The organism is Rahnella sp. ATs2 (assembly GCF_051851855.1).
In the GTDB taxonomy this organism is placed as follows: domain Bacteria; phylum Pseudomonadota; class Gammaproteobacteria; order Enterobacterales; family Enterobacteriaceae; genus Rahnella; species Rahnella variigena.
In genome coordinates this window covers 1-57,671 of the sequence record NZ_JBLYPL010000027.1, presented here as the reverse complement: position 1 = coordinate 57,671, position 57,671 = coordinate 1, and the positions used below count along the sequence as shown (strand labels likewise).

Sequence of the window (57,671 nt, the reverse complement as noted above, 5' to 3'; positions counted from 1 at the left end):
TCCGTTGCCGAAAGTGATTCTGGAATATCGTGGTCTGGCAAAACTGAAATCGACTTACACCGATAAACTGCCATTGATGATCAACCCGCAGTCTGGCCGCGTTCATACGTCCTACCATCAGGCCGTGACCGCGACGGGGCGTCTGTCTTCCAGCGATCCCAACCTGCAAAACATTCCGGTGCGTAATGATGAAGGGCGCCGTATCCGTCAGGCGTTTATTGCGCCAAAAGACTACATCATTCTGGCGGCCGACTATTCGCAGATTGAACTGCGCATCATGGCGCATTTATCGAAAGATGAAGGCTTGCTGAAAGCCTTTGCTGAAGGCCAGGATATTCACCGCGCGACCGCCGCAGAAGTTTTCGGCACACCGCTGGAGAAAGTATCTGGTGAACAGCGTCGCAGCGCTAAAGCGATTAACTTTGGTCTGATTTACGGCATGAGCGCCTTTGGCTTATCGCGTCAGCTCAATATTCCACGCAAAGAATCCCAGCGTTATATGGATTTGTACTTCGAGCGTTATCCGGGCGTGCTGGAATATATGGAACGTACCCGCACTCAGGCTTCTGAGCAGGGTTACGTTGAAACGCTCGATGGTCGCCGTCTGTATCTGCCGGACATCAAATCCAGCAACGCGATGCGCCGTAAAGGTGCCGAGCGTGCCGCGATCAACGCCCCGATGCAGGGTACTGCGGCTGACATTATCAAACGCGCCATGATCAGCGTCGATGCCTGGCTGAAACAGTCAGATGCTCCGCGTGCCCGCATTATCATGCAGGTACACGATGAACTGGTGTTTGAAGTGCATAAAGATGATGTTGCTGCAGCGAGTGAAAAAATTCGCAACCTGATGGAAGCCAGTATGACACTGGCGGTTCCGTTGAAAGTGGACGTCGGTACTGGCGAGAACTGGGATCAGGCTCACTAAGTGGATAGTAATTAAGCTTTTTTTGTAATTAAGCTACAGGATTATGTGCTCAGACCATGAAGGTGATCGCATAATCCACGATTTTTGTGTAAGTAAACTACAAAAAGTTCTTTTTCCCCGTCATGAAATAGGGTAAAGTTTCTCTCGTAGGGTACAGAGGTAAGATGTTCTATCTTTCAGACCTTTTACTTCACGTAATCGGATTTGGCTGAATATTTTAGCCGCCCCAGGCATTTATGTCTGGGGCGTTTTTTATTGGAGTTTTCACAGGGTTACGCCTGTTTTCTGCCTACCAGTGATAAAAATCCCGCCCATAAAAAAGGGCAGCCTGTTGGCTACCCTGATATGTTCTTTACTTACAGACTTCTTCGTTTAAGCCGAGATTTATTCGCCTTTGTCAAAAAGCTCTTCTTCCAGCACTTCCGGTGGGATTTCGCTGAACCAGGTGTTCAGTTTGTCACTCAGTTTATCGACGCCCATTTTCTTCGGGGAAGAGAAGGCTTCCACCTGAATATCGCCCATGAATTCTTTCACGGCTTCGCGGACCATTTTGATCTGCGCCTGACGCGCGCCGGATGCCAGTTTGTCGGCTTTCGTCAGCAGCAACATCACCGGCGTACCCACATCGACAGCCCACTGAATCATCTGCTGATCGAGATCTTTCAGTGGATGACGGATATCCATCAATACCACCAGACCTTTCAGCGAGTTGCGCATTTGCAGATATTCGCCCAGCGCGCGCTGCCATTTACGCTTCATTTCTTCAGGTACTTCCGCGTAGCCATAACCCGGCAAGTCGACCAGACGGATGCCCGGCTTCACTTCAAACAGGTTGATGAGCTGAGTACGGCCAGGTGTTTTACTGGTACGTGCGAGGCTTTTCTGCTGCGTCAGAGTATTCAGTGCGCTGGATTTGCCGGCGTTTGAACGACCAGCAAATGCGACTTCAATGCCTGCGTCAGATGGCAAATGCCGGATATCCGGGGCGCTCATGACGAAATGGGTCATATGATAGTTGTAAGTTTGGCTGGTCAAAGCGTGCGTCTCCGTGAGGCATGAGTATCTGGCTGGCGATTATAACTGCAACAGAGCCGAGATGCGTTCGTGTTTTTAAAATCCGAATGATGAGGCGAAGGGACCACAGAGATGAAGGCGGGGGAAATTGCCTTCATGATGTAAGACATTTGCTATTCATGATGCGGGTTATTTCGCTTGTTTTGTCGCCGAAATTTTTAATATTATTCAATTTCAATAAGATAAAATTTATATCGTTATGAAACCGACAAGACGGCTGGCGGGTATCTTGAGCCTTTGTGCCAGTCGGGTAAAGTATTTCTTACGCGGTGAAGGCGAGAACGGAAACAAGGACGATTATTGCATTCAGGGATCACGGGAAATGCATCGCGATTTAAGGACAAACGGAGCCGGAGGCTCTGAAAGGCAAAGGAAAAACCGGGACGTTGATGCTATACAGGGAAAGTGTTTGAGGAATATCCTTCTTCTGAAGGAAAGAAAAAGGCAGCAAGGTTAACTTGCTGCCTTTTTTCTTTGTCCGCTTTCTGCTAGATTCCGCCGCAAATCTATACTAAATGTACACACCTAAGAGCAGATGCCATGAAACAGCCAGCGAAAGCCCCGCGCGCCAATACCGCGACAGCTAAAACGAAGAAGAAAAGTCGTGTAGAGCTTGATATCGAAGCGCGCGAACGCAAGCGTGACAATAAGCGTCGTGGCCATAAAGCAGGCTCACGCGCAAATCCGGACGCAGCCCAGAATCAAAGCGGCGCAGGCGCTAAAAAAACCGATCCGCGTATCGGCAGTAAAAAAGCGGTGCCATTGATCGTGGAAACCGTCACCAACAATGCAGCGAAAGCGAAGAAAGCCGCTCAGCCGAAACCAGAGGCAAAACCAAAAATGTCTCCGCAGGAAGAACTGACATTACTGGAAAACGATGAGCGTCTGGATTCATTGCTTGATCTTATCGACGACGGCAAAGCACTGAGTGCAGAAGATCAGGCTTATGTTGACCAGACTCTGGATCGTATTGATGTTCTGATGGAAATTCTCGGTATCGAACTCGGCGACGATGAAGATGACGAAGAAGAAGAGAAGAACGAAGATATGATGCAGTTGCTCAAACGCGGGAATCCAAAAGAAGGTTTCTAAGCGATGCGCTGGGTCATTCCGGCAATAGCCTTACTCTTTGCATGTTATCTCCTTTGGTTATTCGGTAAACTACGACGGTTATCGAAAACCAAAGCACGTTTGCGCAGAGCGACCTTTGTAAGGCAGGCCAAAAGCCTGCCTGTAAGGGAAACCGGCAGCATCCGACGCCGGAAGGAGTAAGTCACCCATGTCAGAACAGACAACCGTCTGGGATTTAGCGCTGATCCAGAAGTACAACTATTCAGGTCCGCGATACACATCCTATCCAACAGCACTCGAATTCAGCGAAAGCTACGACGATGCGGCTTTTAAACAAGCGGCTGTCCGTTACCCTGAGCGCTCCCTTTCTCTGTATGTGCATATCCCTTTCTGCCATAAGCTCTGCTATTTCTGCGGCTGCAATAAACTGGTAACCCGTCAGCAGCATAAAGCCGAAGAATATCTCGACGTACTTGAGAAAGAGATAAGTCACCGTGCGCCGCTCTTTAAGGGCCGTCAGGTCAGTCAGTTGCATTGGGGCGGTGGTACTCCGACTTACCTCGATAAAGCGCAGATAAGCCGTCTGATGGGCCTTCTGCGGGCACACTTTGATATTCTCCCCGATGCAGAAATATCACTGGAAGTGGATCCCCGCGAAATCGAGCTGAATGTGCTCGACCATCTGCGCAGCGAAGGCTTTAATCGGCTGAGCATGGGCGTGCAGGATTTCAATAAAGAAGTGCAGCGTCTGGTGAATCGCGAGCAGGATGAAGATTTCATCTTTGCGCTGATTGAACGCGCCAGAGCGCTGGGTTTCAATTCCACCAACATCGACCTGATTTACGGCCTACCGAAGCAAACGGCGGAAAGTTTTGCGTATACGCTGCAACGCGTGGCAGAGCTGAACCCGGATCGCCTGAGCGTGTTCAATTACGCCCACATGCCAAAACTGTTTGCCGCTCAGCGTAAAATAAAAGACGCTGATTTGCCGGGCGCAGAAGAGAAATTGAAAATTCTGCAGGAAACCATTGCCTCGCTGACCGCCTCCGGTTACCGCTTTATCGGCATGGATCACTTTGCGCGTCCTGATGACGAACTGGCGATTGCCCAACGTGAAGGCAAGCTGCACCGTAATTTCCAGGGATATACCACGCAGGGCGACAGTGATTTACTGGGAATGGGCGTGTCAGCCATCAGCATGCTGGGCGATACTTACGCGCAGAACGAGAAAGACCTCAAAACGTATTACGCCAGAGTAGAACAGCAGGGGAATGCGTTATGGCGTGGTCTGGAAATGACGGATGATGATTGCCTGCGTCGCGATGTCATTAAATCGCTGATCTGCCATTTCGAGCTGAGCTTTGCGGATATGGAAGAGCGCTATGGCATCCGCTTTACCGACTATTTTTCCGATGATCTGGCGCTGCTGAAACCGCTGGTTGAAGACGGGCTGGTTGAGGTGAGCGAGACGCATATTCAGGTAACGCCACGCGGACGTTTGCTTATCCGCAACATCTGCATGTGCTTTGATATTTATCTGCGCCGTCAGGTACGTCAGCAGCAATTCTCCCGCGTGATCTGATTTCTTTGCTATCAACAAAAACAGCCGCATAAGCGGCTGTTTTGCTTTCTGGCACAGGGCTTTTATTTCAGGCCCGGTTATTCCATACCCAGTTCTTTCAGCTTGCGGGTCAGCGTATTGCGTCCCCAGCCCAGTAAGCGTGCGGCTTCCTGTTTATGTCCCTGCGTGTGACGCAATGCCGTGGTCAGCAAAGTGCGCTCCATTTCAGGCTGCGCTTCTGACAACAGGTTTTGATGACCGGAACGCAGGGCGCGATCGGCCCATTGTGCCAGCAGTGTTGCCCAGCTGTCCGGTAAGCTCTGACCACCGGTTTCCGGGGCAGACGTTTCAAAAAGTTCGCTCGGTAAATCCTGAATCAGGACTTCCTGACCCGCAGCCATCACCGTTAACCAGCGACAGGTGTTTTCCAGCTGGCGCACGTTGCCCTGCCACGGCAGACGCGTCAGCGCGGTCTCTGTTTCCGGATGCAGGTTTTTCGCTTCCACGCCCAATTCTTTCGCTGCCACTTGCAGGAAATAACGTGCCAGACGCGGAATATCTTCGCGACGTTCGCGCAGCGGTGGCAGATGAACACGGATAACATTCAGGCGGTGGAATAAATCCTCGCGGAATTTCCCTTCCTGAACCCGTAATTCCAGATTCTGGTGAGTCGCAGCGATAATACGCACATCCACTTTCACCGGTGCATAACCGCCCACACGATAGAACTGACCATCAGCCAGCACGCGCAGAAGACGGGTTTGCACATCGAGGGGCATATCACCGATTTCATCAAGGAACAGCGTGCCGTTGTCGGCCTGCTCAAAACGTCCCTGACGGATGGTGTTAGCGCCAGTAAACGCCCCTTTCTCGTGGCCGAATAGTTCGGATTCGATCAGGTCTTTCGGGATTGCCGCCATGTTCAGTGCGATAAAAGGCGCTTTGGCGCGCGGGCTGTGACGGTGTAAAGCATGAGCCACCAGCTCTTTACCGGTACCGGATTCCCCGTTAATGAGCACGCTGATTGAAGAGCGGGACAAACGGCCGATGATGCGAAAGACGTCCTGCATGGCTGGCGCTTCACCGATAATATCCGCCGTCGGGCCACTTGCCGGCTGGCTGCGAGCCGGTTGCTGTTGCTCCTGATAATGGCTGATAGCGCGTTCAACCAGCGCCACTGCTTCGTCGATGTCGAAAGGTTTTGGCAGATAATCAAATGCGCCTTGCTGATAGGCGCTGACCGCCGCATCCAGATCGGAGTGCGCTGTCATTATGATGACCGGAAGCATCGGGTGGCGCTGTTTAATCTGCTTTAACAGCGCTAAACCGTCCATCCCCGGCATACGGATATCTGATAACAAAACGTCAGGGGTTTGAGTCGCAATGGCATCAAGCACTTCATTGCCGCTGTCAAACGTGGTGCAGGTCAAACCGGCTCCAGTGAGCGCACGTTCAAGTACCCAGCGGATGGAGCTATCGTCATCGACGATCCAGACTATCCCTCGTTGCATAAGAACCTCACTGGCGAATAGGCAGGAAAACCGAGAATTCGGTATGTCCTGGCCAACTGTTAAATTCAACTTTACCCGAATGCTGGTCAATCAAACTGCGTGCGATAGAGAGGCCCAGTCCGGTGCCCCCTTCGCGGCCACTGACCATGGGGTAAAAAAGAGTGTCCTGCAAATGTGCCGGTACGCCGGGGCCGTCATCTTCAATATCGATGCGTGCCGCCAGACGATAACGCACGCCGTGTAACGTAATCTGGAAAGCAGTCCGCGTACGCAGTGTTATTGTGCCGCCTTCCTCCCCCAGCGCCTGCAAGGCATTGCGGGTGATATTCAGTAAAATCTGTTCTATCTGATCGGGGTCGTGTGCCAGTTCCGGCAGGCTCGGATCATAGTCCCGTACCAGCTGAACGTTATCGGGTTTTTCCATCGACACCAGCTGACAAACGCGCTCCGCAACCTGATGAATACTTTGTGTCACATGCTGGCTCGGACGTTGCGGACCCAGCAATCTGTCGACCAGATTACGCAGACGGTCGGCCTGCTCAATAATGACTTTGGTGTACTCAAGCAAAGCCGGATCGGGCAGCGCTCTGGATAACAACTGTGCCGCACCACGCAAACCGCCAAGCGGATTTTTAATTTCATGCGCGAGGCCGCGGATCAAATCGCGGGCTGCAACCTGTTGAGCATGCTGCAATTGTTCCTGACTCAAACGTCGCTGATTATCCATCGGCGCCAGTTCGACCAGAATAAAACCTTCCGGCAGCATCTGTGCGGTCAGTGACAACACATGCGCGCGGCCATCGACGACTAAAGTCACTTCGCTGTCTGTAAAGCCCTGTCCGGCCGTCAGACTTTCACGCATTAACTCGATGTTCAGCGAAAAATATCCCACCAGCTCTGGCAACGGGGTGCCAAAAAGTTTGCGGGAACTTTGCGCCAGTAATTGCTGAGCCGCCGGGTTGGCGTAATGCACAGCCAAATCGTCGTCCAACAGCAGAACGCTGTTGATTAAAGAATTCAGGATCTGCCCAGCATCGGGCAGCTTGCCAGTTGCCATACCGCAGTCTCCCGCACCTGATGGGTGCAATTTGTCTCGCTACCCGGCCAAAACACGGGTCAGAGGGGTTAAGCAGGAAAGAGTGTGGAGAAAAAAGCCCATCCGGAGATGGGCTGAAAGTTTCCACGGCAACAAATAAAATCGTCTTACTTAATTTTGACGCTGAAGGCTTTCATACCGCCAGGCCTCCAGTCGGGTATTTCTCTCAGCGCCGGTCAGAGGACGGGCGCTGAGTTCAGCAGCTAATTCGAGAATTAAACGCTGTGTTTAGACGCTGTAGTACAGCTCGAACTCAACCGGATGCGGAGTCATACGCACGCGATCCATTTCTTCTTTACGCAGACCGATGTAAGCATCGATAGCGTCGTCAGTGAACACGCCGCCACGGGTCAGGAACTCGCGGTCTTCGTTCAGTGCGTTCAGCGCTTCTTCCAGTGAACCTGCAACTTTTGGAATTTCTGCTTCTTCTTCCGGTGGCAGGTCATACAGGTTTTTGTCCATCGCATCGCCAGGGTGGATCTTGTTGATGATACCGTCCAGGCCAGCCATCATCAGTGCAGCAAACGCCAGGTATGGGTTAGCCGCTGGATCAGGGAAGCGTGCTTCGATACGCATCGCTTTAGGCGTTGATACGTGTGGAATACGGATGGATGCAGAACGGTTACGCGCAGAGTAAGCCAGCATCACTGGCGCTTCGTAGCCCGGGACCAAACGCTTATAGGAGTTGGTAGTCGGGTTAGCGTAGGCGTTGATTGCTTTGGCGTGCTTGATGATACCGCCGATGTAGAACAGTGCCATTTCAGACAGGCCGCCGTATTTGTCGCCAGCGAACAGGTTGTTACCGTTCTTGGACAGAGACATGTGGCAGTGCATACCGGAACCGTTATCGCCAAACATTGGTTTTGGCATGAAGGTCGCAGTTTTGCCAAATGCGTGAGCCACGTTGTGAACCACGTATTTGTAGATTTGGATTTCGTCAGCTTTTTTGGTCAGGGTATTGAAGCGGGTTGCCACTTCGTTCTGACCCGCGGTTGCCACTTCGTGGTGGTGAGCTTCAACAACCAGACCCATTTCTTCCATGGTCAGACACATGGTAGAACGCAGATCCTGGGAAGAGTCGACCGGAGGAACCGGGAAGTAACCGCCTTTAACTGCAGGACGGTGGCCTTTGTTGCCGCCTTCGTATTTGGTGCTGGAGTTCCATGCGCCTTCGATATCATCGATAGCCACGTGAGAACCGGAGATGCTGCTGCCGAAGCGCACATCATCAAACAGGAAGAATTCTGGCTCTGGCCCGAACAGAACGGTGTCCGCGATACCGGAAGAGCGCAGGAAGTCTTCTGCACGTTTCGCGGTAGAACGTGGGTCGCGGTCATAACCTTGCAGCGTAGTTGGCTCAAGGATGTCGCAACGAATGATCAGCGTGGTTTCTTCGTAGAACGGGTCAAGAACAGCAGTGCTCGCATCTGGCATCAAAACCATGTCAGATTCGTTAATGCCTTTCCAGCCACCGATTGAAGAGCCATCAAACATTTTGCCTTCTTCGAAGAAGTCAGCGCTAACCTGGTGTGCAGGAATGGTGACGTGCTGTTCTTTGCCTTTGGTATCTGTGAAACGTAAATCTACGAATTTCACTTCATGCTCATTCAGCATCGTCAAAACGTGTTCAGCGGACATACTAGTTCTCCCGAATTTCTCATTATCGTCGTGGAACGAATAACCATTTTTGGTCTTTAGTTGGAAATAACAGCTTTACTTGAACTGGCGTGTGGACTGAACAGCGCTATTATTTGACTGGTCAGACGCGTCACCCTGTAAAAACTTTTTTTTACCCTAAAAACTATTAGCGAAAAGTGTGCCAACTTTGAGAAAATGCAAACAACGCCATTTTACAGGGCTCTTGCACTCGATAAGTATGCACCATAACGGAATTTCTGCACTATAATGGTGCTAACTCTGAGATGCATAGCACCAAAACGGTGCGTCATAATGGTTCAGTGGTCTTTTTGCACCGTGAAAGGGATCACAAAGTAACCATCCATAAGTTGTTTCATCAAGATCCTTGTGATCTTGTTTAGAACCTCGCTTAATACGTGTACAATAGCGCGCTATTTCTAATGCCTGAGGCAAAGCTGTGATCGAAAATTTGCGTAACATCGCCATTATTGCCCACGTTGACCATGGTAAAACCACCCTGGTCGACAAGCTGCTGCAACAATCCGGTACTTTCGGAGAGCGTGTAGAAGCCACTGAACGCGTAATGGACTCCAACGATTTGGAGAAAGAGCGTGGGATTACCATCCTCGCAAAAAACACCGCCATTAATTGGAAAGACTACCGCATCAACATCGTGGATACCCCAGGACACGCCGACTTCGGCGGTGAGGTAGAGCGTGTGATGTCAATGGTCGACTCGGTGCTGCTGGTTGTGGATGCAATGGATGGCCCAATGCCGCAAACCCGTTTCGTGACCAAAAAAGCATTCGCTAATGGTCTGAAACCGATCGTGGTAATCAACAAGGTTGACCGCCCTGGCGCGCGTCCTGACTGGGTTGTTGATCAGGTCTTCGACCTGTTCGTAAACCTGGACGCAACCGACGAACAACTCGATTTCCCAATCATCTATGCATCCGCATTGATGGGTATCGCGGGTAACGACCATAACGATATGGCCGAAGACATGACCCCGTTGTACCAGGCGATCGTTGACCACGTATCTCCGCCACAAGTTGAGATGGATGCACCTTTCCAGATGCAAATCTCTCAGCTGGACTACAACAACTATGTTGGCGTCATCGGCATCGGCCGCATCAAACGCGGTACCGTTAAGCCTAACCAGCAAATCACTGTCATCGACAGCGAAGGCAAAACCCGTAACGGTAAAGTCGGTAAAGTTCTGACCCACATGGGTCTTGAGCGTATCGAAGCCACCGTTGCTGAAGCGGGCGACATCATCGCAATCACCGGCCTGGGCGAACTGAACATCTCCGACACAATCTGTGATCCGGCGAATGTTGAAGCTCTGCCAGCGCTGAGCGTTGATGAACCAACAGTAACCATGTACTTCAACGTAAACACCTCTCCGTTCTGTGGTAAAGAAGGTAAGTATGTGACTTCACGTCAGATCCTTGACCGTCTGAACAAAGAACTGGTGCACAACGTTGCATTGCGTGTTGAAGAAACTGAAGATGCTGATGCATTCCGCGTTTCAGGCCGTGGTGAACTTCACCTGTCGGTTCTGATCGAAAACATGCGTCGTGAAGGTTTCGAGCTGGCGGTTTCCCGTCCTAAAGTAATCAACCGTAAAATCGATGGCCGCATGCAAGAGCCATTCGAGAACGTGACACTGGATATCGAAGAGCAACACCAGGGTTCTGTAATGCAGGCCATGGGTGAGCGTAAAGGCGATGTCAAAGACATGATCCCAGACGGCAAAGGTCGTATCCGTCTTGATTACCTGATCCCTGCACGTGGCCTGATCGGCTTCCGTACAGAATTCATGACCATGACTTCTGGTACCGGTCTGCTGTACTCCACGTTCAGCCACTACGATGACGTTCGTCCGGGCGAAATCGGCCAGCGTCAGAACGGCGTGCTGATCTCCAACGGTCAGGGTAAAGCAGTTGCGTTTGCACTGTTCAGCCTGCAAGACCGCGGTAAATTGTTCCTGGGCCACGGCGCAGAAGTGTATGAAGGCCAGATCATCGGTATTCACTCACGTTCTAACGACCTGACCGTGAACTGCCTGACCGGTAAGAAACTGACCAACATGCGTGCGTCCGGTACAGACGAAGCAACGACTCTGGTTCCTGCTATCAAAATGTCTCTGGAGCAAGCTCTGGAATTCATCGATGATGACGAACTGGTCGAAGTGACTCCTCAGTCTGTACGTATCCGTAAACGTCACCTGACCGAGAACGATCGTAAACGTGCAATGCGTGGTCCTAAAGAAGGTTAATCTTCTTTAACGCGTGCCGTTACACAGAAACAGGGTGCCTTTGGGTACCCTGTTTTTTTTTGTCTTTTTTCTAACGCTGAGCTCAACAGCGCAACTCTGTCACTGTTCAGGTGTACGTTTTACCGCTAAAGTTAAAAGTCATCTTTGAAATCAGGAGCGTGCAATGCTGTACATTTTTGATATGGGAAACGTCATTATTGATATTGATTTCAAACGTGTCCTTGGCGTGTGGAGCCATCTCAGCGGAACGCCACTGGCTACGCTGACCGAGCGTTTCAAAATGGGCGAGGTGTTCCAGCAGCACGAGCGGGGTGAAATCAGCGATGAGCAGTTCGCCGCCGATCTGTGTAATGAAATGGGCATTGCGCTCAGTTTTGAGCAGTTCAGTGCGGGCTGGCACGCTGTCTTCGTCGGCTTGCGTCCTGAAGTCATCACGTTATTCCAGAAACTGCGCGAAGAAGGTCATCGCGTTGTCGTGCTGTCGAATACTAACCGCTTACATCTGGATTTCTGGCCGCAGCATTATCCGGAAATCGAAGCCAATACCGATGCGATGTATCTTTCGCAAAATCTGGGTATGCGCAAACCTGAACCGGAAATTTTCCAGCATGTGCTGGAGAAAGAAGGATTCACCGCCGATCAGGCCGTGTTCTTTGATGATGTTGCTGAAAACATCGAAGCTGCCCGCGCGGCAGGCATTGAAGCTGTGTGGGTGGAAGATAACCAGACGGTACCGAAATACTTTTCCTGAAGGATGTAAGGATGCACAAAAGGGCATTGAGCCACTACCCAAAATCATTATGGAAATTCACAGTCCTGCTCTTAAAGCGCTCAGATAAGGATGGCCTGACGCTTCTGGCGGGCCATTTAGCCTATGTTTCTTTGCTTTCTCTGGTTCCGCTGATTGCCGTGGTATTTTCGCTGTTCGCATTATTTCCGGTCTTTTCGGATATCAGTGCACAGCTTAAAACCTTCATTTTTTCTAACTTCATGCCGGCCACGGGCAATACCATTCAGCGTTATCTCGAACAGTTTGTTGCCAACTCCAGCAAAATGACGGCGGTGGGTACCTGCGGATTAATTGTCACCGCATTACTGCTGATCGCTTCAGTGGACAGCGTGCTGAATAAAATCTGGGACAGCAAAACCAAGCGTCCGATTGTGTTCTCATTTGCGGTGTACTGGATGGTATTAACGCTCGGGCCCATTCTTCTGGTGGCCAGCGTGGCGGTCAGCTCTTATTTACTCTCCCTGAACTGGCTTAACCTCAGGGGCGTGCATTCCCTCATCGACCATGCGCTGCGGATCCTGCCGTTACTGATTTCCTGGGTGACGTTCTGGCTCTTATATCAGGTCGTGCCAACGGTGAGAGTTCCGGCAAAGGATGCGCTGGTAGGCGCCCTGGTTTCCGGTGCCTTATTTGAGCTGAGTAAAAAAATCTTCACCTTGTATATTCAGCTTTTCCCATCGTATCAGTTGATTTACGGTGTACTGGCTGTGATCCCCATTTTATTTCTCTGGGTCTATGTCAGCTGGTGTATCGTGCTTCTTGGCGCAGAAATTACCGTCACGCTTGGCGAGTTCCGTTCTGTGAGAAAATTGCAGTCTGCTCAATACAAAGCAGAAGAATAATCAGTTCGAAGGATTTGTATGATTGCGTTAATTCAGCGGGTATTGAATGCCAGCGTGACTATCGATGGCGACGTTTGCGGCCAGATAGGGCCGGGATTACTGGTTTTACTGGGTGTTGAACAGGGCGATGACGAACAAAAAGCTAAACGCCTTTGTGAACGGGTGATCGGGTACCGAATTTTCGGTGACGAAAATGACAAAATGAATCTTAACGTACAGCAGGCGGGCGGTAGCCTGCTGGTGGTGTCGCAGTTCACACTGGCGGCTGACACACAAAAAGGCATGCGTCCGGGGTTCTCACGCGGTGCTGAACCACAGGAAGCCGACCGGTTGTATCAGTATTTTTGCGGGCAGTGTCGGGAGAAAGGCATTGTGACCGAAACCGGGCGCTTCGCTGCGGATATGAAAGTGGCACTGGTGAACGACGGGCCGGTGACCTTCTGGCTACAAGTCTGATCGATAAGGCATAACGCCGGAGAGAACGCATCTATGTATCACCTTAGAGTACCGACGACCGAAAAAGAGCTGGCCGCCTATTACCGATTCCGCTGGGAAATGCTGCGCAAACCACTGCGTCAGCCTGAAGGTTCCGAACGTGATGCCTACGATTCCATTGCGCATCATCAGATGGTCGTAGATGAAAGCGGCGAGCCGGTTGCTGTTGGCCGTTTATACATTAATGCCGATAACGAGGCCTCAATCCGCTTCCTGGCCGTTGACCCGAATGTACAGGACAAAGGGTTAGGAACACTGGTGGCGATGACCCTGGAGTCTGTGGCGCGTCAGGAAGGGGTAAAGCGAGTGGTCTGTAGCGCCCGCGAAGACGCAGTGGATTTTTTTGCCAAACTGGGCTTTGTTAATCAGGGGGAAATTACCACCCCGCAAACTACACCGGTTCGTCACTTCCTGATGATTAAACCGATCGAAACGCTGGATGATATTCTTCATCGCCCCGACTGGTGCGGACAACTGCAACAAGCCTGGTACGACCATATCCCGCTGAGTGAGAAAATGGGTGTGCGGATCAGCCAGTATACCGGACAGCGTTTTGTCACCACGATGCCGGAAACCGGCAATCAGAATCCGCACCATACGTTATTTGCGGGAAGTCTGTTCTCGCTGGCAACGCTGACAGGCTGGGGTTTGATCTGGCTGCTGCTGCGTGAACGGCATTTGGGCGGCACCATTGTGCTGGCGGATGCACATATCCGTTACAGTTCGCCGGTGACCGGCAGGCCGCGTGCGGTGGCGGATTTAGGCTCTGTCAGCGGCGACCTTGATCGTCTGGCTCGCGGGCGTAAGGCGCGCGTGCAACTCGAAGTGAATTTATACGGCGATGAGGTAGACGGCGCAGTGTTTGAAGGTACTTATCTGGTGCTTCCGGCTGCACCCGGCGCACCGCTCGAACCCGAAATTAACTGATTTGCTTTAGCCCAAACAAAAGGCACCGCGATTGCGGTGCCTTTTTGCGTTATAGCCAGACGAACTGATTTATGGCGCAACGGGGGATGGCGCACCGGAAACCAATCCGTTCACCATCCTCTGGTCAATGGTCTCGCTGCCGTTTATCTGCAATGTGCCGTTCAGCGTCGGTTTGTAATCGACATTTGCCGGCATTTGCCCTTGCAGATTGAGCTGCATATTGACGTTACCTTCCAGGGGCACATGTGGCCATCCCCAGTTTTCAAGCTGATTTGCCGGTACGGAGCGGCCGGTCATCTTCAATGAGAAATGACGTTGCGGCTGCTGGTCAACGGTCGCACTGGCTTCCAGCAAACCTTCTTTAGTAAAGGCGCTCAGTTCGGAAATATTCACCTGAATGTCGTTCGCATTCAGGGTTATTGAAGGACGACGCACGTCATTACGATTAAATGTGGCTTCGCTGGCATTCAGATTTAGCGTACCGCTCCAGATCCCCCATTGATGATTACGTGCCAGCAACAGATTATTGCCCAGACCATCAAGCGCGGTCAGCTGGAAAGGGAACTGCGGGTTGATATCAATAATCAGGTTTCGGTTGGCAATAAACCGGCTGACAAAGACTTCAGAAAGCGAATCCGGCAACGCCTGATTCCAGAGCTGTTTCCAGTTTTCCGGCAACGTATATTCCAGGCCAGCGACGGAAACTTCATCAAGTTGCAGGCGTTTGTTGGCGCGCAACCAGTTCCCTGTGGTACGGAGCAAACTACGCTCCCAGCGCGCCGTCGCCTGTTTAATAGCAATGCCTTGCGGCGAAAGGTCGAGACTGATAATGGGATCCTGGATATGCAGATTGCCATCAATCATATCGGTTGCATTCAGGGTGATTTCCCCGTCATCGCTTTGCCAGTCGCCTTTTTCCAGCGTCAGATCCTGTACAGACAAATCAACGTCGCTGAATGCCCAGTCAGTTCCCTGCAAGCGGGCATCAATCAGGTCAAGGCGCTGGATAGTCACTTTAGGCAATGTCTGGTAATCATCAAAAAAAGCAGCAAGTGATTTAGAGGTTTGCAGGCGTACATTGCTCAGGCGCAGGTTTTCAATGTTCCAGCTACCGTCAGCGGCCTGTGTGGCTTTACCGGTCAGCTGACCGCGCGCCAGATCGCCGCCAAAATTACTCAGCGTCAGATTCTTATTATTGATATTGCCCTGAATCAGCACATTTTCGGCCGGAAGACCGTTGACCGTCAGATTCGCGGCACTCAGCTGGAAATCGGCTTTGTCACCCAGTAGCTGAGCCGGTTTTGGCTGCCACGGCGAAATGCCGGCATTAATCTGCTGTCCCTGAATATCTAATCCGGCGGTATTCCCGGTCAGCGCCATTTTGCTGAGCTGCAGCGTATTGGCCTGCAACGGTAAATTCATTGAGGAAGGGCTGACACTGAGGCGACCGTTAGCCAGAACGACGCGATCGAAAAAGCGTGGCTCGGTTATCTGTCGCAAGCTTAAATCCAGATCGACTTCGCCAGCGTTCAGGATTTCCGGCTGATTCTTTTGCCCGAAGACGACATTGTTTAACGTCACACGACCCGGAGACGACCAGTTGTGGTCGATTTTCTCTACGGAGACGTGGTACTCGCTGTTATCGCTGATCCAGCGGCTGACCCAGCCAGCCGCCCAGCGGGTTTGTAATAGGACGTACACCAGCACGATCGCCAGCACCAGAAGTAAGGCGAACGTCAGCAAAATTTTACCGATAAATCTCATCGTCTGGAGCCCTGTAACGGGAAAGCGGAAAAAAGATTCTTTGTTTATGCCGCAAACAGCGACTTTTCTCAACAGGTTAGCAGAATGGAGACAATAAAAAGCGGCAGGGGTTCCAGACCCGCTGCCGCTGTTACACACGGATTACATCCCGTGATTACTTTTCGTGAGGGAAGACCAGATTCAGAACAATCGCAGTAATACCACCGGCAGCAATTCCCGAAGACAGAAGGGTTTTCAGCCAGTCGGGTGCGAATTGCAGGATCAGCGGTTGCTGGGAAACACCCATACCGACGGCCAGTGAAAGCGCCATGATCATGATTGCGCGGCGGTTAAGGCGCTCCCGGGAAACAATACGCACGCCGGAAGCCGCGATCGTACCGAACATCACGATGGTTGCGCCGCCCAGAACCGGTTCAGGAATATGTTGCACAAAACCCGCTACGGCAGGGAACAGCCCAAGGATGATCAGCATCAGAGCGACAACAAAACCGACATAGCGGCTTGCAACTCCGGTCAGCTGAATCACGCCGTTGTTTTGCCCGAAACATGAATTCGGGAAAGTGTTAAATACCGCAGACAGCATTGAGTTCAGGCCGTTTGCCAGAACACCGCCTTTGATGCGCTTCATATAGAGCGGGCCGCTGACCGGCTGCTCCGAAACGTCTGAGGTCGCGGTAATATCACCGATAGTTTCCAGCGACGTGACCATGAAAATCAGCATCAGCGGGATCAGCAGATTCCAGTCGAAGCCCAGACCGTAATACAGCGGCGTCGGTAAGGTTATCCAGTTTGTCTGTGTGGCTGGCGCGACGGAGGGCAACATCCCCATCATCCAGGCTGCCAGATAACCCACGGCCATGGCGATCACCAGAGATGCCACGCGCAGATAAGGGTTGCGCTGACGGTTCAGCAGAACAATCACCACCAGCACCACGGCAGCCAGCAACAGATTTTTTGGCGCGCCGAAAGTGTGATCACTCATGGCGGAGTAACCGCCGCCAATAGACGTCAGTCCGACCTGAATCAGTGACAGCCCGATAATCATCACCACGATGCCGGAAACCAGCGGCGTAATGATGCGGCGTGCGAGATGCAGGAAACGGGAAAGAATAATTTCAGTACAGGAAGCCAGCATCAGGGTGCCGAACAGCGCCGCCATCATGGTCGGGACATCGGCACCGCCATTTTTCAGCGCCATTCCGCCCATGATAAGCGGTGCCACAAAGTTAAAGCTGGTGCCCTGAATGGAGAGTAAACCTGAACCGACAGGCCCCCAGGTTTTAATCTGCAAAATGGAAGCGAGGCCAGAGGCGAACAGCGACATGCTGATGATGTGCTGTGTATCCTGCGCGGGTAAACCCAGGGCCTGGCAAATCAGCAATGCCGGTGTGATTACCGCAACAAACATCGCCAGCAAATGCTGACAGGCGGCAAATAACGTCTGAGGAAGTGGCGGACGATCTTCGAGGCGGTAAATCAGTTCACTTTTTTGCTGGCGTGAGAGGTCAGATGGCTGTGTTTCTTGTTCTGCGGTTTGCGAACTCATGTTGTGGCATTCCAATAAGCGGCAAAGCGGGCATTTTTATTGAAATTACCGACAAAAGCAATCGTTTGCTATCGGCAATTTTTGATGGGTAGTTTGGGTTAGGGGGAGATTTACGATCTGTTTTTCTTGCTTATCGCAGCTTTAATGACTTCTAATTCAGCCTCTGGGGAAATGATACTTAAATGAGATGTTTATAACTCAATAATATTTTTGGATATTTTTTTAAAATGGAGTTTTTCAATGATTCAACTCGACACCTACGGCACGCTCGTTGCCGCCACGTTGGTACTCCTTTTAGGACGAAAATGCGTCCAGTCGGTCAAATTTCTAAAGAAATACACTATTCCTGAGCCCGTTGCCGGCGGGTTACTGGTCGCTTTGCTGTTGCTGATTGCCAATCAGATGTTCGGATTGGAAATCGGCTTTGATATGTCCCTGAAAGAGCCCCTGATGCTGGCGTTCTTTGCGACAATTGGTTTGAATGCCAATCTTTCCAGCTTGCGTGCAGGCGGCAAATCTTTATTTCTTCTGGTCTTTGTCGTGATCGGCCTGTTACTGATGCAAAACGCCATCGGTATCGGGATGGCGAAAATGCTGGGGCTTGATCCGCTGATGGGGCTGCTGGCCGGTTCGATTACACTTTCTGGCGGTCACGGAACAGGTGCGGCGTGGAGCAAGCTGTTTATCGAACGTTATGGCTTTGAAAACGCGACGGAAGTTGCAATGGCCTGCGCGACCTTCGGCCTGGTGTTAGGTGGAATTATCGGCGGTCCCGTGGCGCGTTATCTGGTCAGCCATTCTTCAACACCAAACGGCACACCGGAAGATGCCGTCGATCCCAGCGCATTTGAAAAACCGACCATCGGGCGGATGATCACCCCGCTGGTGATGGTGGAAACGATCGCGCTGATCGCGATATGTCTGATGGCTGGAACTTACTTTGCCAGCCTGCTTCAGGGGTCTGCCTTCGAAATTCCGACATTTGTCTGTGTTCTGTTCGTGGGTGTGATCCTGAGCAACGTCATGGCGTGGCTCGGTTTTTATCGTGTTTTCGACCGGGCCGTTTCAGTACTGGGTAATGTCAGCCTGTCGTTGTTCCTGGCGATGGCACTGATGAGCCTGAAGCTTTGGGAAATGGCGTCACTGGCTTTGCCGATGATGGCAATCCTCATCGTACAGACCATCGCGATGGCGCTTTACGCGATTTTCGTAACGTATCGCGTAATGGGCAAAAACTATGATGCCGCGGTACTGGCAGCCGGACATTGCGGCTTCGGGCTGGGTGCAACGCCGACGGCGATTGCAAATATGCAGGCGATCACCAACCAGTTTGGTCCTTCGCATCTGGCCTTCCTGGTTGTGCCGATGGTCGGTGCATTCTTCATTGATATTGCGAATGCGATCGTCATTAAACTGTATCTGATGCTGCCAATATTTCCGGCTTTCAGTTAAAAAACAGGCACAGAAGTTTCGCTTCTGTGCCTGCCTTTCCTCCTGATTTATCGCTTACTGTGCTGCCTTTTCCGTAAACACCTCTTCCGCTTCAGCGGCTTTCTCCTGCGCCATCAGCTGTTTTTCATAAACCTTGAAAAACGGATAGTAAATCACCATCGAAAGCGCCATCAGCATGACGACCAGAATCGACACTTTGAAATCCCAGCCCATTGCCCAGGCTGCGCCAATCGGCGCCGGAGATGTCCAGGGAACCAGTGAAATCATATGCGGCAGAAGATCGGTTTTAACCGCAGTGTAGGCAATGACGGCATTCACCATCGGTGCCAGAAGGAAGGGGATGAAAAATACCGGGTTCATAACAATTGGCGTGCCGAAGATCACCGGCTCATTGATGTTAAAGCAGCTGGGAACCAGACTGAGTTTGCCCATTGTGCGCAGATGCGCCGACTTGCTGCGACAAAACAGCAACACCAGCCCGATGGTTGCGCCGGAGCCGCCGATAACGATCAGGAAATTCCAGAAAGCCTCGGTCATGATGTGCGTCATCGGTAAACCTGCGGCGAGATCTGTCTGATTCAGGCCAAGGTTGGTTAACCAGAAAGCCTGCAACATGCCGGAAACGATGGCTGAACCGTGAATGCCGGCAAACCACAGCAGGTGGCAAATCAGCACGGCGAGAAGTACCGCGGGCAGTGAGTCAGCGGCGGAAATCAGCGGCTCGAACAGCGCCATAATCGCCTGTGGTAACAGCATGTCGAAACCTGACTGCACCAGCAAACTCAAAGGGAAAAGCGTCACCACCACCGCAATAATCGGGATCAGCAAATCGAATGAATGCTTAATGTTTGAAGGAACCTGTTCAGGTAAGCGTATGCCGATATTGTATTTTTTCAGCAGCCGCGTCAGCTCAGTCACATAAATCGCCACCAGAATGGCGGTAAATATGCCCACGCCACCCAACGCGACGGTCGACATTTTCTCATCAACCTGCGGCGCAGCAACCAGCAGAAAAGACATCAGCGCCAGCATCGCCGTCATAAACGGGTCAAGTTTGTAACTTCTTGCCAGATTGTAGGCAATCGATGCCGCGATGTAGATCGACATAATCCCCATCGTCATATTGAACGGCGTCAAAATTTGTACTTCATATTTAGCCGAAAGCGCCAGCCAGCTCCTGGCGAAACCCCACGAAGATTCAGGCGAGAATGGCGGGTGGACAAAAACCAGTAAAAATGAGCCGACAATCATAAACGGCATTGCTGAAATGAAGCCGTCACGTACTGCCATGACGTGCCGTTGTGAGGAAAGCCGGGCAGCAAAAGGGCTGATCTTTAGTTCTATAAAGTTAAAGAGTGACTGGCTGATGCTCATAATAATATTGGCCTTATGTTGAAGAGTTCAGACACGGTTGCCTTGATTATCATCAGTGTAGTGGCGGGGTGTGAAACCGGTTACCGACTTTGCCCCACTCTGTGAAGGTCATCAAATAACCAACGAAGAAAGCGGTTCAGCTGCGGTTACATTAAAATTTGCATGAATGTGAAGGCGCAAAACATCATTTTTAATAATGTTTCGACGATAAGAGAGAATGGAGAAGGGGATCAGGCGTTGGTGTATCTGACTCTTTCCGGCAGCCAGCGTTCTATCAATGCTTTGGCGTGATCCGGGAACTGCTGTTGCAGATAGCGCGCTATACGTTGTACGTCGGGGATCATTGCCTGGTCGCGTAACAGGTCCGCGACTTTAAACTCTGCACTGCCGGTCTGGCGTGTACCCAGTAATTCGCCCGGTCCGCGGATCTCTAAATCCTGCTGGGCAATGACAAAACCATCGTTACTGTCACGCAGTACCTGCAAACGTTTCTGCGCAGTTTTGCTCAGCGGCGTTTTGTAGAGCAGAACACAGTGAGAAGCCACGGCGCCGCGCCCGACGCGTCCGCGCAGCTGGTGTAACTGCGCCAGCCCTAAACGCTCCGGGTTTTCGATAATCATCAGGCTGGCGTTTGGCACGTCAACGCCGACTTCAATAACGGTCGTCGCCACCAGAAGTTGCACTTCGCCTTGTTTAAACGCCTGCATGACGGCCTGTTTTTCCTGCGCTTTCATGCGGCCATGCACCAGGCCGATATTGAGCGCTGGCAGGGCCTCTTTCAGTCCTTCCCAGGTGGCTTCGGCTGCCTGAGCCTCGAGCATTTCTGATTCTTCGATCAGCGTACATACCCAATAAGCCTGACGATTTTCCTGCTCGCAGGCACTTTTGACGCGGCTGATAATATCACTGCGGCGGGTATCGGGGATCGCGACGGTTGTCACCGGCGTACGGCCTGGCGGCAGTTCGTCGATCACTGACGTATCAAGATCCGCATAGGCAGTCATGGCCAGAGTTCGCGGGATAGGCGTCGCCGTCATGATCAGCTGATGCGGATGGAATCCTTGTTGCAGGCCTTTCTCCCACAGCGCCAGACGCTGGTGTACACCAAACCGGTGCTGTTCATCAATGATGACCAGAGAAAGTGACGAGAACAAAACCTGCTCCTGGAAGATGGCATGCGTGCCCACCACCATTGAAACCTGACCGCTGGCAATCGCGTCTTGCTGCGCCTGCCGGGCTTTACCTTTTTGTTTTCCTGCCAGCCAGCCGACCTGAATTCCTAGCGGTTCAAACCACTGACGGAAATTATTGGCATGTTGTTCGGCCAGCAATTCTGTCGGTGCCATTAATCCGACCTGTTGCCCCTGAGCGATAGCGCAGAGTGCCGCGAGAGCGGCCACCAGCGTCTTGCCTGAACCCACATCGCCCTGAACCAGACGCATCATCGGGTAGCTTTTCGCTAAATCCTGCTCGATTTCAGCCACCACGCGCTGCTGCGCACCTGTCGGGCTGAAAGGAAGAGAAGCGAGGAACTGTTTTTTCAGGCGATCGTCATGGTGCAACGGCAGTGCTTTATAACTTTGTGTACCGGCGCGAACGGCCAGCATACTGAGATTATGCGCCACCAGTTCTTCCATAATCAGGCGTCGCTGAGCAGGATGATGACCTTTCTCAAGATCGGCGAGCTGGATGTCTGGCGGCGGGCGATGCAGTAAATGCAGCGCCTGAGGAAGCGGGATCAGCGAACGGCTTAATTCTTTCGGCAATAATTCGGCGATAGGTACGGTATCGAGTAATTCTAAAGCCTGATCGGTCAGCTTACGCAATGTTGCCTGGCGAATACCTTCCGTTGTCGGATAAACCGGCGTGAGCGATTCCTGCAAAACCACTTCACTGTTTTCACCCTGAATGCGGTATTCCGGATGGATAATTTCTGCGCCGATGGTGCCGCGTTTAATTTCGCCATACGCGGTGACACGACGGCCTGCGGCCAGACTGTTTTTCATCGCGGCGTTAAAATTGAAGAACCGCAACGTCACCATGCCAGTGCCATCGCTTATCTGACAGGTCAGCATTCTGCGGCGGCCAAAACTGATATCACTGCGCAGCACTTCGCCTTCTATGGTTGCGAAAATGCCAGGCTGTAAATCATTGATGGTGTAAAGGCGGGTGCGATCTTCATAACGCAAAGGAAGGTGAAGCAGTAAATCCTGAATAGTTTCAAGGCCTAGTTTAGCGAGTTTATCTGCCTGACTGGCTCCGACGCCGGAAAGCGACGTCAGCGGGATGGCGTCGAGCAGGCGGCCTTTCATCTTTTTTTAACCGTCATTTGCATCGCAGACCACCATTCGTCATCGGCAACAATCTGGCCGTGATCGTCAATGAAAGGGCGTGGAAGTTTCTTGCGCTTCGCCACATTCGACAGCACCGGATAGCCACCTTCAAACAGCAATCGCTGCTGCTCTTTCTCGCTCAGCAGGCTGGTTTCGCGGCGATACAGACCGGCATTTTCCCGCTGGCGCTGTGCTTCGTACAGGATAAGTGCTGAGGCGACAGATACGTTCAGAGATTGCACCATCCCGATCATCGGAATGATGATATCGCTGTCCGCGAGAGCTAAAGCTTCTGGAGTGATACCCGTTTTTTCTTGTCCGAGCAAGATACAGGTCGGACGGGTGTAATCAATGGCACGGAAATCGACAGCTTTTTCAGAAAGATTCGTAGCGAGTATTTGCATACCCTTCGCCTTCATTTTAGCGACGGCTTCCTGAATGGTTTTGTGTGTTTTGACCTGAACCCAGCTGTTGCTGCCCGCCGCCGAAGAGACCAGTGTTTTCATTCGGGTGGTAGGCCAGACGGCATGGATTTCATGAACGCCGATGGCGTCTGCCGTGCGAATGACGGCAGAAACGTTATGCGGTTTATGCACCTGTTCCATGCAGACCGTCAGGTCTGGCTGTCGGGCCGCAAGCATTTCGCGGATACGCGCATAACGTTCTGGGGTCATAACAATCAGTTTCGGTTGCGGGTAACTTTAATGACGTCCGGCATGATACGAATTTTACGCATGATATTCGCCAGATGAACGCGGTCGCGAGTCGTCAGGCGGATAAAGGCGCTGTAGACGCGACCGTCTTTTTCTTCGGTGCTCAGGCTCTGAATGTTCGACTGAGCAGCATTAATTGCTGCTGTCAGGTTCGCCAGTGCGCCCTGATGGTTGAACATATCGACTTTGATTTCGGCGATAAATTCCTGATCCGTTTCCTGATGGTCATCCCAGTCAACGGCCATGAATTTCTCAGGTTCTTTCTGATAGCCACGAATATTACGGCAGGATTCATGGTGGATAACCAGACCTTTGCCCGGGCTGACGTGCGCAATAATCGGGTCACCCGGGATCGGACGGCAACATTTTGCGAACGTGATCAGCACGCCGTCTGCGCCTTTAATCGGCAGATTACGCGTGCCTGACGATGCCATTGATGACTGATCGCCCATCAGATTTTTAGCAACCACCACGCTCATTGCGTTGCCGAGACCGATTTCAGCCAGCAAATCATCCATCGCCACGAGCTTCATGCGGTCCAGCTCGTTTTTAATGTTTTCTGGCGGAATATCTGACAGTTTTTTACCGGCACCCAGCGCGTGATTCAGCAGACGACGACCCAGCGAAACGGAATCATCACGTTTCAGGTTTTTAAGCATCTGGCGGATTTTGGCGCGAGCGCGTGAACTGACGACAAAGTTCAGCCAGGCAGCATTCGGGCGGGCACCCGGAGCGGTAATGATTTCGATAGTCTGACCGCTGGTGAGCGGTTGTGAAAGCGGATAAGGCTGGCGGTCAACGCGCGCACCGACACAGGCATGGCCGATATCGGTATGCACGGCGTAAGCAAAGTCGACCGGCGTCGCGCCAGCAGGCAATTCGACGATACGACCTTCCGGCGTAAAGACATAAATCTCATCCGGGAACAGATCCGATTTAACACTCTCGATAAATTCAAAGGAGTTACCTGCGCTTTGTTGCAGCTCAAGCAAACTCTGCAACCAGCGTTGAGCGCGGATCTGCGCCGTCGTGCTGGTTTCACTGTTCTCTTTATAAGCCCAGTGAGCCGCAACCCCCATCTCTGCCATCTGATCCATATCTTCAGTACGGATCTGCACTTCAACCGGCACGCCGTGCGGGCCGATAAGTGAGGTATGCAAAGATTGATAGCCGTTGGCTTTTGGGATTGCGATGTAATCTTTGACCCGACCCGGACGCGGTTTGTAGAGGCTGTGAGCCTGCCCTAACACGCGATAGCAGGTATCGAGGTCTTTAACGATCACCCGGAAGGCGTAGATATCCATGATGGAATGGAAACGCTGTTCCTTGAGGTGCATTTTGCAATAGATAGAGTACAGGTGTTTTTCGCGACCACTGACACGGCACTGAATACCGGCTTCGGTTAAACGGCCTTCTATCTCAGAGAGGATTTTTTGGATCATCTCTTTACGGTTACCACGCGCGGCTTTCACCACTTCTTTGATGACGCGATAACGGTTTGGATAGAGTGCTTCGAAGCCCAGCTCTTCGAGCTCGGTTTTCAGGTGATGAATACCCAAACGGTGTGCCAGCGGGCTGTAAATCTCCAGCGTTTCGCGGGCAATGCGGCGACGTTTATCCGGGCGCAAAGAGCCCAGCGTGCGCATGTTATGGGTACGGTCAGCGAGTTTGATCAGAATGACGCGGATGTCTTGCACCATCGCCATGACCATTTTGCGGAAGTTTTCCGCCTGCGCTTCTTTCTTATCGCGGAACTTCAGCTTGTCTAACTTTGAAACGCCTTCAACCAGCTCAGCAACGCTCTTGCCAAACAGTTGTTCCATATCCTGGTAAGTTGCAGGCGTGTCTTCGATAACGTCGTGTAATAACGCCGCCATCAGAGTCTCATGATCGAGCCTCATTTCAGCCAAAATACAGGCCACGGCCACCGGGTGAGTAATATACGGCTCACCGCTGGAACGTGTTTGCCCCTCGTGCGCATCCCGCGCCACGAGGTAAGCCTGCACGAGGCGCTTAATTTGCTCCTCCGGCAGGTATTTTTGAATCAGTTGATTCAGGCTTTCAAAGATATACAAGTGAGATCCGTTTCGTTAATTAACGACGGCCTTCAGCGATGGCAGTCACTGCCTGAATCTCTGCGGCTTCCTGCTCTTGTTGCTCCTGACGGTCACGAACGTCGAGGATCTGATTAGTGATCAGGCCTTCTTCGATTTCGCGCAGGGCAATAACGGTGAATTTATCGTTTTCTTCAGCGACCAGTGGATCTTTACCACCAGATTGCAGCTGGCGTGCGCGACGAGCAGCCACCAACACCAGGTCAAAACGGTTACCAATTTTCTCAACAGCGTCTTGAACAGTTACGCGTGCCATATATGTGCTACTCCACAGGGTGACGAAAGACTGGGCATAATACTGAAAGTGACTTCAGTCTGCCAATAGTTTGGTGATTAATCCGTCATGACGGAGCCGCTGACGGCTCAGACGCAGACGTTCGGCGCGAATAATGGTTTTTAAATCCGATAACGCCAGATCAAAATCATCATTCACAATTAAATAGTCGTATTCAGCAAAGTGCGTCATTTCCGCAACAGCTTGTGCCATACGTTTTGCGATAACGTCTTCGCTGTCCTGGCCACGGCCACGCAAGCGGCGGTCAAGTTCATCTTTGGATGGCGGCAATACAAAAATACTGCGTGCCTGAGGCATTTTTTTCCGGATTTGCTGAGCGCCTTGCCAGTCGATATCCAGGAAAACATCCACACCAGAAGCTAAAATCTGCTCAATGGTTTCACGCGAAGTGCCGTAGTAATTACCGAAAACTTCTGCATGTTCTAAAAAGGCATCACGTTCAATCATCTCGCGAAACTCTTCTTTAGAGACAAAGAAGTAATGTTCGCTGTGTTTCTCGCCCGGTCGCATTGAACGGGTGGTATGAGAAATAGAAACCTGTGTGTCGTAGAGCGGTTGTGTTTTAAGTAAAGCCTGAATCAGACTTGATTTACCTGCTCCACTAGGGGCGGAGACAATATATAGCGTGCCTTGAACCATGATGACGTTTCAACTGAATGGGTTGATAGGAAGTATGCGAAGAGTGATCTCTCGCACAGTATACACGCTCGCCGCAATCGGTGCAGTGCCCAGACGTATTTCATCGCAACTTCGCACGGGAAAATAGCCTTTCTTTGTAGATTTACGTGCCGTCTTCCAAAATTTCTTTTCGTTACAGCAACTCACTAAATAACGGTGAATGCATCTCGCAGGAATCAAAAATGCGACTGGCGGAAGATATCTCTGCGGCGTTTACTGGCGCCCACAAGGAGGTGCTTATGCGCCAGCTCATCATTATCAGTCTGTTATTTATCCATTTTTCTTCTCTAAGCGCTGAGTTGTCTGAGCGTGCATGTCCTGCCTGGCCAGCGACACATCTGGAAAAGGAAACCCTTCAGCTCACGGCCCAACTCGCACAATGGGACACTGCTTACCATCAGTCTGGCATCAGTCCGGTTGAGGATTCGGTCTATGACAATTTACGCCAGAAACAGAGTTTTTGGCTGCAATGTGCTGGTCAGGTACTTCCTGCACCAGTGATCCCCCGCGCAGAAGATGCTATTTCCGTTCATCCGGTTTCTCATACCGGGCTGAATAAAATGAAAGACAAGCGAGCTGTTGCAGACTGGATGAAGGGGCGTAAAAACCTTTGGGTGCAGCCCAAAGTAGATGGCGTAGCAGTGACGCTGATTTACCGATACGGGCAACTCGCCGCGTTGCTAAGCCGCGGTGATGGTGAAAAAGGACAAAGCTGGACCGCAAAAGCTGCATTGATTCCGGCTATACCCCTGACTATTCCCGACCTGGCACCCCAACTGGTGTTACAGGGCGAGCTCTATCTGAAGATGACCGGTCATCAGCAAAGTGCTGATGGCGGCGTGAATGCGCGATCGAAAGTCGCGGGGGCAATGTTGCGCACTTCGGCCTCTGACATATTGAATCAGTTGGGTATTTTCATCTGGTCGTGGCCGGATGGTCCGCTCAGTATGAGCTCGCATCTCGGGAAACTCAGCCAGTTCGGTTTTCCTGTGGTTTCTCAATACACCCTGCCCGTGAAATCTGTTGATGAAGTCGCTAAATGGCGTGATACCTGGTTTCTCCGGCCACTGCCTTTTGCGACCGATGGCGTCGTCATCCGTCAGGAAGAGGAGCCTGCGGGAAAATATTGGAAAAATAAGCCAGCGACCTGGGCTGTGGCGTGGAAATATCCACCGGTAAGACAGCTCACAGAAGTCGCGGGTATCACGACGACTATCGGGCGAAGCGGGAAAGTCACCATCATTCTGAATCTGAAAAGCCTCAGGCTGGACGACAAATGGGTGAATAAGGTGAATGTGGGATCCATAAATCGTTTCAGAAAATGGGATGTGCTCCCGGGAGATCAGGTGGCCATTACACTGGCCGGGCAAGGGATCCCGCGTCTTGACGAAGTTGTGTGGCGCGTGAGTGAGCGCACGGGGCTGCAACTGCCAGACCCACAGCAATACAACGTGCTTTCTTGTTTCACGCCTGAGCCCGGCTGCGCGCAGCAGTTCCTTTCCCGTCTGGTCTGGCTCAGCGGTCCGGAAGCGCTGGATATGACCGGGTTTGGTGGGGCAACCTGGAAAAAACTGCTCGATGCTCGTCCTGCTGATTCGCTGGTAAGCTGGTTGGATATCACCGAAAAAGAGATGGCTGCGGTTCCGGGCATTGGTGTTAAACAGGCTCAAAAGCTGATGGCCCAGATTTCCCTGACGCGGGAAAAAGATTTTCGCCACTGGCTTTCAGCAATGGGATTTCCAACATTTGCACTGAAATTTGCAGAACGCCAGCATTCCTGGAACCAGCTGAAAGCAATGACCTCGCCGGAGTGGGAAGCAACAGCAGGAATCGGGAAAACGCGGGCGAACCGGATTTTTGAGTTTATTCATCACCCGCAGGTGATGGCAATCGCCGGGGCGTTAAGACAGGCGCATTTGCCTGCCTTTCAGTGAGCTATAAAAACCGGGTTAATGGTCCGAATGCGGATAATTGAAGACAGGCAATCCAAGGCGGAACCGTAATGCAATCAGGCGAGCAATAAACCCGACCAGCAGGGTAATGATTACCACCAGATTGTGTGGCAACGAGAAATATTGCAGGCCGATATACACCCAGGCAGAGGCAAATGAAACGCCTGCATATATCTCTTTCTGGAAGACCAATGGGATCTGATTACACATCATGTCCCTCAGGACGCCACCGAAAACGCCGGTGATGACTGCGCAAACCGAAGCGATGATAGGACCATGTCCCATATCGAGCGCCACTTGTGTCCCGATAATAGAAAACACCACCAGCCCCAGCGCATCCAGTACCAAAAAGAGCCGCCGCAGGTGTTGCATAAGCGGTGCAAGCCAGGTGGTCATGAGTGCGGCGACGGCCACAATGACAATGTATTCCGGATGCTTAACCCACCCCAAAGGATAGTGCCCCAGCAGCATATCGCGGACAGAGCCGCCACCAATTGCCGTCGCTGATGCGATAATAATGACGCCAAAGGAGTCCATTTTACGCCGTCCGGCAGCAAGAGCACCGGTCATGGCCTCTGCGGTGATCCCAATAATATAAAGAACAGTGAGTAACATCGATGTGCGCCAGACGAATCAGTAATGAGAAAGCGATAGCCGCGTAGAGTAATGAGTTTCCCATTGTCTCTCGACTGAGTTTTTCTTTTGCATTGATTTTGAAATTACTAAATCTAATGCGATTACCCATGAAACTTGCCTGTGTAAAAGGATAGGTAAGAATAGCGTGTTATTTTAGATTAGAAAAATTGCAATTGCTCGTTACTTTAACCTTCCTTTTACTCTTTATGTACGCCCGACATTCTTATCAGAGGTGAATTTTCTCTGTTTATAAGTTACGATTATTTAAAATCGTCACTCATTGACGCAATGCATAATAGTTTTATCTGCCCGGAGGCGTGTATGAAACCCGATATTCCGGTTGCGTTAACACAGCGTGGACCTGCCGGGCACGAACGGCGTGAGCAAATCATTGATGCTGCTTTCGAGCACTTTCGCCTTTATGGGTTTGCCAAAACGTCGGTTGCCGATCTGGCAAAATCGATTGGCGTTTCAAGTGCTTATATCTATAAATTTTTTGAGTCTAAACAGGCTATTGGCGAAGCCATTTGCTCGCAGCGCGTTGGGCAGATAGATGAAGCACTACTGTTGATTGCACAAAGCGACCAAAGTGCGACTCTGCGCCTGAGATCTATTTTTAAAACGCTGCTGACACGTAGTCTGGATCTCTTTTTCCAGGATCGTAAATTACATGATCTGGCCGCGACAGCAGCGGCTCAGCAATGGAAATCGACACTAAATCACCGGGCAATGATGTACAGCATTGTTGAGAAAGTGGTCACAGACGGGCGCGAATCTGGTGAGTTTGAGCGTAAAACGCCGCTTGATGAAGTTTGCATGGCGATCACCAGCGTGACCACGCCTTTTTCGCACCCATTGTTGCTGGAACAAAAAACGCCGGAACAACTGGAAGAGCGCGTTCAGGCGATTACCAGCCTGGTTCTGCGCAGTTTGGCAAAATAGCCATAACGAAATTTTTGGTTACGGGTTTACAAAATCGTAATTCGTCACATACTGTCAGCCTTATTATCAGAAACCCGTTTCTGGCCGGTACACCAAAGCGCCCGCAGAAACTTAAGTCCTAAACAGACAGAGAGGAATATTTATGTCTCATCGTCGAGTAGTTATAACCGGCATGGGGGCTGTGAGTCCTCTGGGCTGTGATATCGAAACGATCTGGAAGCGCCTGCTGGCCGGTCAGTCCGGTATCCGTGTTTTACCGGAAGAGATTGTTGAAACCCTGTCCGTGAAAATTGGTGGTCAGGTACAAACCAAAGAACAGGATCCTGAGTCAGGATTCGATCCGGACCAGTTCGTGGTGCCCAAAGACCAGAAAAAAATGGACCGTTTCATTCTATTCGCGATGGCTGCTGCTGATATGGCCGTTGCTGATGCGGGCTGGAAAGCAGAAACGCAGGAACAGCAGGAACGTACCGCAACGGTAATCGGTTCCGGTATCGGTGGTTTCCCTGCGATTGCCCATGCTGTGCGTACTAACGACAGCCGTGGCGCTAAGCGTTTGTCCCCGTTCACGATCCCTTCATTTCTGGTGAATCTGGCGTCTGGTCAGGTTTCCATTAAGCATCAGTTCAAAGGCCCGATTGGCGCACCGGTAACGGCTTGCGCGGCAGGTGTTCAGGCGATTGGCGATGCTGTACGTTTGATTCGTAATGACGAAGCGGATGTTGCGCTTTGTGGCGGTGCAGAAGCGGCTATCGATACCGTGAGTTTGGGTGGTTTTGCTGCGGCGAAAGCGATGTCCACCGGCCATGAAGATCATCCGGAAAAAGCTTCCCGCCCGTTCGACAGTGCTCGTGATGGTTTCATCATGGGCGAAGGTGCCGGCATGCTGGTGATTGAAGAACTGGAACACGCGAAAGCCCGTGGTGCGAAAATTCTGGCTGAGATTGTCGGTTACGGCACCAGCGGTGACGCTTACCATATGACTTCGGGTGCGGAAGATGGCAACGGCGCGGGTCGCGCAATGAAAATCGCGCTGCGTCAGGCGGGTATCCAGCCTTCAGATGTGCAGCACCTGAATGCTCATGCTACCTCTACGCCGGTGGGGGATCTGGGTGAAATCAATGCGATTAAAACCCTGTTCGGCACCGACGGTAAGCTGGCGGTGACATCCACCAAATCTGCGACCGGGCATCTTCTGGGCGCGGCTGGTGGTCTGGAAACCATCTTCACCATTCTGGCCGTGCGTGACCAGATTGTTCCTCCGACGCTGAATCTGGAAAACAAAGATGAAGCAGCTGCAGGTCTGAACATTGTCGGTAATACCGCGCAGAAACATGAGATTACCTATGCCCTGTCAAACGGCTTCGGTTTCGGTGGCGTGAACGCCTGCGTGCTGTTGAAACGCTGGGAAAACTAATTTCCCTCGCTGTTAAAGCATAAAAAACGCCTCGGGTTGTGATGACCGGAGGCTTTTTTTTGTGCGTGAGGCAATGAACCTGTTGTCGTTATTTTTTATTCAGACGCTTTGCGGCTGATTCAATTTGCCTGATGCTGTGTTCCGGAGCGGGGAGATTTTCCGGCATGGTTCCGCCTAATTCTTCGATTGTTTTCCGAACCTTACTACCCACATCAAAATGTGTCTGATTAGCCTGTTCTTTTGAATCCACCTGATCGCGTCGCAATTTCTCTTCTGTCTGAGTTGCTCTGAACAAGTTGGCGGCCAGTTCGGTTGATCCCATATAGTCGAGGATCTTTTGGCTCTTTTTGAGTCCTTTTCGCTGATGGATAGCCTTTTGGTCTAATCCGCCATACAGCCCCTGATAGCCATGATTCTGAAACACGGCAAAATCCAGAGTGGTTTCTACGCCGGCCTGTTGAGCGACTTCGACTAATTGTTTGTTATGCTCTTTTAGCTCGTTACGCAGGAACAGACGCTTTTCATCTTCCCTGAGTCGCTTAAAGTTTTCATCATCAGCTAATTCTTGCCGTCTGGTTTGCAGAGCAAAGTAAGTCTGTCCTGCAGCGATGACGGGTTTGCCGGGATCACCATTTTGGACAACCAGATAACATGCGTATCTCGACAGATGAACGTCATCTAATTCACGCAATGCTGTTGAACCAAGAGTAACCATTTTGGTGGCGTCAACGAAATGGTCTGCTATCTCCTGATTACTTGTCTCACAGGCTTGCATAGCTCTGGATAGAACCTTCTGGAAATTCCTCCAGTCTTTATAATCCAATAAAGAGGACAGGTCTCTTGCTGACCAATACTCACTTCCATTTTCGTTGTTCAGACGAAGTTTTTCAAAAGGTTGATGGTGTTCGTTCATGCCAATCTCCATATTGCAAATGATACAGCTGGCCAGAACAAGGGAATGGCTAGCGCGTTTTAAGGCGCCTTCATGATAACTCCTGAGAATAAAAAAAAGCCCGCCAGGATGCGGACTTTCTAATGTTAGTAAGACTTAATAATACGCTTTGACGTTTTACTCAATATTCTGGATCTGCTCGCGCATTTGCTCGATCAATACTTTCAGCTCAATGGCGGAGGTCGTGACATCGGCGTTGATGGATTTAGACGCCAGCGTATTCGACTCGCGGTTAAATTCCTGCATCATGAAATCAAGACGACGGCCAACGGCTTCTTCCTTCTTCATGATTTTGTGCGTTTCTTTGACGTGTGCTTCCAGACGGTCCAGCTCTTCTGCTACATCAACACGCTGCGCCATCAGCACCAGTTCCTGCTCCAAACGGGTGTTTTCCAGCTGTACCTGGGCATCTTCCAGCTTGCTGACCAGACGTTCGCGCTGCCATTGCAAAATGTTTGGCATCTGGGCACGAACCTTGATCACCTCAGCACTGACACCGTCGAGACGTTGCTCGATCATGGTTTTCAGCGCGGCACCTTCGCTTTCACGGGCGCTGATGAAATCGTCCAGCGCAGTTTCCAGAGCCACCAGTAATTCGTTGCTGATAGCATCCAGATCCTGTTCTTCGGCCAGCATGACGCCCGGCCAGCGCAGAACTTCCAGCGGATTGATTTCACCTTCGTCACTTTGCATTTTTACCCATTGCGCGGCTTCAACCAGCTGTTTAGCCAGCTTTTCATTGAGCTGCAATGTGCTCTGTGCGCCCGGATCGAGATCAAAACGCAGATTACATTCGACTTTACCGCGGGTCAGGCGAGAACGAATACGCTCACGGACGACCGGCTCCAGGCTGCGGAATTGCTCGGGCAGACGGATGTAAGTTTCGAGATAACGTTGGTTTACCGAGCGGAGTTCCCACGCTGCGCTGCCCCAGTCACCCTTAATTTCGCGTCGGGCATAAGCGGTCATACTTCTGATCATGTATGCGTACCTGTTAATGTAAAGATGCAGCGATTATAGCCGTGCCGTGCCGGTCATGATAGGCATTACCTCGCGAAGTCCGTATAATGCGCAGCCAAACATGATTCGCGACCCGGAGAACTATCCATGCGTCCAGCAGGCCGAAATGCACAACAAGTGCGCCCCGTAACACTGACCCGCCATTACACTAAACACGCTGAAGGTTCCGTGCTGGTGGAGTTTGGTGATACCAAAGTGCTGTGTACCGCCACGGTGGAGGAAGGTGTTCCGCGTTTTCTGAAAGGTCAGGGACAAGGTTGGATCACCGCTGAGTACGGCATGTTGCCGCGTTCTACCCACACGCGTAATGCGCGTGAAGCTGCAAAAGGCAAGCAAGGCGGCCGTACGCTGGAAATTCAGCGTCTGATTGCCCGTTCCCTGCGTGCTGCTGTCGATCTGAAAAAGTTGGGTGAGTTCACCGTTACCCTCGACTGCGACGTGTTGCAGGCTGACGGTGGTACGCGTACTGCGTCTATTTCTGGTGCGTGTGTGGCTCTGGCCGATGCGCTGAATGCGCTGGTGGCTGCGGGTAAACTGAAAGCTAACCCGATGAAAGGCATGGTTGCCGCGGTGTCTGTCGGTATCGTTAAAGGCGAAGCGCTGTGTGACCTTGAGTATGTTGAAGATTCGGCAGCTGAAACCGATATGAACGTCGTGATGATGGAAGATGGGCGCATGATTGAGGTGCAGGGCACCGCAGAGGGCGAGCCATTCAGTCATGAGGAGCTACTCGGTTTACTGGCCCTCGCCCGAGGGGGCATCGACACTATCTTCCAGGCGCAGAAAGCGGCGCTGGCGGAATAATTTTTTAAGGCGACTGAGAAGTCGCCTTTTTTATGGCCTGCGGGCTGACAATTAGAAATAAGACATTATCGAGGAGACCATCAATGAAAGCCTATCAGCGCCAGTTTATTGAGTTCGCACTGAACAAACAGGTTTTGAAATTCGGCGAATTTACCCTGAAGTCAGGACGCATCAGCCCTTACTTCTTCAATGCTGGTTTGTTTAATACCGGCCGTGATCTGGCGTTACTGGGACGTTTTTATGCCGAAGCATTGGTGGATTCTAAAATTGATTTCGATTTAGTGTTTGGCCCGGCTTATAAAGGGATCCCAATCGCGACGACCACGGCGGTTGCGCTGGCTGAGCACCATGAGCGCGATGTGCCATACTGCTTTAACCGCAAAGAGGCCAAAGACCACGGCGAAGGCGGTTTGCTGGTAGGCAGTCCGTTGCAGGGGCGCGTCATGCTGGTGGATGATGTGATCACCGCCGGGACGGCTATCCGTGAATCGATGGAAATCATCAATGCCAATAACGCCACTCTGGCAGGTGTGCTGATTTCTCTGGATCGTCAGGAACGCGGACGCGCAGACATCTCCGCCATTCAGGAAGTTGAACGCGACTATCATTGCAAAGTGATTTCAATTATTACGCTGGCCGACCTGATTGAATATCTGGAAGAAAAAGCGGAAATGGCTGACCATCTGGCTGCTGTGCGGGCTTACCGGCAGGAGTATGGCGTTTAATATCGGGTAAAACTTCATAAGGCAGGGATGTCATGACACAAATTGAAGCGGGCAGCAAAGCATGGATGCCTTCCCGGGCGGCAGAGTTTCTCTGTCGCCAGACGCAGCACCTGGTCAGAAGCCGCATCCTGACGCCAGCGGAATGCCAGCGTATTTATGATTTTTTTGGTGTCCGGCCTGATTATCCGGAATGGCGAAAATTTCTGGTCCCGTTACTCTCGCTGCTGGGTTTGTTGTCGCTGGTCGCGGGTGCCGTCTTTTTTGTCGCCTGGAACTGGGCAAATATGCCGAAGATGGCAAAATTTGCGCTGGCAGAGTTATTGATCGTTGCGCTTGCCGTCGTAGTCTGGTGGCGCTGGTATGACGGACTTGCACGCAGCGCCTTGCTGGCGGCCGGCCTCAGTTTTGGTGCGCTGTTTGCCCTCTACGGCCAAATTTATCAGACGGGCGCCGACAGCTGGGAGTTGTTCAGAGCCTGGTTGTTTGTTTTCCTGCCTTTAGCCGTCATCGGCCGACAGAACAGTCTGTGGTTCTGCTCCTGGTTACTTGCCAATCTTACGTTTCAGCTCTATTACGCTACGGTGTCAATGTCTTTGCTGGACAGCGCGGCATTTGACGGTCTCGACTATTTCCCTGCAACTGCGCTCTGCAGCTATCTGATTGTGCAGATATTGTGTCTGGTTACGCGTGAAGTGCTTGCCCTGCGGACCCTAAAACATAATCCTCAGTCCTGGCTTGCCAGTCGCTGGTTCTCCCGCGTGATGGCTGGTTTTCTGCTGTTGATGCTGACGTCCATCGTGGCGGGAAATATATCCGGCTGGAGCTACGGTAACCATCATCCCTTTATTACCGCGTTATGGCTGGTTGTTTTGCTGGCGGGATACCTCTTCTACCGCTATCGCCATCCCGATCTTTGCATGCTGACGTTGGGGACGGTCAGTTTGGCTGCCGTTGGATGCATATTGATCATGCAAATGTTCGACAGTTCTTACGATGTGGGTGGCCTGTTTATGCTGGGCTGTCTGATGGCTTTATGGCTGGCGGGATGTGGTGCTCTGATGCTCTACTGGCGGCGTAAACTCTATGAGCGCCAGCCGGTCGAGGTTTCCTCCACGGAGATCGCTTTACTGACGGAGCAATTACGTCAGCATAATTTGCTTAATCAGACGCAAATTGAAGAGATTCAGCAATACGATCACTCCTCTCACCTTCCCTGGTATCTGCGGCTGACGCTGGGTATCGGTGGCTGGGTTGCGGCGATGATTATTTTACTTCTGCTGATACTGGTGCTGTATGTTGTCGGCCTGCTCAATGATCCCAACGCTGCCACGGTGATTATCCCTTCGCTGCTCCTTGCCTTTGTCGCCGGCGGACTTTTGCGCGTACAGGGCGTGAGCAAGCATCATATCGGGCTGGCATGGGCAATAGCCGCAACCTGTGGCCTCTGTTTTGGTTTCTATATTCTCTTTGAGCCTGGTTGGGAAATGTCTTTCCTGGTGGGCTCGCTCTGTTCATTGCCGGTGCTTGCGTTGATGGCGCTGGCCATGCCTGATCGTACTTTCCGCTTTATGGCGATAACTGCGCTGACATTTTTTCTGATCCTTTCCGGCAATTTGCTGGCTGGCATGTATTTACCGCCGGCCGCCAGTTTTTGGGCAGTTTCAGCGCTGGTCGCTGCAATAGTGATTTTCTGGCTGTGGATTATCAGAGAACAAATTAACCTAAAAGCCACATCATGGGCTGATGCGGTTTCTCCTTTCCTCTGGGGTATTCCTTCCGGCCTGATATTGCAGTGTTTTTCCGGTATTAATTCCTCGCTTCTCTTCAACTTTTTCTGGCAGCCAGCAGGGTATTTCACTCTTTCGCAGGGTACCGGCGCAGGTATTGCCGCCGGTTTAATACTGGGGTGTTTGTATCAGACTGGGGTGAAAAAGACGCCATCAGCCATGCTGTATCTGGCAGCGGCGGTTTTGTGTGGTGCCGCAGCCTTTAATGCGCCGGGAATCGGCCTGGGCCTGTGGTTATTACTGATGGCCCGTTATCAGGGAAGTCAGGGGATTTTAGCCGCGAGTGGCTGTTTTGTGGCGCTGTATATCATTGACTGGTATTACTTCCTCGGCGTCAGCTTATTGCATAAATCTCTTCTGATGTTTGTCACAGGCGTGGTGTTGCTGGCGCTGGCATTTGCAGCCAAAAAGCTGATCCCCGCGCGTAAGGAGCAAACTTATGCGAACCGGTAATCTGAGAAAATGGCTGGCAGGATTGGTGATACTGCTGGCGTTGATCGCAGTGAATGCGGGTATCTGGCAAAAAGAGCAGGTACTTAAACAGGGCGCGGTGATGATATTGCAGCTTGCGCCGGTTGATCCGCGCTCTCTGATGCAGGGGGATTACATGGTTCTCAACTATGCCATTACGCGTTCTTTGCAGCAGGAGTTATACCAGCAACGTCAGGTTTGTGATTCTGTTCCACAGACGCCTTGTCTTCCTGTCAGTGGCAAAATTATTGTGGCCGTTAATGAGTACCGGCAGGTCACTCAGGCGCGGTTTGATAGCGGTGACCCGCTGAAGCCCGATGAGTTGCGGGTTAACTATCATATGAATGCCGGAATGCTGACGGTGGGTACTGATGCTTACTTTTTCCAGGAAGGCCACGGTGAGCGTTTCGCCAGCGCACGTTATGGTGCATTTCGGGTAGGAGAAGACGGGTCGGCTTTACTGACCGCTATGCTGGATGAAAATGGAAAAATGATTCAGCCGTAGCGGGAAAAACAAAAGGGCCTTTCGGCCCTTTTTGATATCTGATGTTTGTCGCTGCGTCGTGTTTTTATTGCAACTGAGTGGAGATAAGCGGCCAGCGGGTATCGAAGTCTTGTGTCGGCTTGTACTTGAATTCAGAGCGTACAAAACGCGACAGCATTCCTTCGCAGAATGCCAGTAACTGGCTGGCGAGCAGGGTCTCATCACTGATAAACCCGCTGCCTTCACGCATTTTCTTTTCCCGCAAAACCTGACGCAATTGCGCTTCGATTCGCTCGAACAGCTGGTTGATGCGACCTTGCAGGCGGTCCTGTTCAAACATCAGGGCGTGACCGGTCATGATGCGGGTTAGTCCCGGATTACGTTCGGCAAAACCTAAAATCAGCAGCAAAATAAGACGGATTCTGTTTAGCGTATCTTTTTCATCCTGCAGGATGAGATTGATACGAGTGATCAGACTGTCTTCGATAAACTCGATTAAACTGTCAAACATCCGCGTTTTACTGGGGAAATGACGGTAAAGAGCTGCTTCTGAAACACCTACACTGGCGGCAAGCTTTGCCGTTGTGATCCGCTGGCTGCCATCGCTGGACTGAAGCATTTGCGCTAACGCCTGCAAAATCTCTTCGCGCCTGTTCCTTTTTGTCGTTTCTTTCTCTGCCATGTCTGAATAGACCCTTGCTAAAAAACGGCTAAAACCATGGAGAAACCGCACAACTGCCGCATGAATCGCTGTGATCCTGCGGCTTATTTCGTTCCCTTCGCGTTGTTACGGTCTGATAGTGATAAGGATCTGTTCAATATCGCGTCAAAATCTGCGGTGCTGAACAGGTTCTTATTGGCGACCTGAGTGGCCAAAGCCCCCTTCGCCGCGTTCACTGGCGTTAAAATCTTCCACCAGATTGAATTCTGCCTGAACCACAGGGACAAATACCATCTGAGCAATGCGCTCGCCCGGTTCAATAATAAATGTGGTCTGACCGCGGTTCCATACAGACACCATCAGCTGGCCCTGATAATCAGAGTCGATAAGACCGACCAGATTGCCCAGCACGACGCCGTGTTTATGGCCCAGGCCGGAGCGCGGCAAAATCACCGCCGCCAGATTAGCATCACCAATATGGATAGCCAGACCAGTTGGCAGCAGCGTAGTTTCACCCGGTTTCAGTTCTACAGACGCGTCCAGACAGGCGCGTAAATCCAGACCCGCAGACCCTGGTGTCGCGTAAGCCGGTAAAGGGAAAGTCGAACCGATGCGCGGGTCGAGAATTTTAATGTCGATTTTTTTCATCATAACGGCTGACAATCTCTTCTAATAAACGTTGACCAAGCAGGGACTTATCGCTGAGCGGTAAAATTTTATCCCCGTCCTGCCAAAAAAGATGCAGGGCATTGGAATCACTGTTGAAACCCTGCCCGGCAAGTGAAACATCGTTAGCGCAGATCAGATCCAGATTCTTGCGGATCCTTTTTTGCCGCGCGTATTCTTCCACATTCTGGGTTTCAGCGGCAAACCCCACAACGTATGGCCGGTTCTCTGTCATGGCGGCAACGCCCGCGACAATGTCGGGGTTTTTCACCATTTTCACAGTGATTTCATCGCCTTGCTTTTTGATTTTCTCATCAGCAATAATTTCTGCGCGGTAATCAGCCACGGCAGCGCAGGAAATAAAAATATGCTGAGAACCCGCAGAAAGCTGCACCGCTTTTTGCATTTCCAGCGCACTTTCCACATCAATCCGGCGGACGTTAGGCGGTGTCGGCTGGGTGACCGGTCCGGCGATTAGCGTAACCTGCGCACCGCGTTCAGCGGCGGCTTTGGCAATCGAAAAACCCATTTTGCCGGAACTGTGATTACTGATGAAGCGGACAGGATCCAGCGGCTCACGGGTCGGACCTGCGGTCACCATAATGTTCAGATGGGCCAGATCGTTGCGCGAAGAGAAATGCGCGTTTGCCATATCAACAATCACCAGCGGATCGAGCATGCGTCCCGGCCCTACGTCACCACAAGCCTGACTGCCGCTGTCAGGGCCCCACAACAACGTGCCCCGCGCCGCCAGGCTTTGCAGATTTTCCTGCGTGACGGCAGCGCGATACATTTGCTGATTCATCGCAGGGAGCACCGCGACCGGCGCGGCTGTCGCCAGACAAACCGTCGTCAGCAGATCATTCGCCATACCGGCATTCATGCGGGCCAGCAAATCCGCCGTGGCGGGGGCGATAATCACTAAATCAGCCCATTTGCCTAACTCAATATGACCCATTGCCGCTTCAGCTGCAGGATCAAGCAGGTCGTCGGAAACCGGATAGCCAGAAACAGCCTGCAGGCTCAGCGGAGTCACAAAGGATTTCGCCGCTTCTGTCATAACGACGCGGACTTCAGCGCCCCTTTCACGTAAGCGACGTACCAGTTCTGGTGCTTTATAGGCAGCGATACCACCGCTGATACCGAGCACAATATGTTTGCCGGAAAGTCCCGTCATCATCATTGTCCGATTGGTTGAAAGCTGGAAGAAGCGACATTTTAGCATAACGCGCAATGATGACAGCTATTGGCGATGCTCCGTTACCGGAGCAATAAAAATTCTGCGTAATGTCTCGCAAGCTGACCCGGTGGAAATCACGACGGCTATGGCGTTGTGCCACAATCCTGGTCAATTAAGGAGTCAGGATGACGAAACGACAAGAGCCCTGGCCGGGCGTGATGCCGCCGCGGGAGAAATTATTGCAGCAAGGTGCGAAAGAGCTGACGGATCAGGAGCTGCTGGCGATTTATCTGCGCACCGGATGCCGGGGATTGCATGTGATGGAACTGGCAAAGAACCTGCTGGAGGAATTCGGTTCATTGCATCAGTTACTGATGGCCGATTTTGACGCGATGGCGCGCACGAAAGGGATGGGCGTCGCCAAGTTTTCCCAGCTGGTCGCGGTCTCCGAATTATCACGTCGCGCCTATTTGCGTCATTTGAGTGCTGAAAATGCGATGCTCAGCCCGGAGGTTATCAGAGAATATTTGCAGAATTTGCTCGTTTTTCGGGAAAGAGAGGTGTTTCTGGTACTTTTTCTCGACAACCAGCATCGCGTTATTCGCCATGAGGAGATGTTTGCTGGTACTATTGGGCACGTAGAAGTGTATCCCCGCGAAATTGTTCGTGGTGCGATGAAGGTTAATGCGGCAGCCCTAATTCTGGCGCATAATCACCCATCCGGTCGGGCTGAGCCCAGCCTGATGGACAGAAAAGTGACTGAACAGATTATTCGAGCGTGCCAGCTGCTTGAGATTCGTGTCCTCGACCATTTGGTTGTAGGTCACGGAGAAACGGTATCTTTTGCCGAGCGTGGTTGGATTTAGCCTTGTTTTTTGAAGATCCTTTGGGATCTTTAGCTGTTCGGGACTTGAGCACTTACGCTACAGAGCGTATACTACGCCACCTTTGAGAATCTTGGGTTTGGCGATAAGAGCCTATCTCAGCAGGTTTCTAACCTGATGAATTGGTTTTTACCCGACGACAGTGAGTCGGTTCTCAGTGGAGTTTGCTGAGATGGGCTCTAAAAGCCTGACGAGGCGGCCATACCCTATACGAAGCTCGAGCTGATTTGATTTTTGGAGAATAGACATGTCCCGAGTCTGCCAAGTTACTGGCAAGCGCCCGGTGAGCGGTAACAACCGTTCCCACGCAATGAACGCGACCAAACGCCGTTTTCTGCCGAACCTGCACTCCCACCGTTTTTGGGTTGAGGCTGAGAAGCGCTTTGTAACTCTGCGTGTATCTGCTAAAGGTATGCGTGTTATTGATAAGAAGGGTATTGAGACGGTCTTGGCCGATCTGCGTGCCCGCGGTGAGAAGTATTAAGGAACTGCATCATGGCTAAAGGTGTTCGCGAGAAGATCAAGCTGGTTTCTTCTGCTGGTACTGGTCACTTCTATACCACCACGAAGAACAAGCGTACTAAGCCGGAAAAATTGGAACTGAAGAAATTCGATCCAGTTGTCCGTCAACACGTGATCTACAAAGAAGCTAAAATTAAATAATTTTAGTGGATTGCTAAAAACCCGGCTCCGGCCGGGTTTTTTATTGCCTGAATTTTGGGATTTCCATTCACAGCGACTTTTATTTGCCTGATGTCGGTGTCTGCGACACACTCTGAACACGATTCTGCTAAGGGAGAAATTAATGCCGGAATTACCTGAGGTTGAAACCAGCCGCAGAGGGATTGAACCCTATCTGAAAGGTCACACGATACTCCATGCTGTCGTACGCAATCCGCGTTTGCGCTGGCCTGTCTCGGCGGAGATCTTAGCGTTAAGCGATCAGCCTGTTCTGAGTGTTCAGCGTCGCGCTAAATATCTGCTGGTCGAGCTGAAAACCGGATGGATCATCATTCATCTGGGCATGTCTGGCAGTTTGCGCGTGTTGCCGGAAGAGACTGAGCCGGGCAAACATGACCACGTTGATCTGGTGATGGATACCGGCCACGTGTTGCGTTATACCGATCCTCGGCGTTTTGGTGCCTGGTTATGGTCTTCTGATCTGGCGGCCAGCAATGTCCTGGCGCATCTCGGTCCTGAACCGCTGAGCGAAAATTTCACGGCAGATTATCTGTTTGAGAAATGCCGTACGAAAAAATCACCGATCAAACCCTGGCTGATGGACAACAAACTGGTGGTCGGCGTGGGGAATATCTACGCCAGCGAATCCTTGTTTGTTGCCGGTATTTCACCTGACAGACCCGCGCACTCGCTCAAACGTGATGAAGCGGAGTTGCTGGTCAGAACCATCAAAGCAGTACTGTTGCGTTCGATTGAACAGGGCGGGACGACGCTGAAGGACTTTTTACAGTCAGATGGAAAGCCGGGATATTTTGCGCAGGAATTACAGGTGTACGGAAGAGCTGGCGAGCTTTGCCGGGCATGTGGTACGCCGATTGAGAGTAAGAAACACGCTCAGCGCACCACGTTTTTCTGCCCGAACTGCCAGCGCTGATAAGCGATTCAGGCGCTGATTTTTTCCATCAGGGCCTGAGTAATAACCTGTGGCAGGAAAGGCGCGATGTCGCCACCGTGTCGTGCCACTTCTTTGACCAGTGAAGAGGAAATAAACGACCACTCTTTCGATGGCATCATGAACACGCTTTCCAGCGTCGGCAGTAAATGCCGGTTCATGTTCGCAAGCTGCATTTCATATTCAAAATCAGACACCGCGCGTAAACCACGAACCAGCACGTTAGCGCCCTGAGCTTTGGCAAAATTCGCCATCAGATCGCTGAATCCAATCACTTCAACATTATCCAGATGCGACGTCACTTGTGTCGCCAGCGCCACGCGCTCATCCAGCGAGAACATCGGTTTTTTGCCTGGGCTGGCCGCAATCGCAAGAATAACATGGTCAAACATCAGTGCCGCACGGGTGACGATATCAAGATGCCCGTTGGTCATCGGGTCGAACGTGCCGGGATAAATTGCCTTAGTGCTCATGACGGCTCACTTTTGCAGTTGATGGCTGAGTGCCCACAGGGCGGCATACTTATTGAAGGTATATTGTGCATTGACGCCTGCCAGTATCAACCCCTGCTTACCATCCAGAAAGCCAGCGCGAAGGATCCAGGTTTTCATGAATGCCCCCAGCGTATGCGAAATAACCGAGAAGAAACTGCACTTACGCCCTTGCTGATGACGTTGTTCTGCCCACGCCTGCGCATAACTGAGCTGTTTACGCTGGAAAGCGAAAAGGTCACGACAGGTGAGATGCTGGAGATCGCCTTGCAATGGCACGACCGCAGCACTCCCGGTGTTCAGTGATTCATGAACCAGATCGTCGTTATAACTGAATGTGGAAGGATACAACCGGTTCACGCGATCCGGATACCATCCGCTGTGGCGCATGAATCTTCCGAGAAAAAGATTACTGCGCCCGAGGCTATAAACGGTGTTTTCCTGCGGAGTTTTCAGGACATTTTCAATCGACTGGCGCAATTCCGGCGTTACACGCTCGTCGGCATCGATCATCAAAATATAGTCACCGCTGGCATAGCTTTGCGCCAGCTGACGTTGTTTGCCGAACCCCGGCCAGTCGGTATTTTGAAATACTTTTGCGCCAAAACTGCGGGCGACATCCTGAGTTGCATCTTTGCTGCCGGAGTCGAGCAGAATAATTTCATCCGCCCATGCAACTGATTCAAGGCATTCCGGCAACAAACCGGCTTCATCACGCGCAATCAGTACAACAGATAAACGTTTTTTATCAGCCATTAATGACTCCGGACAGGCAGATAAGGCTCCAGTAAATGCAGCAGGCGTTGTAATGCCCCCTGATTTTGATGCAGAACTTCAACGGCGTGACGCCCGTAATACAAACGATAGTCTTCGTCAGTCAGCAGGGTCGAAATTTCTTTCACCAGCGATGCCGTATCCATCACCGTAATCAGACCGTCGTCCTGAGCTAACTTGGCGCAAATGTCTTTGAAATTAACGGTGTGCGGCCCCATCAGTACCGGGATGGCGTGTGCGGCGGCTTCAAGCGGGTTATGACCACCGCGATCGACCAGACTGCCGCCGACAAATGCCAGGTCAGCAATGCCGTACAGCAGCATTAATTCGCCCATGGTATCGCCGATCACCACCTGAGTGGTCGAGGATGGCACTTCACCGGAGCTGCGCTGAATGAAGGAGAGTCCTGCTTTACGCGTCAGTTCACAGGCCACCGGGAAACGTTCCGGATGGCGGGGAACCAGAATCAGCAGCAAGTTAGGATGCGCTTTCAGCAGTTCTTTGTGTGCTTCCAGCAGCAGAGTTTCTTCACCCTCATGCGTGCTGGTAGCTATCCAGACCTGACGGCGTGATGCCCATTGACTGCGCAGCGCAATGGCTTTTGCCGCCAGTTCAGGTGTCACGGAGATATCGAATTTCAGGCTACCGGTGACAGCGAGCTGATTTCGTTTCAGGCCTAAGGAGAGGAAACGTTCACCGTCTTCCTGGTTTTGCGCGGCAATCAGCGTGATACGTTGCAAAATGGTACGAATGAATTTGCCCAGCTTCTGATATCCCTTTGCCGAACGGGCTGAAAGGCGCGCATTGGCGATGACCAGCGGGATCTGGCGACGGTGCAGGGCACTGATCAGATTCGGCCACAACTCGGTTTCCATGATGATCACCAGCTTAGGGTTTACTTCATCAAGAAAACGATTTACCGATCCTGCCAGATCATAAGGCAGATAGACGTGATGCACACCTTTGCCAAAGGCCGACTGAACACGCTCCGAGCCGGTCGGGGTCATTGTCGTGACGGTAATTGGCAAGGAAGGATAGCGATGACGTAAAGCGCGGACTAAAGGAATGGCTGCCAGTGTTTCGCCCACGGAAACGGAATGCAGCATAATGCCACCGGACACAACCTTCCCTTTGCAGAAGCCATAACGTTCAGCCCAGCGTTTACGGTATGCAGGAGACTTCCGGCTGCGCAACAGTAAACGGATCCAAATCAATGGCTGAATTAAATATATGATTATATTATAAAAAATATTCATCTTTTATCAGGCGTTGCATAAGGGAAAGTCAATTTCATATAGCGAAAATAGTCCCGGCGGATAGATGGGCACATGTTACCAGATAAGTGTGATCGACTCATCATGTCAGCGCGAATGGCATCAGGCCAGCAACGAGTAATAAAGTGCAACTAATTGTTGTGAAAGGTTTTTTGGGCTATAGGGGAGAATACGCTCTCTGGCCGCATTTCCCATCTCAGCATTTTCCCTTCGGGAAGGAATTTTCTTCACGAATTCAGTGAGTTTTGCCACATCCAGCGCATCACAAACAAACCCTTCATGTCCTTCCCTGATGAATTCAGCACCGCCACATGTCTGGCTGGTGATCACCGGAAGGCCGCAGGCCATCGCTTCAAGAATGACGTTAGGAAACGGGTCATACAACGTCGGTAAAATCATTCCATCAGCTGCGTGATAGAACGGGATAACATTGTTTTGTACGCCGGCGAAACGGACTCTTTCCAGACATCCTGCCTGCTTCGCCAGAGATTCATACTTCTTCTGGTCTTTATCCTGTCCGACAACGATGAGATAGCGGTCACTGGCGGCAATGGCTTCTATCGCGGGTTTAAGCCCCTTACGCTCGAAGCCTGAACCCACATAAATCAGGGCAACAGCGCCGGCAGGGATAGAAAGTGTTTCGCGCGAGGCATTGCGTTGCTCGTCAGTTGCAGGAATAAACTTTTGCGAGTCGATAGCATTATAAATAACCTCGAACCGGCTCTCATCGACCCCGTAACAACGCATGATGTCGCGTTTTACCATCTCAGAATTACAGATGATTTTTTTCAATTCCGGCGAATGGAACATCGCTTCTTCGGCTTGCAGAACATAGCGGTGGTAGGGACTGATTTGCGTAAGGAAACGCTGAAAAGGGGAAATGACGCGTGCCCTTTGTTCCAGCCAGACGCGATGTGCGCCGTCTCCTGCACGGAAAATATCGCAACCCGGGATGCGCTCATGACTTTGGACTATATCGAAATGTTCCTGCTTCCAGCATTGCTGCGCGGCTGCGGCAAAGCCTTTTTCCCTTGAAACGCGACCGTATTTTGCCGGGTTACAAATATGAATTTTCCATTTCGGATTAGGCTTGCCTTCCCACTGACGGGTGATGATGTTCAGGTCGATATTCTGATCGTTCAGGGCTTCCAGCGCTCGGGATATAAAACGCTCTGCACCGCCATCCGGGCGATACTTTTGTCTGACGATCGCTAAACCAATATTTTTTGTCTGATCAGCAGAATCACTCATGCAGATAACTCCTGGCGGCATCAATAACATCGCTGACCGGAATAGCATGCAAATAACGCTGTTGGGTTTTTGTGTCGATAGAATCCGGCGCGGGCAGCGGAGCGTAATCTCCGGCCCAGAGAGTTGTATTGTTATTGCCCCAGGGGCGCCAGTGCTGCATTTTTGTCGGGCCGAACAAAGCCACGCAGGGGGTATTCAGGGCCGCTGCCATGTGCATCGGCGCGGAATCAACACCGATAAAAAGTTTTGCACCGTCAATCATGGCGGCCAGTTGCGTCAGCGACAACTGCCCGGCAACAGAAATAACCTGAGGATTGTGAGTAAGATCCTGGATTTTACGCACCATGTCCCGTTCTTTTTTATCAGGACCCGCGGTCATGACAATCGTCAGCCCTGTATCTGCGAGGCCATCAATGACGCTGGCAAATTTATCATCATCCCAGCATTTGAACGTCCAGCGTGAGGTCGGCTGAATCACGATGTATCCGCCGGTGACATGATGTTTGAGAAGCAACTGCTGGCAAAAAGCCTTGTCACTTTCTGAATAATGCATCGAGGTTTGGGCATTCTCCACCGGGATCCCAAGCGGAGATAAAATCGACATATTCTGTTCAACGGTATGCAAAATACTGTGATTTTCAGTCGTCACTAACTCTGTATGGCCAGCCCGCCAGACCGGAGAACGGCGTTTTTTATAGTCAAAACCCAGCCGGACTTTTGCTCCGGAAAACAACGAAAGTAGCGCACTGCGCCACTGATCAGCCAGGTTGATCACCAGATCATAATGGCGTGCGCGAACGGCTTTCAGCAGCTGATATTCTTGCTGTAACTGATAGCGGATGCCTTGCTTTTTCCAAGTTCTGTCAATGACATGAATATGGGAAAGCGACGGATGTTCGCTCAGAATAGGGCGGGTTTCTTTATAGAGAAGCACATCAATTTCAGCATCAGGATAATGCTGGCGCAGTCTGTTTATCACTGGTGTTGTGAGCACCATATCTCCGTGATGACGGAGTTTCACCAGCAAAATTCGTCTGGGGATAAAGGCTGCGTACTTGGCTTCTGAGTTAGGCATTCTATTATCTGATATTAGAATATAGTGAATAGATTTTAGGTGAAGAATCCAATGCTGTGAAGTTATTTATCTGCCTGATATAGAAAGGTAAATAACTTCGTTTAGGAAATAGTTATAAAGGAATTATGTGGGTAAGGAAATCATCTCTTTCTTAAAGGCCTCAGGCGAGTTTTTTGCGTAAGTTATGCAGGCGCTTTAGCCACAATAATAGTTGCCACCATTGCTTCGGGCCGCGGGCATTACGGAGCATTATCTTACGTGTGCCGGAGGTATAAATATCTTCAATCATGGCTTTTTGAGCCGCAGGATCAGGCTCACGACGAACTGAGTGGCATACCGTCAGCGCTTCACGTGTGACCTGCCGTGGAAACTCAGGATAAATTTTTATCCGGTCTTTATATTGCTCATTCAGCTCATCAAGCATTTTGGCAATTTTCAGATAATGTCTTTGATATTCAACGTTCTTCATCCCAGTGCGTTTTTGATTACTGATTGACTGACCGTGAATGTAGTAGCGGTATAGGATCGTTTGGGTGTATCTCACGCGGCGGGCATTGAACATGAATTCGGTCGTCCAGGGAATATCCTGATGGTGTAAACCAGGTTCAAAATACAGTCCCTGTTTTCTAATCAATTCGAGACGATAGACGCCAAGCCAGACAACATGCAAATACCGGTTAGTCGCCAGCGCCGTTTTCAACCACAATGGCCCATCCAGTACACCCGTTGAAGTTAAACGGTCCTCAGGAATGAGCGGTTTTACTTTTTCTGAGCCGACAAAATAGCGTTCACCATTGCACTGAGCGGCATCCAGATCATCCTGCTCACACATCTCTATCAACGTTTTGTACATATCCGGAGAGACGATGTCGTCGGCATCCGGAAAGGTTACATACTTGCCCCGGGCAATATCCAGACCGGCATTACGTGCCCGCGAAACCCCGCCGTTTTCCTGGGTAATAACCTGAATATGACGATATTTTGCGGCGTACTCTTGTGCTGTCTGCTCTGACCCGTCCGTAGAGCCGTCGTTAACAATGATAATTTCGAGGCTATCCAGCGTTTGCGCGACGAGTGAATCCATAAAATTCCGGAACATCGCCCCTGCGTTGTACATAGGGATGATCGCGCTGAGTTTAATGGTTTCGGATGGTGTTGTTAGGGTCATGACACATAATTTCCACGAATAAGGAGTGCTGGCAACCGCGCCGGGCGCAGTGCCCGGCACGTAAAATCATTATTTTTCAGAGACTGAAGGGGTCTTCATCCGCAACATCAGCAGATACCCCACGATCAGAACGACAAAATACGGCGTCTCGCGATTATAGAACTGAGAATCGCCCTGACTGAAATAAATGACCGGTACTGAAAGCAGCAGGAATTCGTAGCCTTTAGGGACGAGTTTAAAGGGATATAACAATAATACGGCGAAGAACAACACCATAATAATCCCGCCAAAAATGCCCTGTAATGACAAGGTGTCAATGATGTCATTGTGCAAATGGAATGGCAGATTACGTAAGGCTTCCGGATTTCCCCCTTCATGCTGATTAATGAAGGCTGTCGCAAGCGCATTCCGGCTGTCTGCTGACTGTCCGAACGGATGATGTTCAAAAGCATCGATACCCGCGCGCCACATTGAGAAACGGGCGCCTACGGATGTATTACGATCTCCCGCATTATAAGATGCTACTTCATTATGGAGATTATCGATACGCTCAATAGCTTTATTGTAATATGGATGGCCTGAAACCACGGCAGCAATTATCAATATCGCAATAGCAAAACCATAGATAAACTTTGAAGTGTGTGAGCTTCTGGCAAAATCGTAAAGGGTGCAACAGGCACTAATTAAAGTGAAGAGCATAATTGCAGATCGTGTTTCTGTAGCAGCAAGAACGGCAAATGTCATGGTCATGATTATCAGGCAAATGAGCCTGTAATGCTTGAGGCCATGATATTTGAGGCTATACATCACCAGTAAAGAAAAGACAGTGAACGTGTAAGCCCCCGTAGTTGGAGCATCGGAGTTAATGCTGATTCGTATGCCTGTTTTAAGATAACTAGAGATATGCATCACGGATATGATTATAAACAGCAGTGTCATAATCGCAACGCCTGCCCTGGCGGTCAGTGTCGATATTCTCCATTTGTGTAAATTATGCTCAATGGAGTATATGATAAAGGAAGCCAGGATTAGCCGCTTACCGCTTATTTGATAATGATGAGCAATGAAAGGATATTGATTGTTTGTTGTCAATATCACCCATATTAATTTGCTTGCGCCTAATAGGAATATAACCCACGAAAAAAAGTAGAAGTATAATTTCCTTTCTTTCCTAAATGTGACGTGTATAAAGTAGACAACGGAAATATAGCTTGTGATGTAAAATAAACTACGGCTAATTTCTCCGGAAAACATGAAAAAAGAAATTGAAATGGTTATAAATAAGAAAAATAGTGCAGCAAGTTTATCATCAAATGACGATTCTTTAATTGCTGATAAACAAAGCTTAATCATGTGTTCTTTTCCTGAGTAATTTTGTGTTCATATATTTCGCCATCCATTTCACGCTACTTAAGTAGTCTCCTTTGAACCACAGGACACGAGCATAGCGCTTCATTTCTTTATAACTCACTGGCATGTCGAGCGAAATGCCTCTCCATGGGGATCGCTCATAATAGGAGTAATAGAGATCAGCCACTTTGCTTCCACCCCACGAATGCCAGGGTTTACATTTTCCGGTGTAATGAATCAGGATCACACCGACAGGAAGTGCTTTCTCATGGCCTACGCGTTTGTAAATGATATCGACGATATAATTATATTCTTTAGGCAGTAGCAGGATTTCATTTTCAAGCACGACATTCAGGGCTTCCTGATCAGGGAATTTAAATTTATCCCCGTTTTCGCGAAGCTCATTAATCACCCGGTTGGTGGTGTCTCTGGCAACCCATTTTTCGATATTGATATAAAGAAATCCGGAGTTGAAATAATTACCAGAAGTCAGCTTTAGCACCGGGCAAAGTTTAGCTCGCGCCCTTTTTTCATCATTTACTGCACATAACGTGTGTTGACTGATATCCAGTTTGATCAGGTCATTGTACTGACCGACACATAGCGTATCAGCATCCAGATAAATCACTTTATCTGTGATATCAGCGAGGATGAGCGGGATAAATAACCGGTAATAGATGGCGTGTGTGTAGCGGCCAACCATCGGCAATCCCTGAAAAGCCTCATCTTTGAAGGTATAGGTGGTGACGGCAAGGGGAAATATCTTCGCTAACTCAATAATTCGGCTGATGCTCTCATTGCTGAGCGTTGTACCGAATAAATGAACATGAAAGCGCAGATCAGGGTTGTTTTCCAGAACTGAGAACACAGCAATGCCCATTCCGCGAGCATAACTGTCATTGATACCGAAAGAGAGATGCACCACATCTTTTTCAGTTCCCAGAGAGTTAACAATTTCTTCCCTATTCTTAATCGATGAATGCAAGATATTAGCCATAATGGGGCTCCTGACCTCTGCTGTCAGTAATGAACTCGTGAATCGCTTTTAATTTATGTTCGTTTAGCGCAAACAATTGTTCCGGCGTCAGGCTAAAACGGGTTCTGGTTTCAAAAACAAACGAAGCAGGTTCAAAGTTTTCAGGCTCTATAAACAGCACCTTACCTAACGGACGCTGTTCTTCCTTACAACATGGGCCGGTAAAGCAGATGATAGGCGTTTTTTGTGAATCTGCTATATAGGCATTTCCTGAATCTGAGGCGATATAAGCATCAAGTTGACCTAGCGCAAAAGGCACATCTTCTAACGGCATCTGCCCGATGAGGCTCACGACGCGTGATTTTTCCTCTTCACTTAAAATTTCAAGTAAAGCATCAAGATAAGGCTGCTCATTGGCCGGACCGAACACGATGAACTGACAGTTCAGATTCGACAGATTTTGTATGATCTGCTGCCAGACTTCACGGGGGATAGTTTTTGCACGATTACCTGCAGAAATACTGATCCCAATTTTGATTTCACCGGTTTTATCCAGCACAGGGTAATGGGTTTTCGGGATCCATAACGGCAGAGTGGCATGCGAGTGATAACTGTTAGCCGTCAGAGCCGGATCAGCCAGTTTCAGGTAATTCTCTAACGCGAGATCATACTTACCGTGCTGCCGGACCACGTTGGCTGTGGCAAAGAAAATCCGGTGATACCACTTGCGCACATAGGTTTCTAAAAAGGCTTTGTAATTCGCATTACAAAACGCAGCGTAGAAAGCATTAATGCTGTTAGGTTGCAGCAGATAGACATTGTCATAGCGGTTGAGGAGCCTGAACGCCAGACGGATTTTACTGAAGAGAGACTTCTTGTGTTCTTCAATCAGGAAGATCGACTCAATCGTTGTATCGCGCCCGGCCAGTGGCAGCACCGTTTTACTGATTAACACGTCCGATTTTTTCAGATGTTTGAGTAACGGCGTGATGTTAACAAAATCGCCAATTTTGGCGGTCTGGATGACGAGATTGCGTCCTCTGCCCTGATGAAAAGGTTTCATCAGCATTTTGAATGGCCACAGCAAAATGAAAATAATTACATAGCTCATGGTCAGTTCATTTCCTTATTGGCAGAAATAACATCGTTGAGTTGCTCAAAAACGCGTTCCACCGGCAGAGCCTCCAGCGAGTTGTTTTCTGCTTTCAGGACACACTGATTCTTCCCGTACCCGCCAATCAAACCCGGATCGGTCGGACCGTAGAGGGTGATATTCGGGCGATCCAGCGCCGCAGTCAGATGGCTGAGTCCGGTATCCACTGAAATCACGGCTTGCGCACCGGCTAACACCTCAGCCACTTTCTCGAGACTCAATTTAGGCAAGACTTCAACGTAAGGAAACCCTTCAGCCAGGCGCAACGCACGCTGATATTCATGCTCAGCGCCCCACGGCAGTTTGATGCGAAGATTGGCAGTACTCAACATCCCGATCAGTTCACGCCACTTTTCTTCCGGCCAGTGTTTTTCTGCACGGGTGGTCGCATGGAGAAAGACCAGATACTGACCGGCATCGTCAGGCAAATGTGAAAGGAAGCGCGCCGCAATGGCGTAGTCGCCCTGGGTCGCAGGTTTTACATAGCCGAGACTTTTAGCAAACAGTTCTCTGGTGCGCTCCACTGCATGCTGTTTTTTATCAATTTCGTGGCGCTGATTGTAGAACCAGCTGGCGAAAGGTTCACGGGCACTTTTGCAGTCTTGCCCGTGTTTTTCACCTTTGGCAACACGGGTGATTAGCGCTGCACTTTTGATTAATCCCTGAGCGTCAATGATGGCGTCATAGAGGGTGGATTGCACTTCGCGTTTGAAATCACAGCGTTGCTGCCGGGTTTCAGAGCCAAACCAATTTTTGCGCCAGCGGCGAATCGCCACCGGAATAACGCGATCGACGGCCGGATGCCAGCCGGGGATCTGAGTGAAACCTTCTTCCACAACCCAGTCAAAGCGGATCCCGGGAATAGCCTGCATGGCATCCGTTAATGCAGGAAGCGTATGCAGAACGTCGCCCATGGACGAGGTTTTGACAATGAGAACCCGCATTAAATCTCCTTCCTTGCGCTCAGTAACTGGTTTAATTCCTGATAAACCTGCTCAGGTTGAATATCAATCAGACTCTGGTGATAGCCTTCTTCGGCATCGCCTTTGCGGACTTTATGGTAGCCGGTGATCAGGCGGATAACTTTCGCCTGATGGCTGAGTGGCGGGGTGAAGTCCGGGCTGCTCGGCCCGTAGAGTGCCACCAGCGGTTTATCCAGTGCAGCAGCGACATGCATCAGACCAGAATCATTGCTGACCACAGCCTGGCAGGCCGCGATCATCACCACAGCCTGATCCAAAGAAGTTTTACCCGCAAGATTCAGGCAGAAAGCTTGAGCACTTTCAGTCAGTGCCAGACGGATTTGCTCTCCGGCGGCATTGTCTTTTGCCGAACCAAACAGCACGACCTGATAGCCTTCGCTGATCAGTTTTTCAGCCAGTACGGCGTAGTGATAATGCGGCCAGCGTTTGGCCGGGCCGAATTCAGCACCCGGACAAAAGCCAATCAACGGACGTGAATTATCGACAGCAAAGGCGATTTTGACGGCCGCGATTTCGGCTCCAGTGACCTGCAGTTTTGGCCACAGAATGGGTTCTGGAAGGTCGGCCGCAGTTTTGATTTTTCCGGCTTCGTAGCCGAGCGCCGCGTAGCGCTGAACCATCAGCGGAAATGCGGCTTTATCGAGGACCCGTAAATCATTGAGCAAGCCATAGCGCATTTCGCCACGCCAGCCAGTGCGCTGAGGAATGCGCGCAAAGAACGGAACCAGCGCTGATTTAAAAGAGTTAGGCAAGACATAAGCGCGGTCATAATGCGTATCGCGCAATGAAACGCCCAGACGACGACGCTCGCCAAGTTCCAGTGCGCCATGACCCAATGGCATCGCCAGCGCCTGATTCACTTCCGGCATCCGGTCGAGCAAGGGACGGCACCATGCAGGTGCCATCACGTCAATTTGTGCTTGCGGGTGCGCAGCTTTCAGGGTGCGGTAGAGACTTTGAGACATCATCATGTCACCGACCCATGACGGCCCAATTACCAGTATTTTCATACCGTTAATCCATTCCTCAATGTGCAGGGCTTAAACTGTGCGGTTAAGCCAGCTCATGTATTCCGTCACACCTTCAGCAACCGTTTTGAAAGGTTTGTCATAACCGGCATTACGCAGCGCGGTCATATCGGCCTGAGTGAAGGACTGATAACGGCCTTTCAATTTCTCCGGGAAAGGAATGTATTCGATATCGCCAGATTTGTGGTACGCCACGACCGCGTCTGCCACCGCCTGGAAGGATTCTGAGCGACCGGTACCGCAGTTGAAAATACCGGAAACGCCGTTCTGCCAGAACCACAGGTTCACCGCAGCCACATCGCCCACGTAGATGAAATCGCGTTTGAAGCCTTCGCTGCCGGAGAACAATTTCGGGTTCTCGCCGGCGTTGATCTGGTTGTTCAGGTGGAACGCGACGCTGGCCATGCTGCCTTTATGGCCTTCGCGTGGTCCGTAAACGTTGAAGTAACGGAAACCACAAATCTGAGATTCTGCGTGTGGCAGAATTTCGCGAACATACTGGTCAAAAAGGAATTTAGAATAGCCATAGACGTTCAGTGGCTGCTCATATTTACGATCTTCAACAAAGCTGGTGCTCTGGCTGCCGTAAGTCGCCGCGGAAGAGGCGTAAAGGAAAGGAATACTGCGATCCAGACAATAATGCAGGATATCTTTAGAGTACTGATAGTTGTTGTCCATCATGTACTTTCCGTCCCACTCGGTGGTGGACGAACAGGCGCCTTCGTGGAAAATGGCGTCAATATCACCTAAATCATCGCCTGCAACGATACTGGCGATGAAATCTTCTTTATCACAATAATCCGCAATATCCAGATCCACCAGATTGACGAATTTGGTGCCGTCTTTCAGGTTATCGACCACCAGAATATCGCGGTATCCCATATCATTGAGCGATTTAATAATATTGCTGCCGATAAAACCAGCGCCGCCAGTGACGATTATCATGGGATCCACCTTTAATCATTTTAAGAACCGCGCACCATGCGCCGCCTGTAATTGGGTAATATCATAACACTTCATTATGAAGCTCACATTGGGAAGGTGTCCGATAACACGCATTCTTGTGTTTCAGACCGTAAGGCGTGAACTATGCTGCAAAACAAAGATATTGTGAGCGGTTCCATCGTTATTTCGTATTCAGATTAGTAATGTATTCCGTGAATGAGTCATTTCAGGAGAATACTGTATGTCTGTTTCGTTTTATCGGCAGTTGGAAGACCAGCTCGATCAGGCGCGGGTTGAAGGACTGTTTAAAGAAGAACGTATACTCACCACGCCTCAGCAGGCTGAAGTCTCTGTCGCGGGTGGCAAGCCGGTCATCAATTTCTGCGCGAACAACTATCTCGGATTAGCTAACCATCCGGAGCTCATCAGGGCAGCTAAAGAAGGGCTCGACAGCCACGGTTTTGGCATGGCGTCGGTGCGTTTTATCTGCGGTACACAAGATGCCCATAAAGAACTCGAACACCGCCTGGCCGATTTTCTCGGTATGGACGACGCGATCCTTTATTCCTCCTGTTTTGATGCCAACGGCGGATTATTCGAAACGCTGCTGGGCGAAGAAGACGCCATCATTTCGGATGCGCTGAATCACGCATCAATCATCGACGGCGTCCGGTTGTGCAAAGCGAAACGCTACCGCTATGCCAACAATAATATGGACGAACTCGAAGCCCGTTTGCAGCAGGCGAAAGACGACGGTGCCCGGCATATTCTGGTCGCCACCGACGGTGTGTTTTCCATGGATGGCGTGATTGCTAACCTGAAAGGTGTCTGCGATCTGGCAGAACGATTTGACGCGCTGGTGATGGTCGATGATTCCCATGCTGTCGGTTTCGTCGGTACCGAAGGGCGCGGTACTCATGAATATTGTGACGTGATGGGGCGGGTAGACATCATCACCGGAACGCTCGGTAAAGCGCTGGGCGGAGCTTCCGGTGGTTATACCGCAGCCCGTCAGGAAGTTATCGACTGGTTACGCCAGCGTTCACGTCCTTATCTTTTCTCCAATTCACTGGCACCGTCGATTGTCTCTGCCTCGCTGAAAGTGCTCTCCATGCTGGAAGAAGGCAGCGAACTGCGTGAGCGCTTGCTCAGCAATTCAAAAATGTTCCGTGAAAAAATGACCGCAGCCGGTTTCACGCTGGCAGGGGCCGATCACGCCATCATTCCTGTGATGCTGGGCGAAGCTCGTTTAGCGCAAGAATTTGCCGCGCTTTTGCAACGGGAAGGTATTTATGTCACCGGTTTCTTTTATCCGGTCGTGCCGCAAGGCCAGGCGCGTATCCGTACCCAGATGTCTGCCGCACACAGCTGCGAACAAATCGAAAAGGCGGTTGAAGCCTTTACCCGTATCGGCAAAAAGCTTGGCGTGATCGCCTGAGGAGTTTCCATGAAAGCCTTAGCAAAACTCAAACGTGAGGAAGGCATCTGGATGACGGATGCGCCGGTGCCTGAAATGGGTCATAACGATTTGCTGATCAAAATCCGCAAAACAGCCATCTGTGGCACCGATGTGCATATTTATAACTGGGATGCATGGTCGCAAAAAACCATTCCGGTGCCGATGGTGGTCGGCCATGAATACGTCGGCGAAGTCGTCGGGATCGGGCAGGAAGTTAAAGGCTTCAGCATCGGCGACCGTGTTTCCGGCGAAGGTCATATCACCTGCGGGCATTGCCGCAACTGCCGCGGCGGGCGCACGCACTTATGCCGCAATGCGCAGGGCGTCGGGGTAAACCGTCCCGGTGCCTTTGCGGAATATCTTGTTTTACCGGCGTTCAATGCGTTCAAAATCCCGGACAATATTTCTGACGATCTGGCGGCCATTTTCGACCCATTGGGCAACGCAGTTCATACCGCGCTGTCTTTTGATTTAGTCGGGGAAGATGTCCTGATAAGCGGCGCAGGTCCAATTGGTATCATGGCTGCCGCTATCTGCAAACACGTTGGCGCGCGTCATGTTGTGATCACTGACATGAACGAATACCGGCTCGAACTTGCGCGCAAAATGGGTGTAACGCGGGCGGTCAATGTCAGTCAGCAAAGCCTGCCGGACGTCATGGAAGAACTGGGGATGACGGAAGGGTTTGATGTCGGGCTGGAAATGTCAGGCGCACCGGCAGCATTTCGCAGCATGCTCAGTGCGATGAATCACGGCGGGCGGATTGCCATGCTCGGCATTCCTTCTGCAGAAATGGCCATTGACTGGAATCAGGTGATTTTCAAGGGGCTGTTTATCAAGGGGATCTATGGCCGGGAAATGTTTGAAACCTGGTACAAAATGGCGGCGCTCATTCAGTCCGGGCTGGATCTCACTCCGTTAATCACTCACCATTTCCCGATTGATGAATTCCAGAAAGGGTTTGATGCGATGCGCTCCGGTCATTCCGGAAAGGTCATTCTTAACTGGTGATCTGATTTTTCGCAGAGATGAAAAAGCCCGCTCAAC

53 protein-coding genes (1 of these 53 running past the window's edge) are annotated in these 57,671 nt (G+C 50.9%); 23 read left to right on the top strand and 30 right to left on the bottom strand.

Annotated features, from left to right (window positions below; all coding sequences use genetic code 11):
- Together polA and ACJY2G_RS22580 are read left to right on the top strand one after the other, a co-directional pair.
- Positions 1-928, top strand: partial view of a DNA polymerase I gene (polA, locus tag ACJY2G_RS22585; protein WP_430320832.1) — the 3' end only. 1,877 nt of this gene lie to the left of the window's left edge; the window shows 928 of its 2,805 coding nt (coding positions 1,878-2,805); its start codon lies beyond the left edge, outside the window; its stop codon occupies positions 926-928.
- A 164-nt stretch (positions 929-1,092) separates the two neighbouring features.
- A complete protein-coding gene (locus ACJY2G_RS22580; protein ID WP_071892919.1) occupies positions 1,093-1,140 on the top strand; it encodes a spot 42 RNA, inhibition of DNA synthesis in 48 nt (15 codons plus the stop codon).
- Positions 1,141-1,312: 172 nt separating this feature from the next.
- On the opposite strand, the gene yihA is transcribed toward ACJY2G_RS22580, so the two are convergent.
- On the bottom strand, positions 1,313-1,963 hold the full coding sequence (yihA, locus tag ACJY2G_RS22575; protein WP_430320831.1) for a ribosome biogenesis GTP-binding protein YihA/YsxC: 651 nt from the start codon (positions 1,961-1,963) through the stop codon (positions 1,313-1,315).
- Between the two features lie 579 nt (positions 1,964-2,542).
- Between yihA and yihI the strand changes: the two genes are divergently transcribed.
- Positions 2,543-3,094, top strand: a complete 552-nt coding sequence (yihI, locus tag ACJY2G_RS22570; RefSeq protein ID WP_112289286.1) for a Der GTPase-activating protein YihI — start codon at positions 2,543-2,545, stop codon at positions 3,092-3,094.
- Positions 3,095-3,281: 187 nt separating this feature from the next.
- Positions 3,282-4,655 (top strand): oxygen-independent coproporphyrinogen III oxidase, encoded by a 1,374-nt coding sequence (gene hemN, locus ACJY2G_RS22565; protein ID WP_430320830.1) that lies wholly within the window; start codon positions 3,282-3,284, stop codon positions 4,653-4,655.
- 77 nt (positions 4,656-4,732) lie between these two features.
- On the opposite strand, the gene glnG is transcribed toward hemN, so the two are convergent.
- The 3 genes from glnG to glnA form a co-directional block, all read right to left on the bottom strand.
- Positions 4,733-6,145 (bottom strand): nitrogen regulation protein NR(I), encoded by a 1,413-nt coding sequence (gene glnG, locus ACJY2G_RS22560; protein WP_095924078.1) that lies wholly within the window; start codon positions 6,143-6,145, stop codon positions 4,733-4,735.
- A gap of 7 nt (positions 6,146-6,152) precedes the next feature.
- Positions 6,153-7,202 carry a nitrogen regulation protein NR(II) gene (gene glnL / locus ACJY2G_RS22555; protein ID WP_112289289.1) on the bottom strand — a complete coding sequence of 350 codons (1,050 nt, stop codon included), beginning with the start codon at positions 7,200-7,202 and terminating at the stop codon, positions 6,153-6,155.
- A 267-nt stretch (positions 7,203-7,469) separates the two neighbouring features.
- Positions 7,470-8,879: a glutamate--ammonia ligase gene (gene glnA, locus ACJY2G_RS22550; protein WP_013577652.1), complete on the bottom strand. Its 1,410-nt coding sequence runs from the start codon at positions 8,877-8,879 to the stop codon at positions 7,470-7,472.
- 457 nt (positions 8,880-9,336) lie between these two features.
- Here glnA and typA point away from each other — a divergent pair, with 457 nt between their 5' ends.
- From typA to fabY, 5 genes are all read left to right on the top strand, one after another.
- Complete coding sequence (gene typA, locus ACJY2G_RS22545) at positions 9,337-11,160, top strand: ribosome-dependent GTPase TypA (protein ID WP_112289290.1); 1,824 nt, start codon at positions 9,337-9,339, stop codon at positions 11,158-11,160.
- Between the two features lie 163 nt (positions 11,161-11,323).
- Positions 11,324-11,911, top strand: a complete 588-nt coding sequence (yihX, locus tag ACJY2G_RS22540) for a glucose-1-phosphatase (protein WP_113877652.1) — start codon at positions 11,324-11,326, stop codon at positions 11,909-11,911.
- A gap of 11 nt (positions 11,912-11,922) precedes the next feature.
- Positions 11,923-12,792: a virulence factor BrkB family protein gene (locus ACJY2G_RS22535; protein ID WP_439292223.1), complete on the top strand. Its 870-nt coding sequence runs from the start codon at positions 11,923-11,925 to the stop codon at positions 12,790-12,792.
- A gap of 18 nt (positions 12,793-12,810) precedes the next feature.
- A complete protein-coding gene (dtd, locus tag ACJY2G_RS22530; protein ID WP_112289293.1) occupies positions 12,811-13,248 on the top strand; it encodes a D-aminoacyl-tRNA deacylase in 438 nt (145 codons plus the stop codon).
- A 33-nt stretch (positions 13,249-13,281) separates the two neighbouring features.
- The gene (gene fabY / locus ACJY2G_RS22525) at positions 13,282-14,214 is read left to right on the top strand and encodes a fatty acid biosynthesis protein FabY (protein WP_112289294.1); all 933 of its coding nucleotides are present in this window, start codon (positions 13,282-13,284) and stop codon (positions 14,212-14,214) included.
- Between the two features lie 69 nt (positions 14,215-14,283).
- On the opposite strand, the gene ACJY2G_RS22520 is transcribed toward fabY, so the two are convergent.
- Both ACJY2G_RS22520 and ACJY2G_RS22515 read right to left on the bottom strand, forming a co-directional pair.
- A complete protein-coding gene (locus ACJY2G_RS22520; RefSeq protein WP_430320829.1) occupies positions 14,284-15,978 on the bottom strand; it encodes an AsmA family protein in 1,695 nt (564 codons plus the stop codon).
- A 154-nt stretch (positions 15,979-16,132) separates the two neighbouring features.
- Positions 16,133-17,524: a nucleobase:cation symporter-2 family protein gene (locus tag ACJY2G_RS22515; RefSeq protein ID WP_120163682.1), complete on the bottom strand. Its 1,392-nt coding sequence runs from the start codon at positions 17,522-17,524 to the stop codon at positions 16,133-16,135.
- Positions 17,525-17,764: 240 nt separating this feature from the next.
- Here ACJY2G_RS22515 and gltS point away from each other — a divergent pair, with 240 nt between their 5' ends.
- The gene (gene gltS, locus ACJY2G_RS22510) at positions 17,765-18,976 is read left to right on the top strand and encodes a sodium/glutamate symporter (protein ID WP_430320828.1); all 1,212 of its coding nucleotides are present in this window, start codon (positions 17,765-17,767) and stop codon (positions 18,974-18,976) included.
- Between the two features lie 54 nt (positions 18,977-19,030).
- Here the strand turns inward: gltS and ACJY2G_RS22505 are convergent, their stop codons facing one another.
- The 6 genes from ACJY2G_RS22505 to gmk form a co-directional block, all read right to left on the bottom strand.
- Positions 19,031-20,350, bottom strand: coding sequence for a PTS sugar transporter subunit IIC (locus ACJY2G_RS22505; protein WP_112289297.1), 1,320 nt, complete (start codon positions 20,348-20,350; stop codon positions 19,031-19,033).
- Between the two features lie 230 nt (positions 20,351-20,580).
- Complete coding sequence (gene recG, locus ACJY2G_RS22500) at positions 20,581-22,662, bottom strand: ATP-dependent DNA helicase RecG (RefSeq protein WP_430320827.1); 2,082 nt, start codon at positions 22,660-22,662, stop codon at positions 20,581-20,583.
- Positions 22,659-23,357 (bottom strand): tRNA (guanosine(18)-2'-O)-methyltransferase TrmH, encoded by a 699-nt coding sequence (gene trmH / locus ACJY2G_RS22495; protein ID WP_430320826.1) that lies wholly within the window; start codon positions 23,355-23,357, stop codon positions 22,659-22,661. Before trmH ends, recG begins: the two co-directional genes overlap by 4 nt.
- A gap of 5 nt (positions 23,358-23,362) precedes the next feature.
- Positions 23,363-25,471, bottom strand: a complete 2,109-nt coding sequence (spoT, locus tag ACJY2G_RS22490) for a bifunctional GTP diphosphokinase/guanosine-3',5'-bis pyrophosphate 3'-pyrophosphohydrolase (protein ID WP_112289300.1) — start codon at positions 25,469-25,471, stop codon at positions 23,363-23,365.
- Between the two features lie 19 nt (positions 25,472-25,490).
- Entirely contained in the window at positions 25,491-25,766 is a 276-nt protein-coding gene (gene rpoZ / locus ACJY2G_RS22485; RefSeq protein ID WP_015699238.1) for a DNA-directed RNA polymerase subunit omega, read from the bottom strand.
- Between the two features lie 54 nt (positions 25,767-25,820).
- Positions 25,821-26,444, bottom strand: a complete 624-nt coding sequence (gene gmk / locus ACJY2G_RS22480) for a guanylate kinase (RefSeq protein ID WP_430320825.1) — start codon at positions 26,442-26,444, stop codon at positions 25,821-25,823.
- A gap of 278 nt (positions 26,445-26,722) precedes the next feature.
- Here gmk and ligB point away from each other — a divergent pair, with 278 nt between their 5' ends.
- The gene (ligB, locus tag ACJY2G_RS22475; RefSeq protein ID WP_430320824.1) at positions 26,723-28,417 is read left to right on the top strand and encodes an NAD-dependent DNA ligase LigB; all 1,695 of its coding nucleotides are present in this window, start codon (positions 26,723-26,725) and stop codon (positions 28,415-28,417) included.
- A gap of 15 nt (positions 28,418-28,432) precedes the next feature.
- Here the strand turns inward: ligB and ACJY2G_RS22470 are convergent, their stop codons facing one another.
- Positions 28,433-29,050: a trimeric intracellular cation channel family protein gene (locus ACJY2G_RS22470; protein WP_112289302.1), complete on the bottom strand. Its 618-nt coding sequence runs from the start codon at positions 29,048-29,050 to the stop codon at positions 28,433-28,435.
- Positions 29,051-29,392: 342 nt separating this feature from the next.
- Between ACJY2G_RS22470 and ACJY2G_RS22465 the strand changes: the two genes are divergently transcribed.
- A complete protein-coding gene (locus ACJY2G_RS22465) occupies positions 29,393-30,013 on the top strand; it encodes a TetR/AcrR family transcriptional regulator (RefSeq protein ID WP_112289303.1) in 621 nt (206 codons plus the stop codon).
- Positions 30,014-30,155: 142 nt separating this feature from the next.
- Complete coding sequence (fabF, locus tag ACJY2G_RS22460; protein ID WP_112289304.1) at positions 30,156-31,430, top strand: beta-ketoacyl-ACP synthase II; 1,275 nt, start codon at positions 30,156-30,158, stop codon at positions 31,428-31,430.
- An 88-nt stretch (positions 31,431-31,518) separates the two neighbouring features.
- Here fabF and dinD read toward each other — a convergent pair whose 3' ends face one another.
- Together dinD and ACJY2G_RS22450 are read right to left on the bottom strand one after the other, a co-directional pair.
- A complete protein-coding gene (gene dinD, locus ACJY2G_RS22455; protein WP_439292222.1) occupies positions 31,519-32,343 on the bottom strand; it encodes a DNA damage-inducible protein D in 825 nt (274 codons plus the stop codon).
- 156 nt (positions 32,344-32,499) lie between these two features.
- A complete protein-coding gene (locus tag ACJY2G_RS22450) occupies positions 32,500-33,363 on the bottom strand; it encodes a YicC/YloC family endoribonuclease (protein ID WP_112289305.1) in 864 nt (287 codons plus the stop codon).
- A 126-nt stretch (positions 33,364-33,489) separates the two neighbouring features.
- Between ACJY2G_RS22450 and rph the strand changes: the two genes are divergently transcribed.
- The 4 genes from rph (at position 33,490) to ACJY2G_RS22430 (ending at position 37,694) form a co-directional block, all read left to right on the top strand.
- Positions 33,490-34,206: a ribonuclease PH gene (gene rph, locus ACJY2G_RS22445; RefSeq protein WP_439292221.1), complete on the top strand. Its 717-nt coding sequence runs from the start codon at positions 33,490-33,492 to the stop codon at positions 34,204-34,206.
- 83 nt (positions 34,207-34,289) lie between these two features.
- Positions 34,290-34,931 (top strand): orotate phosphoribosyltransferase, encoded by a 642-nt coding sequence (gene pyrE, locus ACJY2G_RS22440; RefSeq protein WP_113877644.1) that lies wholly within the window; start codon positions 34,290-34,292, stop codon positions 34,929-34,931.
- A 32-nt stretch (positions 34,932-34,963) separates the two neighbouring features.
- Positions 34,964-37,171 (top strand): DUF2157 domain-containing protein, encoded by a 2,208-nt coding sequence (locus tag ACJY2G_RS22435; RefSeq protein ID WP_430320822.1) that lies wholly within the window; start codon positions 34,964-34,966, stop codon positions 37,169-37,171.
- Positions 37,158-37,694: a GDYXXLXY domain-containing protein gene (locus tag ACJY2G_RS22430; RefSeq protein WP_430320821.1), complete on the top strand. Its 537-nt coding sequence runs from the start codon at positions 37,158-37,160 to the stop codon at positions 37,692-37,694. The genes ACJY2G_RS22435 and ACJY2G_RS22430 overlap by 14 nt, the downstream gene beginning before the upstream one ends.
- A 64-nt stretch (positions 37,695-37,758) precedes the next feature.
- Here the strand turns inward: ACJY2G_RS22430 and slmA are convergent, their stop codons facing one another.
- The 3 genes from slmA to coaBC all read right to left on the bottom strand — a co-directional run bounded on the left by slmA (position 37,759) and on the right by coaBC (position 40,180).
- A complete protein-coding gene (slmA, locus tag ACJY2G_RS22425; RefSeq protein ID WP_430320820.1) occupies positions 37,759-38,355 on the bottom strand; it encodes a nucleoid occlusion factor SlmA in 597 nt (198 codons plus the stop codon).
- Between the two features lie 171 nt (positions 38,356-38,526).
- On the bottom strand, positions 38,527-38,985 hold the full coding sequence (gene dut / locus ACJY2G_RS22420) for a dUTP diphosphatase (protein ID WP_167459615.1): 459 nt from the start codon (positions 38,983-38,985) through the stop codon (positions 38,527-38,529).
- On the bottom strand, positions 38,963-40,180 hold the full coding sequence (gene coaBC / locus ACJY2G_RS22415) for a bifunctional phosphopantothenoylcysteine decarboxylase/phosphopantothenate--cysteine ligase CoaBC (RefSeq protein WP_112289309.1): 1,218 nt from the start codon (positions 40,178-40,180) through the stop codon (positions 38,963-38,965). Before coaBC ends, dut begins: the two co-directional genes overlap by 23 nt.
- A 185-nt stretch (positions 40,181-40,365) precedes the next feature.
- On the opposite strand from coaBC, the gene radC reads away from it, so the two are divergent.
- From radC to mutM, 4 genes are all read left to right on the top strand, one after another.
- Positions 40,366-41,046, top strand: coding sequence for a RadC family protein (radC, locus tag ACJY2G_RS22410; protein WP_112289310.1), 681 nt, complete (start codon positions 40,366-40,368; stop codon positions 41,044-41,046).
- Between the two features lie 265 nt (positions 41,047-41,311).
- Positions 41,312-41,548 (top strand): 50S ribosomal protein L28, encoded by a 237-nt coding sequence (gene rpmB, locus ACJY2G_RS22405; RefSeq protein WP_004931195.1) that lies wholly within the window; start codon positions 41,312-41,314, stop codon positions 41,546-41,548.
- An 11-nt stretch (positions 41,549-41,559) separates the two neighbouring features.
- The gene (gene rpmG, locus ACJY2G_RS22400) at positions 41,560-41,727 is read left to right on the top strand and encodes a 50S ribosomal protein L33 (protein ID WP_004392084.1); all 168 of its coding nucleotides are present in this window, start codon (positions 41,560-41,562) and stop codon (positions 41,725-41,727) included.
- A 142-nt stretch (positions 41,728-41,869) separates the two neighbouring features.
- Positions 41,870-42,679 carry a bifunctional DNA-formamidopyrimidine glycosylase/DNA-(apurinic or apyrimidinic site) lyase gene (gene mutM / locus ACJY2G_RS22395; RefSeq protein WP_120163691.1) on the top strand — a complete coding sequence of 270 codons (810 nt, stop codon included), beginning with the start codon at positions 41,870-41,872 and terminating at the stop codon, positions 42,677-42,679.
- 8 nt (positions 42,680-42,687) lie between these two features.
- Here mutM and coaD read toward each other — a convergent pair whose 3' ends face one another.
- The 12 genes from coaD to rfaD all read right to left on the bottom strand — a co-directional run bounded on the left by coaD (position 42,688) and on the right by rfaD (position 55,165).
- A complete protein-coding gene (coaD, locus tag ACJY2G_RS22390) occupies positions 42,688-43,170 on the bottom strand; it encodes a pantetheine-phosphate adenylyltransferase (protein WP_120163692.1) in 483 nt (160 codons plus the stop codon).
- Between the two features lie 6 nt (positions 43,171-43,176).
- Positions 43,177-43,944, bottom strand: coding sequence for a glycosyltransferase family 2 protein (locus ACJY2G_RS22385; RefSeq protein ID WP_120163693.1), 768 nt, complete (start codon positions 43,942-43,944; stop codon positions 43,177-43,179).
- Positions 43,944-45,218, bottom strand: a complete 1,275-nt coding sequence (gene waaA / locus ACJY2G_RS22380; protein WP_120163694.1) for a lipid IV(A) 3-deoxy-D-manno-octulosonic acid transferase — start codon at positions 45,216-45,218, stop codon at positions 43,944-43,946. The genes ACJY2G_RS22385 and waaA overlap by 1 nt, the downstream gene beginning before the upstream one ends.
- Positions 45,219-45,338: 120 nt before the next feature.
- The gene (locus tag ACJY2G_RS22375) at positions 45,339-46,487 is read right to left on the bottom strand and encodes a glycosyltransferase family 4 protein (RefSeq protein WP_430320819.1); all 1,149 of its coding nucleotides are present in this window, start codon (positions 46,485-46,487) and stop codon (positions 45,339-45,341) included.
- Complete coding sequence (rfaQ, locus tag ACJY2G_RS22370) at positions 46,480-47,562, bottom strand: putative lipopolysaccharide heptosyltransferase III (RefSeq protein ID WP_120163696.1); 1,083 nt, start codon at positions 47,560-47,562, stop codon at positions 46,480-46,482. Before rfaQ ends, ACJY2G_RS22375 begins: the two co-directional genes overlap by 8 nt.
- Before the next feature lie 160 nt (positions 47,563-47,722).
- A complete protein-coding gene (locus ACJY2G_RS22365; RefSeq protein ID WP_430320818.1) occupies positions 47,723-48,730 on the bottom strand; it encodes a glycosyltransferase in 1,008 nt (335 codons plus the stop codon).
- A 69-nt stretch (positions 48,731-48,799) separates the two neighbouring features.
- Positions 48,800-50,083, bottom strand: a complete 1,284-nt coding sequence (locus tag ACJY2G_RS22360; protein ID WP_430320817.1) for an O-antigen ligase family protein — start codon at positions 50,081-50,083, stop codon at positions 48,800-48,802.
- Positions 50,076-51,077, bottom strand: a complete 1,002-nt coding sequence (locus tag ACJY2G_RS22355) for a glycosyltransferase family 8 protein (protein WP_439292217.1) — start codon at positions 51,075-51,077, stop codon at positions 50,076-50,078. The genes ACJY2G_RS22360 and ACJY2G_RS22355 overlap by 8 nt, the downstream gene beginning before the upstream one ends.
- On the bottom strand, positions 51,070-52,167 hold the full coding sequence (locus ACJY2G_RS22350) for a glycosyltransferase family 9 protein (RefSeq protein WP_439292216.1): 1,098 nt from the start codon (positions 52,165-52,167) through the stop codon (positions 51,070-51,072). The genes ACJY2G_RS22355 and ACJY2G_RS22350 overlap by 8 nt, the downstream gene beginning before the upstream one ends.
- 2 nt (positions 52,168-52,169) lie before the next feature.
- Complete coding sequence (gene rfaC / locus ACJY2G_RS22345) at positions 52,170-53,153, bottom strand: lipopolysaccharide heptosyltransferase RfaC (RefSeq protein WP_430320814.1); 984 nt, start codon at positions 53,151-53,153, stop codon at positions 52,170-52,172.
- The gene (rfaF, locus tag ACJY2G_RS22340; RefSeq protein ID WP_430320813.1) at positions 53,153-54,202 is read right to left on the bottom strand and encodes an ADP-heptose--LPS heptosyltransferase RfaF; all 1,050 of its coding nucleotides are present in this window, start codon (positions 54,200-54,202) and stop codon (positions 53,153-53,155) included. Before rfaF ends, rfaC begins: the two co-directional genes overlap by 1 nt.
- A gap of 30 nt (positions 54,203-54,232) precedes the next feature.
- Positions 54,233-55,165 carry an ADP-glyceromanno-heptose 6-epimerase gene (rfaD, locus tag ACJY2G_RS22335; protein WP_112289323.1) on the bottom strand — a complete coding sequence of 311 codons (933 nt, stop codon included), beginning with the start codon at positions 55,163-55,165 and terminating at the stop codon, positions 54,233-54,235.
- Positions 55,166-55,406: 241 nt separating this feature from the next.
- Between rfaD and kbl the strand changes: the two genes are divergently transcribed.
- Entirely contained in the window at positions 55,407-56,603 is a 1,197-nt protein-coding gene (kbl, locus tag ACJY2G_RS22330; protein WP_430320812.1) for a glycine C-acetyltransferase, read from the top strand.
- 9 nt (positions 56,604-56,612) lie between these two features.
- Complete coding sequence (tdh, locus tag ACJY2G_RS22325; protein ID WP_112289325.1) at positions 56,613-57,635, top strand: L-threonine 3-dehydrogenase; 1,023 nt, start codon at positions 56,613-56,615, stop codon at positions 57,633-57,635.
- The last annotated feature ends 36 nt before the right edge of the window (positions 57,636-57,671 follow it).

What these genes read in the sequence shown, in the direction of transcription:
- glnG (WP_095924078.1), bottom strand. Translation starts at nt 6,145, where the DNA reads ATGCAACGAGGGATAGTCTGGATCGTCGATGACGATAGCTCCATCCGC.
- pyrE (WP_113877644.1), top strand. Translation starts at nt 34,290, where the DNA reads ATGAAAGCCTATCAGCGCCAGTTTATTGAGTTCGCACTGAACAAACAG.
- tdh (WP_112289325.1), top strand. Translation starts at nt 56,613, where the DNA reads ATGAAAGCCTTAGCAAAACTCAAACGTGAGGAAGGCATCTGGATGACG.
- recG (WP_430320827.1), bottom strand. Translation starts at nt 22,662, where the DNA reads ATGAAAGGCCGCCTGCTCGACGCCATCCCGCTGACGTCGCTTTCCGGC.
- ACJY2G_RS22535 (WP_439292223.1), top strand. Translation starts at nt 11,923, where the DNA reads ATGCACAAAAGGGCATTGAGCCACTACCCAAAATCATTATGGAAATTC.
- ACJY2G_RS22430 (WP_430320821.1), top strand. Translation starts at nt 37,158, where the DNA reads ATGCGAACCGGTAATCTGAGAAAATGGCTGGCAGGATTGGTGATACTG.
- ACJY2G_RS22375 (WP_430320819.1), bottom strand. Translation starts at nt 46,487, where the DNA reads ATGAGTGATTCTGCTGATCAGACAAAAAATATTGGTTTAGCGATCGTC.
- gltS (WP_430320828.1), top strand. Translation starts at nt 17,765, where the DNA reads ATGATTCAACTCGACACCTACGGCACGCTCGTTGCCGCCACGTTGGTA.
- ACJY2G_RS22365 (WP_430320818.1), bottom strand. Translation starts at nt 48,730, where the DNA reads ATGACCCTAACAACACCATCCGAAACCATTAAACTCAGCGCGATCATC.
- ACJY2G_RS22355 (WP_439292217.1), bottom strand. Translation starts at nt 51,077, where the DNA reads ATGGCTAATATCTTGCATTCATCGATTAAGAATAGGGAAGAAATTGTT.
- slmA (WP_430320820.1), bottom strand. Translation starts at nt 38,355, where the DNA reads ATGGCAGAGAAAGAAACGACAAAAAGGAACAGGCGCGAAGAGATTTTG.
- hemN (WP_430320830.1), top strand. Translation starts at nt 3,282, where the DNA reads ATGTCAGAACAGACAACCGTCTGGGATTTAGCGCTGATCCAGAAGTAC.
- yihI (WP_112289286.1), top strand. Translation starts at nt 2,543, where the DNA reads ATGAAACAGCCAGCGAAAGCCCCGCGCGCCAATACCGCGACAGCTAAA.
- dinD (WP_439292222.1), bottom strand. Translation starts at nt 32,343, where the DNA reads ATGAACGAACACCATCAACCTTTTGAAAAACTTCGTCTGAACAACGAA.
- dtd (WP_112289293.1), top strand. Translation starts at nt 12,811, where the DNA reads ATGATTGCGTTAATTCAGCGGGTATTGAATGCCAGCGTGACTATCGAT.
- trmH (WP_430320826.1), bottom strand. Translation starts at nt 23,357, where the DNA reads ATGACCCCAGAACGTTATGCGCGTATCCGCGAAATGCTTGCGGCCCGA.
- ACJY2G_RS22520 (WP_430320829.1), bottom strand. Translation starts at nt 15,978, where the DNA reads ATGAGATTTATCGGTAAAATTTTGCTGACGTTCGCCTTACTTCTGGTG.
- rpmB (WP_004931195.1), top strand. Translation starts at nt 41,312, where the DNA reads ATGTCCCGAGTCTGCCAAGTTACTGGCAAGCGCCCGGTGAGCGGTAAC.
- mutM (WP_120163691.1), top strand. Translation starts at nt 41,870, where the DNA reads ATGCCGGAATTACCTGAGGTTGAAACCAGCCGCAGAGGGATTGAACCC.
- ligB (WP_430320824.1), top strand. Translation starts at nt 26,723, where the DNA reads ATGCGCCAGCTCATCATTATCAGTCTGTTATTTATCCATTTTTCTTCT.
- dut (WP_167459615.1), bottom strand. Translation starts at nt 38,985, where the DNA reads ATGATGAAAAAAATCGACATTAAAATTCTCGACCCGCGCATCGGTTCG.
- ACJY2G_RS22465 (WP_112289303.1), top strand. Translation starts at nt 29,393, where the DNA reads ATGAAACCCGATATTCCGGTTGCGTTAACACAGCGTGGACCTGCCGGG.
- yihX (WP_113877652.1), top strand. Translation starts at nt 11,324, where the DNA reads ATGCTGTACATTTTTGATATGGGAAACGTCATTATTGATATTGATTTC.
- rph (WP_439292221.1), top strand. Translation starts at nt 33,490, where the DNA reads ATGCGTCCAGCAGGCCGAAATGCACAACAAGTGCGCCCCGTAACACTG.
- rpmG (WP_004392084.1), top strand. Translation starts at nt 41,560, where the DNA reads ATGGCTAAAGGTGTTCGCGAGAAGATCAAGCTGGTTTCTTCTGCTGGT.
- glnA (WP_013577652.1), bottom strand. Translation starts at nt 8,879, where the DNA reads ATGTCCGCTGAACACGTTTTGACGATGCTGAATGAGCATGAAGTGAAA.
- ACJY2G_RS22505 (WP_112289297.1), bottom strand. Translation starts at nt 20,350, where the DNA reads ATGAGCATCAGCCAGTCACTCTTTAACTTTATAGAACTAAAGATCAGC.
- kbl (WP_430320812.1), top strand. Translation starts at nt 55,407, where the DNA reads ATGTCTGTTTCGTTTTATCGGCAGTTGGAAGACCAGCTCGATCAGGCG.
- ACJY2G_RS22435 (WP_430320822.1), top strand. Translation starts at nt 34,964, where the DNA reads ATGACACAAATTGAAGCGGGCAGCAAAGCATGGATGCCTTCCCGGGCG.
- ACJY2G_RS22350 (WP_439292216.1), bottom strand. Translation starts at nt 52,167, where the DNA reads ATGAGCTATGTAATTATTTTCATTTTGCTGTGGCCATTCAAAATGCTG.
- rfaC (WP_430320814.1), bottom strand. Translation starts at nt 53,153, where the DNA reads ATGCGGGTTCTCATTGTCAAAACCTCGTCCATGGGCGACGTTCTGCAT.
- ACJY2G_RS22515 (WP_120163682.1), bottom strand. Translation starts at nt 17,524, where the DNA reads ATGAGTTCGCAAACCGCAGAACAAGAAACACAGCCATCTGACCTCTCA.
- waaA (WP_120163694.1), bottom strand. Translation starts at nt 45,218, where the DNA reads ATGAATATTTTTTATAATATAATCATATATTTAATTCAGCCATTGATT.
- rfaQ (WP_120163696.1), bottom strand. Translation starts at nt 47,562, where the DNA reads ATGCCTAACTCAGAAGCCAAGTACGCAGCCTTTATCCCCAGACGAATT.
- ACJY2G_RS22360 (WP_430320817.1), bottom strand. Translation starts at nt 50,083, where the DNA reads ATGATTAAGCTTTGTTTATCAGCAATTAAAGAATCGTCATTTGATGAT.
- rpoZ (WP_015699238.1), bottom strand. Translation starts at nt 25,766, where the DNA reads ATGGCACGCGTAACTGTTCAAGACGCTGTTGAGAAAATTGGTAACCGT.
- gmk (WP_430320825.1), bottom strand. Translation starts at nt 26,444, where the DNA reads ATGGTTCAAGGCACGCTATATATTGTCTCCGCCCCTAGTGGAGCAGGT.
- rfaF (WP_430320813.1), bottom strand. Translation starts at nt 54,202, where the DNA reads ATGAAAATACTGGTAATTGGGCCGTCATGGGTCGGTGACATGATGATG.
- coaD (WP_120163692.1), bottom strand. Translation starts at nt 43,170, where the DNA reads ATGAGCACTAAGGCAATTTATCCCGGCACGTTCGACCCGATGACCAAC.
- glnL (WP_112289289.1), bottom strand. Translation starts at nt 7,202, where the DNA reads ATGGCAACTGGCAAGCTGCCCGATGCTGGGCAGATCCTGAATTCTTTA.
- ACJY2G_RS22470 (WP_112289302.1), bottom strand. Translation starts at nt 29,050, where the DNA reads ATGTTACTCACTGTTCTTTATATTATTGGGATCACCGCAGAGGCCATG.
- ACJY2G_RS22385 (WP_120163693.1), bottom strand. Translation starts at nt 43,944, where the DNA reads ATGGCTGATAAAAAACGTTTATCTGTTGTACTGATTGCGCGTGATGAA.
- radC (WP_112289310.1), top strand. Translation starts at nt 40,366, where the DNA reads ATGACGAAACGACAAGAGCCCTGGCCGGGCGTGATGCCGCCGCGGGAG.
- ACJY2G_RS22450 (WP_112289305.1), bottom strand. Translation starts at nt 33,363, where the DNA reads ATGATCAGAAGTATGACCGCTTATGCCCGACGCGAAATTAAGGGTGAC.
- fabY (WP_112289294.1), top strand. Translation starts at nt 13,282, where the DNA reads ATGTATCACCTTAGAGTACCGACGACCGAAAAAGAGCTGGCCGCCTAT.
- rfaD (WP_112289323.1), bottom strand. Translation starts at nt 55,165, where the DNA reads ATGATAATCGTCACTGGCGGCGCTGGTTTTATCGGCAGCAATATTATT.
- fabF (WP_112289304.1), top strand. Translation starts at nt 30,156, where the DNA reads ATGTCTCATCGTCGAGTAGTTATAACCGGCATGGGGGCTGTGAGTCCT.
- coaBC (WP_112289309.1), bottom strand. Translation starts at nt 40,180, where the DNA reads ATGATGACGGGACTTTCCGGCAAACATATTGTGCTCGGTATCAGCGGT.